51 protein-coding genes, 1 tRNA gene and 6 pseudogenes (2 of these 58 cut by a window edge) are annotated in these 55595 nt (G+C 69.8%); 34 read left to right on the top strand and 24 right to left on the bottom strand.

Going from position 1 to position 55595, the window contains the following annotated elements; translation table 11 throughout:
* From tmk to ACWDZ6_RS23495, 4 genes are all read left to right on the top strand, one after another.
* Positions 1–2089: the 3' portion of a dTMP kinase gene (tmk, locus tag ACWDZ6_RS23510; RefSeq protein ID WP_451504389.1), read on the top strand. The gene continues 1004 nt to the left of window position 1, outside the view; only the last 2089 of its 3093 coding nucleotides appear in the window; the start codon falls outside the window, past its left edge; its stop codon occupies positions 2087–2089.
* Positions 2090–2231: 142 nt separating this feature from the next.
* Complete coding sequence (locus ACWDZ6_RS23505) at positions 2232–3437, top strand: DNA polymerase III subunit delta' (protein WP_451504388.1); 1206 nt, start codon at positions 2232–2234, stop codon at positions 3435–3437.
* A 254-nt stretch (positions 3438–3691) separates the two neighbouring features.
* The gene (locus ACWDZ6_RS23500; protein WP_451504387.1) at positions 3692–5242 is read left to right on the top strand and encodes an alpha/beta hydrolase; all 1551 of its coding nucleotides are present in this window, start codon (positions 3692–3694) and stop codon (positions 5240–5242) included.
* A gap of 114 nt (positions 5243–5356) precedes the next feature.
* Positions 5357–5430, top strand: a tRNA-Thr gene (locus ACWDZ6_RS23495).
* 47 nt (positions 5431–5477) lie between these two features.
* Here ACWDZ6_RS23495 and ACWDZ6_RS23490 read toward each other — a convergent pair.
* A pseudogene (locus ACWDZ6_RS23490) lies at positions 5478–6782 on the bottom strand (tyrosine-type recombinase/integrase); the annotation flags it as partial.
* Between the two features lie 5 nt (positions 6783–6787).
* Between ACWDZ6_RS23490 and ACWDZ6_RS23485 the strand changes: the two are divergent.
* Both ACWDZ6_RS23485 and ACWDZ6_RS23480 read left to right on the top strand, forming a co-directional pair.
* A pseudogene (locus tag ACWDZ6_RS23485) lies at positions 6788–7295 on the top strand (UTRA domain-containing protein); the annotation flags it as partial.
* Positions 7292–7934, top strand: a pseudogene (locus tag ACWDZ6_RS23480) (YdcF family protein). The pseudogenes ACWDZ6_RS23485 and ACWDZ6_RS23480, both read left to right, overlap by 4 nt.
* A gap of 59 nt (positions 7935–7993) precedes the next feature.
* On the opposite strand, the pseudogene ACWDZ6_RS23475 reads toward ACWDZ6_RS23480, so the two are convergent.
* Both ACWDZ6_RS23475 and ACWDZ6_RS23470 read right to left on the bottom strand, forming a co-directional pair.
* A pseudogene (locus tag ACWDZ6_RS23475) lies at positions 7994–8207 on the bottom strand (carotenoid oxygenase family protein); the annotation flags it as partial.
* Positions 8204–8758 carry a hypothetical protein gene (locus ACWDZ6_RS23470; protein WP_451504386.1) on the bottom strand — a complete coding sequence of 185 codons (555 nt, stop codon included), beginning with the start codon at positions 8756–8758 and terminating at the stop codon, positions 8204–8206. The gene ACWDZ6_RS23470 and the pseudogene ACWDZ6_RS23475, both read right to left, overlap by 4 nt.
* Before the next feature lie 91 nt (positions 8759–8849).
* On the opposite strand from ACWDZ6_RS23470, the gene ACWDZ6_RS23465 reads away from it, so the two are divergent.
* A complete protein-coding gene (locus ACWDZ6_RS23465) occupies positions 8850–9362 on the top strand; it encodes a PadR family transcriptional regulator (RefSeq protein WP_451504385.1) in 513 nt (170 codons plus the stop codon).
* A 65-nt stretch (positions 9363–9427) separates the two neighbouring features.
* Here the strand turns inward: ACWDZ6_RS23465 and ACWDZ6_RS23460 are convergent.
* Positions 9428–9559: pseudogene (locus ACWDZ6_RS23460) on the bottom strand (tyrosine-type recombinase/integrase); the annotation flags it as partial.
* 142 nt (positions 9560–9701) lie between these two features.
* On the opposite strand from ACWDZ6_RS23460, the gene ACWDZ6_RS23455 reads away from it, so the two are divergent.
* Positions 9702–10010: a DUF7660 family protein gene (locus ACWDZ6_RS23455; protein ID WP_451504384.1), complete on the top strand. Its 309-nt coding sequence runs from the start codon at positions 9702–9704 to the stop codon at positions 10008–10010.
* Between the two features lie 421 nt (positions 10011–10431).
* Entirely contained in the window at positions 10432–10752 is a 321-nt protein-coding gene (locus tag ACWDZ6_RS23450; protein WP_451504383.1) for a GYD domain-containing protein, read from the top strand.
* Positions 10753–11290: 538 nt separating this feature from the next.
* On the opposite strand, the gene ACWDZ6_RS23445 is transcribed toward ACWDZ6_RS23450, so the two are convergent.
* Positions 11291–12016 carry a hypothetical protein gene (locus tag ACWDZ6_RS23445; protein WP_451504382.1) on the bottom strand — a complete coding sequence of 242 codons (726 nt, stop codon included), beginning with the start codon at positions 12014–12016 and terminating at the stop codon, positions 11291–11293.
* Between the two features lie 499 nt (positions 12017–12515).
* Between ACWDZ6_RS23445 and ACWDZ6_RS23440 the strand changes: the two genes are divergently transcribed.
* The 3 genes and pseudogenes from ACWDZ6_RS23440 to ACWDZ6_RS23430 all read left to right on the top strand — a co-directional run.
* Complete coding sequence (locus ACWDZ6_RS23440) at positions 12516–13478, top strand: alpha/beta hydrolase (protein ID WP_451504381.1); 963 nt, start codon at positions 12516–12518, stop codon at positions 13476–13478.
* Positions 13479–14210: 732 nt separating this feature from the next.
* Complete coding sequence (locus tag ACWDZ6_RS23435; protein ID WP_451504380.1) at positions 14211–17057, top strand: BTAD domain-containing putative transcriptional regulator; 2847 nt, start codon at positions 14211–14213, stop codon at positions 17055–17057.
* A gap of 83 nt (positions 17058–17140) precedes the next feature.
* Positions 17141–17644 (top strand): annotated as a pseudogene (locus ACWDZ6_RS23430) (SigE family RNA polymerase sigma factor); the annotation flags it as partial.
* A 118-nt stretch (positions 17645–17762) separates the two neighbouring features.
* Here the strand turns inward: ACWDZ6_RS23430 and ACWDZ6_RS23425 are convergent.
* Both ACWDZ6_RS23425 and ACWDZ6_RS23420 read right to left on the bottom strand, forming a co-directional pair.
* Positions 17763–19448: a bifunctional 3'-5' exonuclease/DNA polymerase gene (locus tag ACWDZ6_RS23425; protein ID WP_451504379.1), complete on the bottom strand. Its 1686-nt coding sequence runs from the start codon at positions 19446–19448 to the stop codon at positions 17763–17765.
* Between the two features lie 79 nt (positions 19449–19527).
* The gene (locus tag ACWDZ6_RS23420; protein ID WP_451504378.1) at positions 19528–20796 is read right to left on the bottom strand and encodes a LuxR C-terminal-related transcriptional regulator; all 1269 of its coding nucleotides are present in this window, start codon (positions 20794–20796) and stop codon (positions 19528–19530) included.
* Between the two features lie 126 nt (positions 20797–20922).
* On the opposite strand from ACWDZ6_RS23420, the gene ACWDZ6_RS23415 reads away from it, so the two are divergent.
* Entirely contained in the window at positions 20923–21840 is a 918-nt protein-coding gene (locus tag ACWDZ6_RS23415) for an NADP-dependent oxidoreductase (RefSeq protein WP_451504377.1), read from the top strand.
* Here ACWDZ6_RS23415 and ACWDZ6_RS23410 read toward each other — a convergent pair.
* Entirely contained in the window at positions 21821–22402 is a 582-nt protein-coding gene (locus ACWDZ6_RS23410; RefSeq protein WP_451504376.1) for a sugar O-acetyltransferase, read from the bottom strand. The genes ACWDZ6_RS23415 and ACWDZ6_RS23410 overlap by 20 nt on opposite strands.
* An 88-nt stretch (positions 22403–22490) precedes the next feature.
* On the opposite strand from ACWDZ6_RS23410, the gene ACWDZ6_RS23405 reads away from it, so the two are divergent.
* The 3 genes from ACWDZ6_RS23405 to ACWDZ6_RS23395 all read left to right on the top strand — a co-directional run bounded on the left by ACWDZ6_RS23405 (position 22491) and on the right by ACWDZ6_RS23395 (position 25402).
* Positions 22491–23132: a lipoprotein gene (locus ACWDZ6_RS23405; protein ID WP_451504375.1), complete on the top strand. Its 642-nt coding sequence runs from the start codon at positions 22491–22493 to the stop codon at positions 23130–23132.
* Positions 23133–23198: 66 nt separating this feature from the next.
* Complete coding sequence (locus ACWDZ6_RS23400; RefSeq protein ID WP_351461248.1) at positions 23199–24038, top strand: nitrilase-related carbon-nitrogen hydrolase; 840 nt, start codon at positions 23199–23201, stop codon at positions 24036–24038.
* A 245-nt stretch (positions 24039–24283) separates the two neighbouring features.
* Complete coding sequence (locus tag ACWDZ6_RS23395; RefSeq protein ID WP_451504374.1) at positions 24284–25402, top strand: DUF2786 domain-containing protein; 1119 nt, start codon at positions 24284–24286, stop codon at positions 25400–25402.
* A gap of 120 nt (positions 25403–25522) precedes the next feature.
* Here the strand turns inward: ACWDZ6_RS23395 and ACWDZ6_RS23390 are convergent, their stop codons facing one another.
* The 4 genes from ACWDZ6_RS23390 to rpmB form a co-directional block, all read right to left on the bottom strand.
* Positions 25523–26197: a hypothetical protein gene (locus tag ACWDZ6_RS23390; protein ID WP_451504373.1), complete on the bottom strand. Its 675-nt coding sequence runs from the start codon at positions 26195–26197 to the stop codon at positions 25523–25525.
* 234 nt (positions 26198–26431) lie between these two features.
* Complete coding sequence (locus tag ACWDZ6_RS23385) at positions 26432–26896, bottom strand: hypothetical protein (protein ID WP_451504372.1); 465 nt, start codon at positions 26894–26896, stop codon at positions 26432–26434.
* A 38-nt stretch (positions 26897–26934) separates the two neighbouring features.
* Positions 26935–27240, bottom strand: a complete 306-nt coding sequence (rpsN, locus tag ACWDZ6_RS23380) for a 30S ribosomal protein S14 (protein WP_451504371.1) — start codon at positions 27238–27240, stop codon at positions 26935–26937.
* Positions 27240–27476: a 50S ribosomal protein L28 gene (gene rpmB / locus ACWDZ6_RS23375; protein ID WP_451504370.1), complete on the bottom strand. Its 237-nt coding sequence runs from the start codon at positions 27474–27476 to the stop codon at positions 27240–27242. Before rpmB ends, rpsN begins: the two co-directional genes overlap by 1 nt.
* A gap of 70 nt (positions 27477–27546) precedes the next feature.
* Between rpmB and rpmG the strand changes: the two genes are divergently transcribed.
* From rpmG to ACWDZ6_RS23350, 5 genes are all read left to right on the top strand, one after another.
* The gene (gene rpmG, locus ACWDZ6_RS23370; RefSeq protein WP_389179442.1) at positions 27547–27711 is read left to right on the top strand and encodes a 50S ribosomal protein L33; all 165 of its coding nucleotides are present in this window, start codon (positions 27547–27549) and stop codon (positions 27709–27711) included.
* Positions 27712–27716: 5 nt separating this feature from the next.
* The gene (locus tag ACWDZ6_RS23365; protein ID WP_451504369.1) at positions 27717–27965 is read left to right on the top strand and encodes a type B 50S ribosomal protein L31; all 249 of its coding nucleotides are present in this window, start codon (positions 27717–27719) and stop codon (positions 27963–27965) included.
* Positions 27962–29110, top strand: coding sequence for a CobW family GTP-binding protein (locus ACWDZ6_RS23360; RefSeq protein WP_451504368.1), 1149 nt, complete (start codon positions 27962–27964; stop codon positions 29108–29110). Before ACWDZ6_RS23365 ends, ACWDZ6_RS23360 begins: the two co-directional genes overlap by 4 nt.
* A complete protein-coding gene (gene rpsR / locus ACWDZ6_RS23355) occupies positions 29110–29352 on the top strand; it encodes a 30S ribosomal protein S18 (protein WP_451504367.1) in 243 nt (80 codons plus the stop codon). Before ACWDZ6_RS23360 ends, rpsR begins: the two co-directional genes overlap by 1 nt.
* 277 nt (positions 29353–29629) lie before the next feature.
* Entirely contained in the window at positions 29630–29872 is a 243-nt protein-coding gene (locus ACWDZ6_RS23350; RefSeq protein ID WP_326655329.1) for a DUF397 domain-containing protein, read from the top strand.
* Positions 29873–30026: 154 nt separating this feature from the next.
* On the opposite strand, the gene ACWDZ6_RS23345 is transcribed toward ACWDZ6_RS23350, so the two are convergent.
* The gene (locus ACWDZ6_RS23345; protein ID WP_326651647.1) at positions 30027–30533 is read right to left on the bottom strand and encodes an ATP-binding protein; all 507 of its coding nucleotides are present in this window, start codon (positions 30531–30533) and stop codon (positions 30027–30029) included.
* A 311-nt stretch (positions 30534–30844) separates the two neighbouring features.
* On the opposite strand from ACWDZ6_RS23345, the gene ACWDZ6_RS23340 reads away from it, so the two are divergent.
* From ACWDZ6_RS23340 to ACWDZ6_RS23325, 4 genes are all read left to right on the top strand, one after another.
* Complete coding sequence (locus tag ACWDZ6_RS23340) at positions 30845–31708, top strand: helix-turn-helix domain-containing protein (protein ID WP_451504366.1); 864 nt, start codon at positions 30845–30847, stop codon at positions 31706–31708.
* A 69-nt stretch (positions 31709–31777) separates the two neighbouring features.
* The gene (locus ACWDZ6_RS23335; protein WP_366731306.1) at positions 31778–33235 is read left to right on the top strand and encodes an aldehyde dehydrogenase family protein; all 1458 of its coding nucleotides are present in this window, start codon (positions 31778–31780) and stop codon (positions 33233–33235) included.
* A gap of 159 nt (positions 33236–33394) precedes the next feature.
* Positions 33395–33943: a DinB family protein gene (locus tag ACWDZ6_RS23330; RefSeq protein ID WP_451504365.1), complete on the top strand. Its 549-nt coding sequence runs from the start codon at positions 33395–33397 to the stop codon at positions 33941–33943.
* A gap of 326 nt (positions 33944–34269) precedes the next feature.
* Entirely contained in the window at positions 34270–34911 is a 642-nt protein-coding gene (locus ACWDZ6_RS23325) for a PadR family transcriptional regulator (protein ID WP_451504364.1), read from the top strand.
* A 59-nt stretch (positions 34912–34970) separates the two neighbouring features.
* On the opposite strand, the gene ACWDZ6_RS23320 is transcribed toward ACWDZ6_RS23325, so the two are convergent.
* Positions 34971–36389: a glutamate decarboxylase gene (locus ACWDZ6_RS23320; protein ID WP_451504363.1), complete on the bottom strand. Its 1419-nt coding sequence runs from the start codon at positions 36387–36389 to the stop codon at positions 34971–34973.
* A 173-nt stretch (positions 36390–36562) separates the two neighbouring features.
* On the opposite strand from ACWDZ6_RS23320, the gene ACWDZ6_RS23315 reads away from it, so the two are divergent.
* Positions 36563–37321, top strand: a complete 759-nt coding sequence (locus tag ACWDZ6_RS23315) for a MerR family transcriptional regulator (protein ID WP_451504362.1) — start codon at positions 36563–36565, stop codon at positions 37319–37321.
* A gap of 36 nt (positions 37322–37357) precedes the next feature.
* Here the strand turns inward: ACWDZ6_RS23315 and ACWDZ6_RS23310 are convergent, their stop codons facing one another.
* Positions 37358–37723: a YbjQ family protein gene (locus tag ACWDZ6_RS23310; RefSeq protein ID WP_451504361.1), complete on the bottom strand. Its 366-nt coding sequence runs from the start codon at positions 37721–37723 to the stop codon at positions 37358–37360.
* A gap of 201 nt (positions 37724–37924) precedes the next feature.
* On the opposite strand from ACWDZ6_RS23310, the gene ACWDZ6_RS23305 reads away from it, so the two are divergent.
* Entirely contained in the window at positions 37925–38620 is a 696-nt protein-coding gene (locus ACWDZ6_RS23305; RefSeq protein ID WP_451504360.1) for a DedA family protein, read from the top strand.
* A gap of 18 nt (positions 38621–38638) precedes the next feature.
* Here the strand turns inward: ACWDZ6_RS23305 and ACWDZ6_RS23300 are convergent, their stop codons facing one another.
* Positions 38639–40291 carry a threonine/serine exporter family protein gene (locus ACWDZ6_RS23300; RefSeq protein ID WP_389179461.1) on the bottom strand — a complete coding sequence of 551 codons (1653 nt, stop codon included), beginning with the start codon at positions 40289–40291 and terminating at the stop codon, positions 38639–38641.
* A 146-nt stretch (positions 40292–40437) separates the two neighbouring features.
* Positions 40438–40932: an inorganic diphosphatase gene (locus ACWDZ6_RS23295; protein WP_108151010.1), complete on the bottom strand. Its 495-nt coding sequence runs from the start codon at positions 40930–40932 to the stop codon at positions 40438–40440.
* A gap of 86 nt (positions 40933–41018) precedes the next feature.
* On the opposite strand from ACWDZ6_RS23295, the gene dacB reads away from it, so the two are divergent.
* The 6 genes from dacB (at position 41019) to folE (ending at position 48394) form a co-directional block, all read left to right on the top strand.
* The gene (gene dacB / locus ACWDZ6_RS23290; protein WP_451504359.1) at positions 41019–42422 is read left to right on the top strand and encodes a D-alanyl-D-alanine carboxypeptidase/D-alanyl-D-alanine endopeptidase; all 1404 of its coding nucleotides are present in this window, start codon (positions 41019–41021) and stop codon (positions 42420–42422) included.
* Positions 42423–42489: 67 nt separating this feature from the next.
* A complete protein-coding gene (locus tag ACWDZ6_RS23285) occupies positions 42490–43617 on the top strand; it encodes a zinc-dependent metalloprotease (RefSeq protein WP_451504358.1) in 1128 nt (375 codons plus the stop codon).
* A gap of 186 nt (positions 43618–43803) precedes the next feature.
* The gene (gene tilS / locus ACWDZ6_RS23280) at positions 43804–44877 is read left to right on the top strand and encodes a tRNA lysidine(34) synthetase TilS (protein WP_451504357.1); all 1074 of its coding nucleotides are present in this window, start codon (positions 43804–43806) and stop codon (positions 44875–44877) included.
* Positions 44878–44928: 51 nt separating this feature from the next.
* Complete coding sequence (gene hpt / locus ACWDZ6_RS23275) at positions 44929–45468, top strand: hypoxanthine phosphoribosyltransferase (protein WP_326655330.1); 540 nt, start codon at positions 44929–44931, stop codon at positions 45466–45468.
* A gap of 172 nt (positions 45469–45640) precedes the next feature.
* A complete protein-coding gene (ftsH, locus tag ACWDZ6_RS23270) occupies positions 45641–47671 on the top strand; it encodes an ATP-dependent zinc metalloprotease FtsH (RefSeq protein WP_366731296.1) in 2031 nt (676 codons plus the stop codon).
* Between the two features lie 117 nt (positions 47672–47788).
* A complete protein-coding gene (gene folE / locus ACWDZ6_RS23265) occupies positions 47789–48394 on the top strand; it encodes a GTP cyclohydrolase I FolE (protein ID WP_326651661.1) in 606 nt (201 codons plus the stop codon).
* Between the two features lie 150 nt (positions 48395–48544).
* Here folE and ACWDZ6_RS23260 read toward each other — a convergent pair whose 3' ends face one another.
* From ACWDZ6_RS23260 to ACWDZ6_RS23235, 6 genes are all read right to left on the bottom strand, one after another.
* Positions 48545–49024, bottom strand: coding sequence for a DUF3180 domain-containing protein (locus ACWDZ6_RS23260; RefSeq protein WP_366731295.1), 480 nt, complete (start codon positions 49022–49024; stop codon positions 48545–48547).
* Between the two features lie 62 nt (positions 49025–49086).
* Positions 49087–49710 carry a 2-amino-4-hydroxy-6-hydroxymethyldihydropteridine diphosphokinase gene (gene folK / locus ACWDZ6_RS23255; RefSeq protein WP_351458418.1) on the bottom strand — a complete coding sequence of 208 codons (624 nt, stop codon included), beginning with the start codon at positions 49708–49710 and terminating at the stop codon, positions 49087–49089.
* Positions 49707–50066 carry a dihydroneopterin aldolase gene (folB, locus tag ACWDZ6_RS23250; RefSeq protein WP_366731294.1) on the bottom strand — a complete coding sequence of 120 codons (360 nt, stop codon included), beginning with the start codon at positions 50064–50066 and terminating at the stop codon, positions 49707–49709. The genes folK and folB overlap by 4 nt, the downstream gene beginning before the upstream one ends.
* Positions 50067–50255: 189 nt before the next feature.
* Positions 50256–50702, bottom strand: a complete 447-nt coding sequence (locus ACWDZ6_RS23245) for a nuclear transport factor 2 family protein (protein WP_326651665.1) — start codon at positions 50700–50702, stop codon at positions 50256–50258.
* Positions 50699–51556 (bottom strand): dihydropteroate synthase, encoded by an 858-nt coding sequence (folP, locus tag ACWDZ6_RS23240; RefSeq protein ID WP_366731293.1) that lies wholly within the window; start codon positions 51554–51556, stop codon positions 50699–50701. The genes ACWDZ6_RS23245 and folP overlap by 4 nt, the downstream gene beginning before the upstream one ends.
* A 123-nt stretch (positions 51557–51679) precedes the next feature.
* Entirely contained in the window at positions 51680–53512 is a 1833-nt protein-coding gene (locus ACWDZ6_RS23235; RefSeq protein WP_451504356.1) for a phosphatidylglycerol lysyltransferase domain-containing protein, read from the bottom strand.
* A 146-nt stretch (positions 53513–53658) separates the two neighbouring features.
* On the opposite strand from ACWDZ6_RS23235, the gene ACWDZ6_RS23230 reads away from it, so the two are divergent.
* Entirely contained in the window at positions 53659–54771 is a 1113-nt protein-coding gene (locus ACWDZ6_RS23230) for an alpha/beta hydrolase (RefSeq protein ID WP_451504355.1), read from the top strand.
* Between the two features lie 138 nt (positions 54772–54909).
* On the opposite strand, the gene ACWDZ6_RS23225 is transcribed toward ACWDZ6_RS23230, so the two are convergent.
* Positions 54910–55595, bottom strand: partial view of an ABC transporter ATP-binding protein gene (locus ACWDZ6_RS23225; protein ID WP_451504354.1) — the 3' portion only. 469 nt of this gene lie beyond the right edge of the window; 686 of the gene's 1155 nt are visible here — the last part of the coding sequence; its start codon lies off the right edge, out of view — the gene reads right to left on this strand; its stop codon occupies positions 54910–54912.

Genomic DNA, 55595 nt, shown 5'->3' with positions numbered 1-55595 from the left:
CGCGGCCTTCGCGCTGCTGGTTCTGGCGCTGACGGGCGGTACCGGTATCGGTATCCGCAGTGCCGGCGCCGTACTGCCCACGCTCTCCCGCCGGCGGCTGCTCGCGATCGCGCTCGCGGTCACCGGTGTCGCACTGCTCGCCATGGGGCTGGTGCCGGACACGGCGACCGTGCTGTTCATCGCGCTGCTCGCCGGACTCGCCGCCGGTGTCGCCGCGAGCACCGGGCACGCGCTCATCGACCAGGAGGCCGAGGACTTCCGGCGGGCCCGGATCACCGAGCACCTCCAGGCGGTCGTGCGGGTCGCCATCGCCCTCGGCGCGGTCGCGGCCCCGCTGCTCGCCGCCGCGATCGGGCCGCACCGGCTCGCGAGTGGCGACTTCGTCTTCGCGCACGGCGGCGCGGCGTTCACGCTGATGCTGGTCGGCGCGCTGCTCCTGCCTGTCGCGGCCGTCGTCCTCGCCAAGACGGACGACAGGTCGGGCGTACCGCTGCGTCGCGATCTTGGCGACGCGCTGCGCGGCGGGGCCGATCCGGCACAGGCGTCGGCGACGAACGGTTTCTTCATCGCCATCGAGGGCGGCGACGGGGCCGGGAAGTCCACGCAGGTCGAGGCGCTCGCGGAGTGGATCCGGGCGAAGGGCCACGAGGTTGTGGTGACGCGTGAGCCGGGTGCGACGCCGATTGGCAAGCGGCTGCGCTCGATCCTGCTGGATGTGTCGTCGGACGGGCTCTCGAACCGTGCGGAGGCGCTGTTGTACGCCGCTGACCGGGCCGAGCACGTCGATTCGGTCGTACGGCCCGCACTGGAGCGCGGCGCGATCGTCATCTCCGACCGCTACATCGACTCTTCGGTCGCCTATCAGGGTGCCGGGCGCGATCTGTCGCCGACCGAGATCGCCCGTATCTCGCGCTGGGCGACGGACGGACTCGTACCGCATCTGACCGTGCTGCTCGATGTCTCGCCGGAGACCGCGCGCGAACGCTTCACGGAGGCGCCGGACCGGCTGGAGTCGGAGCCGGCGGAGTTCCACCAGCGGGTGCGTTCCGGTTTCCTGACGCTGGCCGCGGCGGACCCGGGCCGGTATCTGGTGGTCGACGCGGGCCAGGAGCCGGAGTCGGTCACCACCGTCGTACGGCACCGGCTCGACCGGCTGCTTCCGCTTTCCGAAGCCGAGGTGAAGGCGCAGGAGGAAGCGCGGAAGGCGGCCGAGGAGGAAGCCCGTCGGCGCGCGGAGGCGGAAGCCGCGCGCAAGGCGGAGGAGGAGCGGGTCGAGCGCGAGCGGCAGGAACAACTGGCCAAGCTCCGGGCCGAGGAGGAGGAGCGCAAGCTCCGCGAGCTGGAGGAAGCGCGGCAGCGCGAGGCCGAGCGGCAGGCGGAGGAGGCCCGGCTGCGGGCCGAGGACGCGCGGCGACGGGCGGACGAGGAGCGGGCGCGGCGGCTCGCCGAGGAGAGGGCGGCCGCGGCGGAGCAGGAACGGCGCCGCAAGCAGGCCGAGGAGGAGGCGCGGCTCCGTGCCGAGGCGGAGGAGCGTCGCCTGGAGAAGCAGCGCAAGGCGGAGGAGGCACTGCTGCGGGCGGAGGAAGCGCGGCGGGTGGCGGAGGCGGCGGCTGCCGCTTCTGCGGCTTCGGCTTCGGCTTCGGCCTCGGCTCATGATGTGACCGTGCCGACCCCGGTGGTCACGCCGGACGCGGTGACGCGGGAGGTGCCCGCGGTTCCGGATGTGGACGAGACGACACTGCTGCCGAAGGTGCCGGCGGATACGGACGAGACGACGGTGCTTCCGCCGGTGTCGAGGGACGTGGACGAGACGACCGTGCTTCCGCCGGTACGGGACTCCGCACGCGGGCCGGTACGGGACAGCGATCCGGCCGACCGGGTCCCGCCGGGCATCTTCCGCGAGGAGACCGGAAGCGAGGGTACGAACGAGCGCACCCGCGAGCTCCCGCAGGTCGACCCGGACTCGGGCCGTCCCCGCCGCCGTTCGGACTGGGCGGAGGAGACCCCGTTGGACGACCTTCCGACGTTGGCGGACGAACTGCTCGGCCCGCACGACGAGGACAAGAACGGCCGGCGGGGCGGGCGCTGACGGGTTCGGCGCTTCGGGGCCGTTTGCGGCGCAGGGGGTTCGTCCTGGTGCTGGTTCGGGTGGCGCGTCCCTGCCACCCCGTCCGGACTGTCAGACCCCTGCCCCACAATGGAACTCCCAGCACGAAAGGCGGTGACGGCCCATGACCGTATGGGACGACGTGGTCGGCCAGGAGCGCGTCCAGGCGCAGCTCTCCGCCGCCGCCCGGGACGCCGACACCCGCGTCACCGCCCAGGCCGTCGGCGACCCCGCCCCCGATGCGTCCAAGATGACGCACGCCTGGCTGTTCACCGGCCCACCCGGCTCCGGACGGTCCACCGCCGCCCGGGCCTTCGCCGCCGCGCTGCAGTGCACCAGCCCCGACCGCGCCCTCGGCGGTGAGCCCGGCTGCGGATTCTGCGACGGCTGTCACACCACCCTCGTCGGTACGCACGCGGACGTCGACGTGATCCGTACGGACCTGCTCTCCATCGGCGTCAAGGAGACCCGCGAGCTCGTCCGCCGCGCCCAGCTCTCCCCGGCCGGCGGCCGCTGGCAGGTGATCATCCTGGAAGACGCCGACCGGCTGACCGAAGGCGCGGGCAATGTCCTGCTGAAGGCCGTCGAGGAGCCCGCTTCCCGCACCGTTTGGCTGCTCTGCGCGCCCTCCCTCGAGGACGTACTCCCCACCATCCGCTCCCGGTGCCGCCACCTCACCCTCCGTACGCCACCGGTCGCCGCCGTCGCCGACGTCCTGATCCGGCGGGACGGCATCGAGCCGGAGGCCGCCGTCTTTGCCGCCCGTGCCACCCAGGGGCACATCGGCCGTGCCCGCCGGCTGGCCACAGACGAGCGGGCCCGCGCCCGCCGGGCCACCGTTCTCAAGCTGCCATTGCGCGTCGGGGACATCGGCGGCTGTCTCAAGGCCGCCCAGGAGCTGGTCGACGCCGCGGCCGAGGACGCCAAGCAGGTGGCCGAGGAGATCGACGTCAAGGAGACCGAAGACCTCAAGACGGCGCTCGGCGCGTCCGCCGGCGGCCGGATGCCGCGTGGCACGGCGGGGGCGATGAAGGAGTTGGAGGACAAGCAGAAGCGTCGCAAGACCCGTAGCCAGCGCGACAGCCTCGACCTCGCGCTCACCGATCTGACCGGCTTCTACCGCGATGTGCTGGCCCTCCAGATGGGCTCGGAGGTCGCGCTCGCCAATCTCGACGTACGAGATTCCCTCGACCGGATCGCCCGTGGTTCGACCCCGGAAGCCACCCTGCGCCGGATAGAGGCGGTGGTCGCGTGCCGTCAGGCGCTGGACCGTAATGTCGCGCCGCTGCTGGCGGTGGAGGCGATGGCGGTCACCCTCCGCGCCGGCTGACGTCCGGTCTGCGGCTCTCCTCGCCGGCTGATGTCCGGCCTGCGACCCTCCGCGTCGACCGATGTCCGGCCTGCGGTTCTCCTCTCCGGCCGGGGCGGAGCAATACCTGGTGACCACCAGCACTCCGCACCGCCCGACGGCCGAGCGATCCGCACCCTCCGCCAGGCCGACCTGCCTGCCGCCGATCGGTTGACCGGCTCACCCGTAAGAGCGCGGAAAGGCGGCACCGGACAACCTGCTATTAGGCTCCATAGATGGACACCAGGCGCCTGCTCCGTACCTCCGCACTCGTGCTGGCCACCGCCGGCCTGCTCATCTCCGGCTGCACCGGTGGGAGTTCGTCACCGAGCGCCTCCGAGTCCGCCTCCTCCGGCGGTGGCGGCGGAGCCGCCCCGGCCGCCGCTCTCAAGCCGTACTACGCACAGCAGCTGAAGTGGCGGCCCTGCGGCGTCCCCGGTTTCGACTGCGCCACGATGAAGGCCCCGCTCGACTACGCCAAGCCCGACGGCGACTCGGTCAAGCTCGCCGTCGCCCGGAAGAAGGCCACCGGCCCCGGCAAGCGCCTCGGCTCCCTGGTCGTCAATCCGGGCGGCCCCGGCGGCTCGGGCGTCAGCTATCTCCAGGGGTACGCGGGCATCGGCTACCCGCCGCCCGTCCGTGCCCGCTACGACATGGTGTCCTTCGACCCGCGCGGCGTCGCCCGCAGCGAGCCCGTCGAATGCCTCAGCGGCAAGGAGATGGACGTGTACACCCAGGTCGACCAGACGCCGGACGACGCAGCCGAGACGACCCGTCTTGCCACGTCGCTCGAGGGCTTCGCGGCAGGCTGCGAGAAGCGCTCCGGCGCGATCCTGCCTCATGTCTCCACCGTCGAGGCGGCGCGTGACATGGACATTCTGCGTGCTGCGCTGGGCGACGAGAAGCTGTCGTACGTCGGGGCTTCGTACGGAACCTTCCTCGGCGCGACATACGCCGAGCTCTTCCCCGACCGAGTCGGCCGCCTCGTCCTCGACGGCGCGATGGACCCGTCGCTGGCGTCCCGGCAGATGAACCGCGACCAGACAGCGGGCTTCGAGACCGCGTTCCAGTCCTTCGCGGCCGACTGCATCAAGGTGAAGGACTGCCCGCTCGGCACCGAGTCGGTCGCCGACGCCTCCCATCGCCTCAAGGCATTCTTCGCAGAGCTCGACGCCAAGCCCGTCCCGACGGGTGAGAGCCGCGAGCTCGGCGAGTCCCTGGCCACCACCGCGGTGATCGCCGCGATGTACGACGAGGCCGCCTGGCCGCAGCTCCGCCAGGCCCTGACCCGCGCCATGGGCGGCGACGGCGCGCCGCTGCTCTCGCTGGCCGACAGTTACTACGAGCGCGGGGGCGACGGCTCGTACGCGAACCTGATGTACGCCAATGCGGCCGTGAACTGCCTGGACCTGCCGCCGGCCTTCACCGCCCCCAAGGCGGTGCAGTCGGCTCTGCCCGATTTCGAGAAGGCCTCCCCGGTCTTCGGCAAGGGCTTTGCCTGGGCCTCCCTGAACTGCGCGTACTGGCCCACCCCCGCCACCGGCGCGCCGCACCGCATCGAGGCGAAGGGCGCCGCTCCGATCGTGGTCGTCGGCACCACCCGGGACCCCGCCACGCCCTACAGGTGGGCGCAGGGGCTGGCAGGGCAGCTCTCCTCCGGGCGCCTGCTCACGTACGACGGCGACGGCCACACGGCGTACGGGCGGGGCAGTGACTGCATCGACACGGCGATCAACACGTACCTGCTGGACGGCACGGCCCCGCCGGACAACAAGCGCTGCCGCTGACGGCGGTGCCGAGGGTGCCCCGGACCTGGTTCGGGGCACCCAAATCAACCCTGTAGACTTGGCGCCGCTGCTGATGCGAACGTGTCTTCGCAAGGACACGTATATCTGCAGCTTGCCGCCTTAGCTCAGTTGGCCAGAGCAACGCACTCGTAATGCGTAGGTCTCGGGTTCGAATCCCGAAGGCGGCTCTGTGGAAGCCTCAGGACTCACTCGCCGTGACCTGGGGCTTTTGCTTTTACCGGACCCTTCGGCGGCGACTGGCGCGAGCCGCCTTGCTGTCCGTGGTCTCAATTGTGGTCTCAATTGAGGGTCCAGGCTGCGGCATGAAGTGATCTCCCATGCGGCGCATCGCGTCCTTGGAGAGGTGGGATCGGCCCTTCACGTACCGCTTGGTCTGGCTGATCTGTGTGTGCCGGAGGATCTCCATGATCGTTGGCATGTCCACCCCGAGTTCGTTCAGGATCGTGCCGACGGTGTGGCGGCTCCCGTCGTACAGGCGACGGTCGGTGATACCTGCCTCCTCAAGTAGTTCCCTGAACTCCTCCCAGTCGGCGCGGGGGTCGAGGGGACGGCCGTCCGGCCGCGTGAAGAGCGCGTCGAACTCCTGCCACTCGTCGCCGGCGGCGATTCGCATTTCTTCCTGCTGCTCCTTGTGTTCGTACAGGTAGGGGATGAATGGCGGCGGGATCGGTACGGGGTTCGTGCTCTTTTTGGTCTTCGGGCGCGTGAAGACCAGGCCGCCGCCCTTGCGCTCGGGGCAGGCAGTGGCGTGCCTCCGACAGTCCTTCGGGCACGGCTTGGGGCAACCCCGCTTGTAGTTCTTGTGCGTCCGGCAGTCCGGCGGGCACGGCGCGAATCGGTGGAGGCATTCGCCGCAGCCAAGAGCGTCTTTGCAACCGTGGCGCCACGTGAGGCGTTGAAGCTGCCTCTGGGGGTGGAACAGCTCGGCTTCGAAGTCGACGTAGGTCCACCGGAGTCCCAGGGCTTCCCCTTGCCGGAAGCCCATCCCGACGCCGACACACCACCGCATGAAGGTGGGCCGCTTGGCGGCGGCTTGCAGGAACGCCTTTGCCTGCTCGGTCGTGAACGGGTTCGCCTCGGTCTCGTCTACGGTCGGCGGGTCTACGAGCGTGGCCACGTTCTCGCCGATGATCCGGCGGCGGTGCGCAGTCTTCAGGGCGCGCGACAGGATGCGGTGAACCTTGACGACGTGGGAGGACGCGTGGCCTTCGTCCAGCATGGCGCGGTACATCCGCTCCAGGTGCTCCGGGGCCAGCTTGTCGAGGCGGTGTTTGCCGACGCCGGGGGCGATGTCGTTGCGGGTCGTGGACCAGTAGTCGTCCAGGGAACGGGGCTTGAGCTTCAGGCTCGCGATGTCGGTGAGGTACGTCGTCATCCACTGCTCCACGGTCGGCCTGCGGCCGGCCTTGGGCGCACGCCCCTTGTCTCGAAGATCTTCCAACTCCCGTACTCTGCAGCGCACTTCGGGCTCCGTCTTGGCCCTGCGGTGCCGCCGGTCATCGCTGCCGTCGTCTTTGACGCTTCGCGGACCGCGTGGCGTCGGGTCGGGCCTATCGCCGCGGCGAGCAGACGCAGACGGTGTCCCGCGTCGAAGCCCCTCCGGTTGTCGCTGAGGCGCACGGCCTGCCGGCGGGTGCCGAGGTGTATGCACGCGCCCGCCTGGTGAAGGAGGGCGACCAGCCTACGCACACCCTGACCAGCTACTACCGTCCCGAACATGTCGAGGGACGCACATCGTCGACCCGACGCCCGGTCCGGCCGGCCGCGGTGGAGGCTTCCGCGTTCTGTACGACGCGGGATACGAGATCGACCACATGAAGGAACAGCTCTTCGCCCGAGCCCCCACGGCAGAGGAAGCGAGCTTCTTCAACTGACGCCCGGTGAATGGGTCGTAGAGCTGTATCGCACGACGTTCACCGTCGACGGCACGGTGGTTGAGTTCGCCATCGGACTCCAGGCGGCCTCGCGCTTCGCGTGGGAGTACGACTTCAGGGTGCCCGACTCGGCGCAGGATAAGGAGGCGGGGCGGTGATCTCGGAGCAGTCGTGGGCGGATGCACAGCTCCTCTGGGACTACCACCAGATGCACCACGAGCTGCAGCCGTGCTCGGTCGCGATCGGCCTCGGGGGCCACGACCTCGATGTCGCCGACACTACGGTGGACCTCTACAAGCGAGGTTTGGCGCCGCTCATCGTCTTCACGGGGACCACGAGCCGTACGACGCAGGAACGCATGCCGCGTGGCGAGGCAGTCCACTACCGCGAGCGCGCGCTGGAGTCGGGGGTTCCCCGGCGACGTGGTCCTGGGCGAGCCGCGCGCCCGCAACACGGGCGAGAGCATCCGCTTCTCTCGGGCGGTCAGCAAGCCATACGAGGAACGGCGTGCGTGCGCCATGGCGCGGCAAGCTGTGGTCTGAGGTCGAGATCGTGAGCGCGTCCACTCCGATGACCCTGGAGGAGTACGTGGATTCCATCCACGACGCGCGCCTGGTGATCGACATGCTTGTCGGGCCCCTACAGCGGCTGTTGATCTACCCAGAGCAGGGATTCATGATCACCCAGTCAGTGCCCCACGACGTGGCGGCGGCGTACGCCAGGCTGTGTCGCGCAGCTTCACGAGTCGACTCACGCAGGACGGCGCAGCAAGTAGCCGAATCAGCTCCGCAGGCTGAGTAGCAACCTTCTCCACGGGGTTGAAGGCGGCTCGCTCCTGCTCTCCGCCCCGCTCCACCCGGCCGCCCTCCATCCGGCCGCCGTGGATCATGCCGTCGCCGAAGAACCAGTGTCCGGCGGCGTCGGCCGGGTTCGGCCCGTTGCGGAGGTACCAGCCGGCCAGCTCGGCCGGGATCCCGCCCGGTCACCGGCAGGTCGTACGCGGTGAGTTCTTCGCCGACCGGGGCGTAGTTGCCCGCCAGGCGGGGCCGGGCCCGGTGCGCGGAGATCATCGGACACCGGCCTTGGCCTGGACGTGAGCGATGTAGCGGGCGGTGAACATCATCGGGATCACGAAACCGGCGACCTGGATGAGTGTGGCGAGGGTCGAGTGGGCGTTCCCTTCGTGCGCCACGAAGGCCAGCACGACAGCAGTCAGGGCGAAGGCCGCGGTCCAGACGGCGGTGATGATGACGTTGGTCTGGATGAACGGCTTGAGCCCCCAGACCTCGCGCGGGGTGGTGCGCTTGGCGATGCCCGACGTGAAGGGCTTGCCGATGGCCAGCGAGACCCCGGCGATGACCGCCAGTGTGCCCGACGACAGCGCCGCCGAGTAGTCGTGCACGCCTGAGTCAGGGTTGGCGAAAGCGATGACGGCCAGCACGGCGAAGAAGACCGCGGAGCCGAGCTCGATGATCAGCGCGTCGATTCCGGCACCCGCCCGTACCTGCTGGACGATCACCGCCACCGCGACCATCAGGGCCGCCAGCGCCGCCCACTGCCAGGTCCCCGTGGGCAGCACGGCGAAGACGATCCACGGGAGGAAGGTGCGCAGGTAGGACATGAAGTCTCCGCTTCAGTGTTTCCGTTTCTGACATGTCAAAACTAGAAGGTCCAATATGGACATGTCAATAGTGGAATGTAGACTGCGGAACATGAGCCTTCGACACGCGCTGCTCGGGCTCCTCTCCGAGCGCCCCGCCAGCGGCTATGACCTGCTGAAACTGTTCGAGACGTCGCTGGCCACCGCCTGGCCGGCAACCCAGAGCCAGATCTACACCGAGTTGACCAAGCTGGCGGAGACAGGGCTGATCATGGTGGCAGCCGAGGGGCCGCGAGGCCGCAAGGAGTATGCCCTCACCGACGAGGGACTGGCCGAGCTGCGGCACTGGCTGACCGAGACCAAGCCTCAGCGGAACACCCGCAGCGACATTCTCCTGCGGGTGTTCTTTCTCGGGGTGCTGACGCCCGAGCAGGCGCGCGGCTACCTCACCGAGCTCATCGAGCTGTCCGATCAGGGGTACCAGAGTCTGCGCCGACTGGAGAAGTCTGTCGACTGGGATGACGACAATCTTTCGGTCTACGGCCGGATCGCCCTGGAGTACGGCCTGCGGTTCAACGCCATGCGCCGCGAGTGGGCCGAGTGGGCGGCCGGCCAGATCACCTGACGGCTGGTGGACCGACGGGAGCGCTGCGGGAACCGCCGGGGGGACTGCACCCACGGCGGGGCATCACGGGAGCCGTCGGGCATACCGACCAGAGCGCGGGCCTTGCGCCACTTCCGCCCGAGGGAGGTGCGCCGAGAGGGGACGCCGTTCTCCCTCACGAATAGGAGTCCGTCCGGCCCCTTCTCCGCGTACCAGTCCTATACATGCGCCAACCCGCCGAGAGAAGAAGTCGCGGCGGACTGTGGGGAGTTGAGCGAGCGTCAGTCGGATACCGGGATGCGATAGCCGCAGCTCCCGCCCAAAGCCTCTCCCTCACCGCCCGCGCGCTAGGGTGCCGCCATGATGCAGCTCTCGGCCCACAACAGCACATCGGACGGAGCCGACAGCAGAGAAGCCCTGGCGGCGCACATCCGCAACCTGCGTGCCGATCTCATCGAACACGGTGACGATTGGGAGAATTCGACGCTGGAGAGCTACTTGGAGGCGTTGGCCGCGTGGATCAACGACTCTCCTGGCTGGTACAAGAACTCCGACCAGGAGATGCCACCCAACGGCAACTGGACGTTCTTTTGCCCGGGCCCTGAGCGCCGCAGTCGTGTACGAGTGATCAGAGTCATCGTGCCCGCTGCGTGCCCGATCCAGCGGTAAGTGTCGGGGACTCACAGGGAGTGGCAGTCACGGATGCCTCCGGCCCAGGTCGGACACCGCCCAGGTCGGCAGCCATCCGCGTACGCGATCTTCCAAAATGCCGGTCCCAAGATCCCCGACAAGACCCAGGGCAAACGAAGTAACTTGGCTTGATCGAGCTCCCTAGCTGCGGTTTCTCCGCGAGTGCGGGGTTCCTTCCCGCCTCACTCCCGCGTGGCCTTGGCGTTGCGACCCGCGCGACGCGTCACGGCGTGCTCCGCAAGTAGTCAGCGAAGCTCGGCCCTGCCGCAGCATCCGGACAGCGATCAGCGGAAAGGACTCGGGTTCCAACGAGTGAATCCACCCGTTCCGCGGGTAGCGGCCGACGTGATAGCGGGAAGGCCATTGCACACCGGATACGCGATGGTCAGGAAGCATCCCTATGCCAAAGTTCCTCATCCAGGCCACCTACACGCCCGAGGGCGCCAAGGGGCTGCTCAAGGAAGGCGCGAGCGGCCGCCGCGCCGCCGTCGACCAAGTCGTCACCGGCCTCGGCGGGCAGGTCGAGGCCATGTACTTCGCCTTCGGGGAGGACGACATCGTGCTCATCGCCGACTTCCCCGACCCGGTCTCCATGGCCGCAGTCAGCCTCACCGTCAAGGCCAGCGGAGCCCTCCACACCCGGGCCACCCCTCTGCTCACCCTCGACGAGATCGATGAGGCCGCCCGCCGGCAGGTCACCTTTCGCGCACCCGGCACGTGAGCCCCGGAGGCAGGGAGACATCTGCTCTTCGTAGCCCGAACACATCGGAAGCCGACCGCGCATCCAAGACCTGGCCATGAGCACTGACAGCTCACTCGACCTCCATGGCCCCCGGCAACTCGCGCGATGCTCACCCCCGGACCACAACCGCACCAGATCGAACGGGGAACGGCGGGGAATCACGGTGAAAGCAGCCGAGCGCGGGCCCAGCCGCAGCATGGGGCCGAGCGGCGACCAGGCGGGCCCTTGTAGGCGAACGCCTTGAACAACCCCCCGATACGTTCCCAGCGAGCGCGCTGACACTGTCGCTCAGTCTCAACCGCAGTCCATCCGTGGAAGTTCGCGCTCGTTCGCGGCCATGCCGACGGACGGCGACACGCAGGATCTGAACCGGTCTGAACTACCAGGAACGGGGACCACCAGAGTTGGAACGGTGGTCCGTGCGGTGCTGTCCCGCAGCGTTCGAACAGGCCGGTGAAGCCCGCATCCTGGGCGAGCCCGTCACGGCGCTGGAGGCCTGGGGCCTGACAGGCCGGCCTTAGGGTTGCCGGTCGCTTCTTCGCCGGTGGCCGAAGATGCGGGAGAAGATCGCGGCCAGGGGCTTTCGGAAGGCCGTCCCCAGGATTGTCAGCGCGGTGAGGAAGGCTGCCAGGCCGATGAGCCAATTCTTGGCCGACGTAATGCGGTATGTCCAGGTGGCTCGGGTGGTGAGGACGATGTCGATGGGTGGGGAGGTGCGGGCCAGGAGGACGTCCGAGTCGCCCCTGTAGGTCTCGATCATCAGCTTGAGGGTGTACGTGCCGGGCTTGTGCGGGGTGACGTACCACCGCCACTCAACCTCGTCGCCGGGCGTGGCGATCGTGCCGCTCGGAGAGCCGAGTACCTCGATGTCCACGTTCCTCCCGGCCTCGGAGAGGTACGCCTTCTGTACCCCGCCCACGCGCAAGGTCCGTTTGGCAACCACTCTGCCGGGCGGCCACTCGGGCGGGGTCTCGCCGCGGATCGCCATGAGCCACGCCGTGAACTCCAGGGTGTCGCCCACGTCCACCGTCTTCGGAGGCTGGTAGGAAAGGACCCCGTTGAAGAGCGACCTGCGATCCTCTTCCACTCCCTCCTCGAACAAGATCTGGTCGGAGCGATCGCGGGAGCCGGTGTAGACGGCGCCGGGGCCGTCCGCTGTGGAGAACGTAAGCAAGGCAAGCAGTCCGATCGTCCCGGCGGCCCCCAGCAGAATCCACCGCCAAGTCCGTTGTGTTCCGCGCACCGGCCGACCATATCGCGACGTTCCGTCCAAGATCGATCACGCTGCGCCATAGGGTGCGGGAAGGGAGTCCGCCAGCGGGCACGAGTTGCCCGTCAGGGCTTAGGCGACGGCTGACGCTTTCCGGGCTGAGCTCAATGACTGCGGGGTCGGTCCAGTCCGCGAGGCCCATCGTCAGGTCGATGACGTTGCGCCGGTAGCTGGCTTTGATGTCCTCCGGGATCGGGTCGGGGCTGGTCTTGCGTCGTCCGACGAGGGATTCGGGATGGAGCAGACCGACACCACGGCGGCGTCGCCGGCCGGTATTCCGAACCTTGCCGGCCGGCGTCCCCAGTCGAGGGGCGCAAGGCGCGCGACTAGGATGGGCGTATTGCCCCATCGAGGGCTTGACCAGGGGCTCGGCCCAGAGCCCGGGTTTTGCGGTGGCGCCGACGCCCCAGGGCGGACATCACGCGCCCACCTCCCTTCACCATGCATCTCAGCACTGCCAGGGAGCATTGTCATGGCTGCTCAATCTGCCTCGATCATCCTGGAGCGCCCGGCGCAGGAGTTGGCCGACGCGACCTCGAACCATCCGTTCCTGTACGAGCTGAAGCCGACCGAAGCGCGCAAGGTCCTCGACGACCTGCAAGTCGCGCCGATCGACAAGCTGCCGGTCGACGAGGAGTGGATCACCGTGCCGGCCTCCGTGGGCGACGTGCAGGTGCGCATCGTCAAACCGAAGGGCGCCACCGGAACGCTGCCCGTCGTGCTGTACATGCACGGCGGCGGCTGGGTGCTGGGCAACGCCGCCACCCATGATCGCCTGGTGCGGGAGTTGGCGGTCGGTGCCCGCGCGGCGGTGGCCTTCGTGGAGTACATCCGCTCACCGGAGGCCCACTACCCCGTGGCCATCGAGCAGGGCTACGCCACCGCACAGTGGATCACGCGCGAGGGAGCGTCCAAGAGCCTGGACGCCCGGCGCATGGCGGTGGCCGGCGACTCGGTCGGCGGGAACATGACCGCCGCGCTCGCCCTGTTGGCCAAGGAACGTGGTGACGTCACGTTCGTGCAGCAGTCGATGTATTACCCGGTCACGGACGCGGCCATGGACACCAAGTCCTACGACCAGTTCGACACCGGCTACTACCTCAGCCGCAAGGCGATGGAGTGGTTCTGGGACGCCTACATCATCGATCCGAAGCAGCGCGCGGAGATCACCGCCTCTCCCAATCACGCCATCACCGAGCAGCTCACCGACCTGCCGCCCGCCCTGCTGATCGTCGACGAGGCCGACGTGCTGCGCGACGAGGGCGAGGCGTACGCCGCCAAGCTGCGCGCCGCCGGTGTCCCGGTCACCACGGTGCGCTACGACGGCACGGTGCACGACTTCATGATGATCAACTCGCTCAGCCAGTCCAAAGCCACGCGAGCAGCCGTCGACCAGGCCGTCTCTCTCCTGCGCGACGCCCTCGGAACCGGCTAGCGTCAGGTCCAACCGAGAACGAGCAGAGCAATTACCCGAAGGCCTCGGCGCTCTGGCTGCTGCCGCGCGTGATCCGGGTGCCGCTCCGTCCGAGGGCCCGCCGTCGAAGCGCTGTGGATCGTGATCGAACCTCGGGAGCGCCGCCTTCCGGGCTCCGTTTCGACCGTCGGTGGCTCGCCGGGTGTCGGGGCGCATGAACACGGGTGTGCAGCAGGCTCGTTCGCGTTGTCCGGGAGGCCTGGGGCTATGTCCGCTGCCCGGGCGGCGGGCCGGCGACCGCCGGGTCGAAGGTAGGCAGGGCCGGGCAGGCCCTTGCGACGCATGGCGATCCCGGTCAGCGCCTCGAAGATGGCCCGGCGGGCGTTCATGGTGGTCGTGCAGCCGGGACCGAGATGGGGCCGCGCGCGGCGCTGCTCGGGCCGGAGCTGATCCCGGAACCGGTGTCTGAGGTCCGCGGCGGTCATGAGGGAAGCATCCGCCCGGACGGGGTGCGACCGCGTCGTCCGGGCGGAGAAACCACCGGTACGTCCGCAGGAGTCCCAGGTGGTACCAGGTCCGTGGAGTACCGGGGGATCAGCGGATCCGGCCACGGCGGCGACACTCCCCCGAGTGTGGCTGTCCACGCCGAGCGCCGGCGGGCCGGATCCGATACACCGATCCAAACAGTCGTCTCCAACAGATCGCTAACATATGGCCAACACTCATACCGGTGGCTGAAAGTGGAGGACGCTGATGCGGTTCGGCCTGCTCGGTCCGCCGGCAGTGCACGATGCCGCGGGTGAGCCGCACCCCCTCGGCAGCACCAAGATCCGCGCCCTGCTCGCCGCACTCCTGCTGCGGCCCAACCGGGTAGTCCCGGTGGACGAGTTGAAGGCGGCCCTGTGGGCCGACGAGCCGCCCGCCTCCGCCCATGCCTCCCTGCACAACCATGTGACGAGGCTGCGCCGGCTGCTCGCCGAGGCGGACCGGCTGCGGGCCGTACCGCCCGGCTATCTGCTGCGGGTCGAGCCGGGCGAGCTCGACACCGATGTGTTCGCGATGTGGATGCGCACCGCCCGCGCCGCGTACACCGAGGGCGACTGGACCGCAGTGACCGAGGCCGCCCGCGCGGGGCTCGCGCTGTGGCGCGGGAGCCCGCTGGCCGGTCTCTACGATCCGGATGAGGGCACCCCGGCGCTCGTCCAGCGGCTGCGGGAGTCCCGGCTGCTGATGCTGGAGTGGCGGTACGACGCGGAGCTGGAGCTGCGCCGCTACGACGGGCTCGTGCCCGAACTGGCCGCACTGGTGGCGGAGTTCCCGTTGCGGGAGGCCTTCCACCGGCTGCTGATGCTGGTCCTGCACCGTACGGGACGCCAGGCGGAGGCGCTGGCCGCGTACCGCTCGCTGCGCAGCACGCTTGTGGAGGAGCTGGGCGTCGAACCGGGGCCGACTGTGCAGGAGGCCCACCAGGAGGTGCTGCGCACACCAGTGGCCGCGCCCGGGCCACGGCCGCCGAGGCCCGCTCAACTGCCGCCCACGCCAGGCCACTTCACCGGTCGCGACGCGCTCGTCGATGAGCTGTGCGCCGTCCTCGCGCAGCGCGCCGGCAGCCCCGTCGTCGTCTCCGGGATGGCCGGAGTCGGCAAGTCCGCCCTCGCCGTGCATGTCGCCCACGTGCTGCGCGACGAATTCCCCGACGGGCAGCTGTACCTCAATCTGCACGGCGCCACCCCGGGCATGACCCCGCTCGACCCCGGTCACGCCCTGGCCGCGCTGCTGCGCGATCTCGGCGTCGACCCGCGGCAGATTCCCGACGACATGGACGCGGCGTCGGCCCTGCTGCGCTCCTCCCTCGCGCCGACCCGGACCCTGCTCGTGCTCGACGACGCGGCGTCCGCAGCGCAGGTGCGGCCGCTGCTGCCCGCGGGGCCGGGCTGCGCGGTCGTCGTCACCAGCCGTTCCCCGCTGACCGCGCTCGACGGTGCTGCCCGCTTCCCGCTCGCGCCGCTGTCGGCCGAGGACAGCGGGACGCTGCTGCGATCCGTCTCGGGACGTGGCCTCGACGAGGGACTGGAGCGGCTCGTCGAACGGTGCGGCCGGCTGCCGCTCGCACTGCGCGTCGTCGCCGCCCGCCTCGCCGCCCGCCGCGCGCTCAGCGCCGACGTACTCGCCGGGCTGCTGGACGCCGAGGCCGGCCGGCTCGACCATCTCGAGTACGACGACCTGAGCGTGCGCGGCTCGCTCGCCGTCGCGCACGACGGCCTCGACCCGGACGCGGCGCTCGCGCTGCGCCGCCTCGGCGCGGTGGACCTGCCGGAGTACGGCGCGCCCGCCGTCGCCCGGCTGATGGACACCGATGAACGGCGCGCGGCTGCCGCCCTCGAAAGGCTCGTCGATGTGGCGTTCCTCGAGGAGGTCTCGTACGGCAGGTTCGTCCCGCACGATCTGGTACGGGACTTCGCCCGCGAACTCGCCGAGCGGGACTGCGGCCGGCCGCAGGCCGCCGAGCGCGTGCTGCGCTGGTATGCGGAGTCCGCCCGTCAGACCGGCGTCGCACTGCTCCCGTCCGGCCAGGAGGCCGAGCTCCGGCTGCCGCCGCCGATCGGCGACGCCGCGCCGTTCGGCACCGCCGAACAGGCCCTGGCCTGGGGCGACCTCGAACTGGCCAATCTGGTGGCGCTGACCGAGCGGTACGCGGCCGTGTCCCCGACAGCGCTGCTGCTCGTACGGGCCTGCTTCACCTATCTCCAGCGCCGCGGCAGGCTCCAGGAACTGGGCGTACTCGGCGAACTGGCCCTGACCGCCGCCCGCGCGGCAGGCGACGACGAGGCCGAGGCGCACGCCCTCACCGACCTCGCCGGCCGGAACTTCCTCAGCGGCAGGCCCGAGCGCGCCCTCTCCCTGAACGAGCAGGCCGTCACGATCTGGCGCACCCTCGGCGACGACCGCCGCATCCAGCGCGGCCTCGGCAACCGCGGCATGCTGCTGGAGGGCCTCGGCAGGTACGAGGAGGCGGCCGGTGCGCTGGAGTCCGCCATCGAGTACGCCCGCAGACTCGGCGACGCGCACGGTGAGGCGGTCGTCCTCAGCCATCTGGGCAATCTGCACGAGCACACCGACGCCCGCGCGGCGATCGGCTACCACGAGCGGAGCCTCGCCGCCGGCGTGCGGCTGGACAGCGAGATCCTCCGGCAGACCGCCCACTGCAATATCGGCTTCGCCCATCTCACCCTCGGCGAACCGGCCGAAGCCGCACGGCACTTCGATGAGTCGCTGGCCATCCTCGGCGACGACGGCGACTGGCACGCCCAGTCCCAGTCCCGCATCGGCCGGGTCCGTGCCCTGCGCGAACTGGGCCGCGCCGAGGACGCCCACCGGGAGTGCGGGCTGCTGCTGGAGCGGGCCGAGTCGCGGGCGGACACGCATATGCAGGCGCTCGTCCACCATCAGCGTGGACTGCTGCTGCGCGCGGAGGGCCGCGAGAGCGAGGCACAGGAGCGGTGGCGCCGGGCCTTCAGCGCGCTTCAGGCGCTGGACGGGGAGCATGCGCAGCTCCTGGAGGAGCTGCGAGCGCTGCTGGGCGGATCTGTGAGCGGATGAAACACTCTCCCCTTGCCATCGCGTCAATGAGGTGAAGGGGCGTGAAGTCCCGCCGCTGGACAACGGGGATGAACGGGGAGGGCATGAGACAGTCCCGCGCGCGGGTTCATGGAATTCGCAGCCGGCCGCACAGGTCATCCCTTTCGCTCCGCCTGTCTGCTGACCAGCGGTGACACCTACCTTGCCGAAGATCTGGTGCAGGAGACGCTGGGCCGGATGTACGCGACGTGGGGCCGGATCTCCGGAGTGGACAACCCCGCCGGGTACGCACAGACCGTCCTCGTACGCACCTTTCTCACCTACAAGCGACGGCGGTCCGCGGCCGAACGGCCGGTGGCGAGCTGCCCGATATCCCGGTCATCACGGGCAACGACCCACTGCTCCGGCTCGCGCTGCTCCAGGCGCTGGGGCAACTGCCGTCGAAGGACCGATCGGTGGTGGTGCTCCGCTACTGGGAGGACCGCAGCGTCGAGGAGACCGCGGAGGCGATGAACGTCAGCTCCGCCGCCGTACGAACGCGATCGTCGCGTGCGCCGGCGCGGCTGCGAGCACAGCTCGGCGGCAGCCTCGTCACCGTGACTGCCCTCAACTCGCAGTATCCGAACCAGGCGGCCGTCCGCCCCGAGCATCCGCATACCCTCGCGCAGCTGTCCGCCATGGCGACCAGCGGCAAGTGGCACAACTTCGAGTAGCCGCGGAGTGCCGTCACTTCGCTTCGGCGTAACACTCCACCACCGCCGTCGTGAACGGAAACCGCACCGGCGTCTCCCCGAAGGTGATCCGCCCGGCCAGCTCACCGGCCGCCCGGATCGCCTTCGCCACCTCCTCCGCCTCCTGTGCCGGGCAGTGCACGATCACCTCGTCGTGCTGGAAGAACACCAGCTCGGCCCGCATACCCGCGGTCGCCTGCCGCAGCGCCGCCAGCATCAGCAGCGCCCAGTCCGCCGCGCTGCCCTGCACCACGAAGTTCCGGGTGAAGCGGCCCCGCGCCCGCGCGTTCGAAGAGGCGTACCCGGGGGTGAACTCACTCTCAGTGGAGGGGAGTTCCTCGCTCGCCTGCGGGATCCCCGCCTCGTCGTCGTCCCCCGAGCCCGCCGCCCGCGGGCTGGTCCGGCCCAGCCAGGTCCGTACGAGCCGGCCCTCCTCGCCGGCCCGCGCCGCCTCGTCGACGTATGCGACGGCCTTGGGGAATCTGCGCCGCAGCATGGCCAGGTTCTTCAGGCCGTCGCCCGATGTCTGGCCGTAGATCGCGCCCAGCAGCGCGACCTTGGCGTGGTCGCGGTCGCCGGAGAACGCCCGGTCGGACAGGGCCGAGTACAGATCGCCCTCGTGTCCCGCCACATCCATCAGGCCCGGGTCGCGGGAGATCGCGGCCAGCACGCGCGGCTCCATCTGGTCGGCGTCCGCGACCACCAGCCGCCAGCCCTCGTCGGCGACCACCGCCCGCCGGATGACCTTCGGGATCTGAAGTGCCCCGCCGCCATTGGTCGTCCAGCGGCCCGAGACCGTGCCACCGGGCAGATACTCGGGCCGGAAGCGTCCGTCGCGGACCCAGTCCTGGAGCCAGCCCCAGCCGTGCGCCGTCCAGATCCGGTACAGCTTCTTGTACTCGATCAGCGGCTTCACGGCGGGATGGTCGAGCTCCTCCAGCTCCCAGCGCCGGGTGGACTTCAGCCTGATCCCGGCCCCGGCGAACGCCTTCACCACATCCGCCGGCAGATCGGGCCGCACCCTGCGGCCGAACGCGGCCGACACTTCGTCGGCGAGCTCCGCCAGCCGGCGCGGCTCGCCGCCGCCCGCGTACCGCTCGCCCAGCAGCTCGTGCAGCAGCGCCCGGTGCACGTCCGCCCGCCACGGCAGGCCCGAGCGGTTCATCTCCACGGCCACCAGCATCCCGGCCGACTCGGCCGCGGTCAGCAGCCGCATCCGCCCCGGATGCTCGGCCGTGTCGTGTCTTCGCTGCTGATCGGCGTAGACCTCGAGGAGAGCTTCCAGCGGTACGGAGACGGGCAGCGGCTCGAAGAGCGAGGACTGCGAGCCCGGTTCGGCCGCGCGCTGCGGCGGATCGGGGGGTACGGGGGCATTGCGCAGCCGCGCCCAGGCCGCCGCCGCTGAGCGGGGCTCCCCGAGCCGGCCTTCGTGGCCGAGCAGCAGCAGCTCCGCGTCCTCGATGTCGTAACACCGCTCGACGCGGACCCCGGCCGCCAGCAGCCGCGGATAGATCTCGGCGGTGGAGCGCCAGACCCACCTGCCGACCTCCGGCCGGGAGCGGACCGCCTCGGCCAGGTCGGGCTCCTCCTGGACGGGCCCGGTGGGCAGGCCGCCGGGGCCGAGGGGGACGAGCCGCGCCCCGCTGCCCTCCGCCGCCGCCAGAGCCCATCGTTCGCTCATGGACGCGAGTGTGGCAGCCGGGTCTGACAACGCAGCCGCCGGAGCTGACGCAGCCGCCGGAGATTCGGAGCGAGGAGTGTCAGGCCACCGCGTGGAAGAGCGCCGACGCCTCGCCGCGCGACGCCACCCCCAGCTTGGTCAGGATGTTCGCGACGTGGAACTTCACCGTCGACTCGCTGATGTGCAGCTCCTGCGCGATCAGGCGATTGCGGTGCCCGCGGGCCAGATGTGTCAGCACCTCCAGCTCCCGGGCCCCCAGCGAGCCGAGCGGTTCGACGCGGGCCGTCTCCGGCGCTCCGAGCGGGATCGTCGCCGTGACCGTGGTGCCCCAGCCCGGCACCGCGTCCACGTCCAGCCGCCCGCCCAGCACCTCGAGCCGCTCGCCGACCCGGTGCGGGCCGAGCGCGCAGACGGAGAGCTCGCCGGGGCCGTCGTCCCGTACCGTCGCGCGCAGCTCGTTCCCGGCGAGATGCCAACCGACATGGATCCGGCTCACGTCGTCCTGCTCGAGGACGGTCAGCAGCACTGCCCGTACGACCGCGCGCGCCGCGTGCGCCACATCGGCGGCCAGCGGCCGGCCTGAGTCGGGCGGGCCCAGTTCCAGCCGCACCGGGCAGTAGCGCAGCATCGGCCGCAGTGAATCCGCGAGCCGGGCGAAGGCCTGACCCGCGGGTTCCTCGGCGACCGCGCGATCCCGTTCTGTCTCGGCGCGCAGTTCGACCAGCGCGGTGACGGCCAGCTCGACGGCCGTGGTGCGGGCGGCCGCGTCGTCCAGACTCCGGCTGCGCAACACCCCGAGCAGCCCGGACAACGCCGTCGCATGTGTCTCGGTCAGCTCGGCGATCACCCTGGCCCGCTCCCCGGCGGCGGCCCGCGACTGGGCGAGTGTGCCCGGTGCGGCCTCGGTGGCGAGCCGGTCGCGGTGGCTGGTCACCAGGTCCCACAGGGCCTGTACGACGGCGGTGTCGGGCGCGGCGATGACGCTGCCCGCGCTCCGTACGAGTACCAGCAGCGCCCCTCGCGGCGTCGCGTCACTGACCACCGCGAGCACCGGGTGCTCGGCCCCGGCGACGCGGGCCGTGCCCTGCCAGGGCTGCCCGGCGGACACCGAGGCGACCAGCGGGTGCAGTTCGGCGGCGGTGATCCGTCCGGCCGGCGAACCGCTGTCGCCGTACGTCTTGAACGGCGAGTGCGCGCAGTTCGTCGACAGCTCGGCGGCGGCCAGATGGGGGACGAGCGGGCCCAGGGTCGCGGACAGTCGCGGGAGGATCTCGCCCAGCGGCTGCCGGATCACCTCGTAGGCGGCGGCCAGGGCGGGCGCGGCGGGCACGGATCCGGTGAGTTCCATGGCGGCCAGCGTACGGCCGCGGGCGGCGCGGGCGGCTGTCCCTTCGGACAGGTCGAACTGTCCGAAAGACTGGCCGGTCCTGGCCGGTCGTCGGCCGAAGGTGGTTCCTGGCGGAAGGAGCCAGACATGGAAGCGATCGTCTTCGAAGAGTTCGGCGGACCCGGGGTACTGGGGCTGGCGCAGGCAGAGGAGCCGCACGCCGGTCCCGGCCAGGTGCGGGTGAAGGTCATGGCGGCGGGGGTCAACCCGCTCGACTACAAGATCCGTTACGGCTGGATGGAGCAGGCGTCCCCGACGACGCTTCCCTCGGTCCCGGGCCTGGAGTTCGCCGGGATCGTCGACGAGGTCGGCGAAGGTGTGACTACCGCATCGGTCGGCGACGAGGTGCTGGGCTGGACCACTACCGGTGCGTACGCGCAGTACGCCCTGGCCGAGTCCTTTGTGCTCAAGCCGGCCGGACTGGACTGGGCCGAGGCGGCGGCCCTGCCGGTCGCGACCGAGACCGCCCGGCGGGTGCTCGATCTGCTCGGCGTGCGCAGCGGCGAGACGCTGCTGCTGCACGGGGCCGCCGGAGTGGTCGGCGCTGTGGCCGTCCAGCTCGCCGTGGCGGCAGGGGTCACGGTCATCGGCACGGCCTCCACGGCCAACCACGACTATCTGCGGGAGCTGGGCGCGACTCCGGTCGCGTACGGCGACGGCTTGGTCGGGCGCGTCCGCGCGGCCGCTCCCCGGGGTGTGGACGCCGTCTTCGACGCGGCGGGCAAGGACGCGCTGCCGGCCTCGGTCGAACTGCGCGGCGGCACCACGGACCGGATCATCACCATCGCGGACCCGGCCGCGGCCGCGCACGGGGTCCGCTTCTCGGCGGGCGGCACCGAGAGGCCGGAGATCGGCCTGGCGGAGCACGTCCGGCTGGCGGCCGACGGCAGGATCCGGATTCCGGTGGTGGAGGTCTTCCCGTTGGCGGACGCGGCCAGGGCGCACGCGCTGAGCGAGACGGGCCATGTGCGCGGAAAGCTGGTCATCACTCCGTTCCAGGGATGAGCGTGGTGGTGAGCGCGCGGACGACGCGGGCCGGGTTGCCCACCGCGAGCACCCCGGCCGGCAGGTCCTTGGTGACCACGGAGCCGGCGCCGACCACGGTGTTCTCGCCGATGGTCACGCCGGGGCAGACGATCACCCCTCCGCCCAGCCAGACGTTCTCCCCGATGATGATCGGGGAGGCCCTCTCCCAGCCTGCCCGGCGGCGTTCGGTGTCCAGCTCGTGGGCAGGAGTGAGGAGTTGGACGTTCGGGCCGATCTGTACGTCCGCGCCGACCGTGATCGGAGCGGCATCCAGAAAGACCGCGTTGAAGTTGATGAACGTACGGTCGCCGATGGAGATGTAGCGGCCGTAGTCGCACTGGAACGGCGGCCGGATACGTACGTCCTCGCCCACCGAGCCGAGCAGTCCGGCGAGGATCTCGGCGCGCCGGGCGGGGGCCGCGCCGCCGTTCGCGTTGTAGGCGGCGCAGAGGGCGGAGCGCCGTTCGGTGTCCGCGTCCAGCTCGGGATCGTCCGGGAGGTACCACTCGCCTGCCAGCATGCTGTCCTTGTTCTCGCCCATCCCACGTCCCTCCACGGCGTTCGACGTCTCTAGGATCGACCACGGGATCGATCAAGTGTGTTCGAACTGACCCAGGGGTGGGGGAATCGTGGTACGAGGTCTGCTGCGCGGCGCAGGTGCGGGACTGGTCCCGGCGGTGCTGGCGATGGCGGTGCTGACCGGCTGTTCGGCCGAGCCGGTGCCGGAGCCGGACAGGCCGGCGGGCGGGGCGAAGGCCGCGAAGGGTGCAGCGGAGAGTGTCACGAAGGGCGGCACGGTCGGAGCCGCGGGTTCGGCATGCGCACTGCCCGTCTCGTTCGACCTCGCGGCAAACTGGAAGCCGGAGGCCGTCAAGAACGACCCGGCGTTCGGGCTGCCGAAGCAGGGCCTCGTCACTCTCGTCTGCGAGATCGACGCCAAGCCGGCCGGGAACATCGGCTTTCTCCGCGTCTGGACCGGCGGCGGCAGCGGCGACGACGCGCGAAAGGCGCTCGAAGCGTTTGTCGCGGCGGAGGCGAAGAGCCGCGACAAGGTCGCGTACAGCGCGACGAAGGCGGGCGAGTACGCCGCCGCCGAGGTGACCTACCTCAACACCGGCGAGTTCCTGGACGCGCCCAAGAAGGAGCGGGCGCTCGCCTTCACGACCCCGCGCGGTGTGGTTGTCCTGCACCTCGGCGGATTCGACTCGCAGGAGCACGAGGAGATGCTCCCGGCGTACGAGCTGGCGAAGAGGAGCGTGCGCGGCGCCTGACGGGCCCCGCATCCGTACGGGCCCGCCCGAGGTGCCCGATCGTCGCGGCGCTGCGAGGCTTGGTCCATGCGAGTGGCGCTGGCACAGACCGACTGCGCGCTGGGCGAGGTGGACCAGAATCTCCGGACGGCCCGCGAGCAGATCGAGCAGGCCGTGGCCCAGGGTGCGGACCTCGTCGTCTTCCCCGAGCTGAGCCTGCACGGCTACCACCTGGGCGCGCTGAAGCGGGACACCTCGGTGGAGGCGCGCGACCCGCGGCTGCTGGAGCTGGGGACGCTCGGAACGGATGTGCTGGTCGGGTTCCACGAGCACACCCGGTTGCGGGCGCACAACACCAGCGCCTACTACAGCGACGGTGAACTGCTGCACGCGCACCGGAAGTTGTACCTCCCCAACTATCTGGCGTGGGAGGAGCGCAAGCACGTCAGCCCCGGCCAGTCGGTGCGCGCGTACGACCTGCCGCGGAATCAGGGCCGGGGCGCGACCCTCGTCTGCAACGACGCCTGGCAGCCTGTGCTGCCCTGGCTCGCCGTGCAGGACGGTGCGGAGGTCGTGATCGTACCGGCGAACAGCGCCGCCAGCCTGGACCCCGAGGCGATGGACACCGGCCTGTACTGGGACAGCCTGCTGTCCTACACGGCACGGATGCTGCAGTGCTGGGTCGTCTTCGTGAACCGGGTGGGGAGCGAGAACGGCGCCTCGTTCTGGGGCGGGTCCCGTGTCGTGGACCCGCGCGGAGCCGTGGTGGCCCAGGCCCCCAAGTGGGAGCCCGGCCTGGTCACCGTCGACATCGACGTCCACGAGGCGCGCCGCCAGCGGCGGGCCGTGCCGCTGGTGGCGGAGGCGCGCCTCGGGCTGATCGACCGGGAGGTCCGGCGGCTGATCGACGAGGGCGGGGACAGCTAGGGCTGCGTCCCGCCCCGCCGCACGGCGGAGCGGGACGCTCCCGTACGCGGATGTGCGATGCGTCCCCGGCCACAGCATGAACGCATGCCGGAGGTGAGCGCTCTGCCGAATGTGCCGTGCCGGGCGGTGCTCGCGGGCCCACGCCGTGCCGCTGGTCACCACGACCGGACGACTGCCGGGGGGCCGGGGCCGGCTGACTCGGGCCTCGGGGCAGGGCCGGCCGTACCGCCTGGGATCATCGATACGTGAGTACGGTCGAGAAGGCGCTGGCAGGTGCGCTGTACGTGGAGGACGACTCGGCGCTGGACACCGCGGCCTCGAGGCTCGCGGCGGACCGGGCCGCCGACGCGGAACTGCGGACGCGCGGCGAGGAGTTCGTGCGCCGGGCGTGGGAGCGGGGCTGGCAGCCGGCCGATGTCGTACGGATCGTCCGGCGCGACCTGGACGAACACCATGTGCGGCTCGTCTGCGGCCTGATCGCCGCGGAGACGAAGCGCTACGGGGAGCGGCTGCCTCCCCGCTGGTCCGGGCAGCTCGCCGATCTCGAGGCAGGGGAGTGGCGCGCCGACCGCTTCTCGTACGCGACGGCGGTGCTCGAGCTGTACCGGCTGCTGGTCCGCCTCCCGTCGATCGAGCCGGTCGGCCCGGTGCCGGGCGCTTCCGCCCTGCACATGGCTCCGTCGGCCGGGGAGCCGCGGATGCTCACTCGGGTCCGCGCGTTGCTGGCCAAGGCGGAGGCGACCGGCTTTCCGCAGGAGGCGGAGGCGCTCACCGCCAAGGCGCAGGAGCTGATGGCGCGGCACAGCATCGACGAGGCGGTGCTCGCGGCGCAGACCCATCGGCCCGATGTGCCCGGGGCCTGCCGGATCGGTGTGGACGCGCCTTACGAGACGGCCAAGGCGATCCTGCTCGACGCGGTCGCCTCCGCGAACCGCTGCCGCGCGGTGTGGAACAGCGGATTCGGCTTCTCGACGGTCGTCGGCTTCGAGGCAGATCTGGAGGGGGTCGAGCTGCTGTACACCTCGCTGCTGGTGCAGGGGACCTCGGCGATGACACGCGCCGAGGCGGGCCAGCGCGCCGGTGGCCGCAAGCGGACGAAGACTTTCCGGCAGTCCTTCCTGATGGCGTACGCGAGCAGGCTGGGGGAGCGGCTGGCGGCGGCGACCGAGAGCGTGACCGCCGACGAGGGCCTGCTGCCGGTGCTGGCGTCCCGGGACGTGGCGGTCACGGATCACGCGGACCGGATGTTCCCGCGGACGACGAGCACCCGGGTGCGTGGGGTGACGGACCTGGCGGGCTGGGAGCACGGCACGACCGCGGCGGACGGCGCGCGTATGCCGAAGGCGCACCCTCCGCTCCCCTGAGGACCCCGCTCCCCTGAGGACCGCGATGCGGACCGCCCGGATGCGGGCGGGGTCGAGCGACGCGTACGTCGACGGCGGATCCCCCTGCCCCGCCCTGAGGCGGGGCAGGGGTCCGTGGGGTCATCGCTGCTGGATGAGCGCCCTGCCCGCACGGGCGTCGGCGGAGCAGGACTTCTTCTCCGCAGCGGTCATCTTGCGGCTCTTGACGACCACCGCGTTGCTCGTGCCGTCCGTGCCGTTCGGGGCGGGACCGGTGATGGTGTCCTGCCAGAACCAGTAGTAGTGACCCCACTTGGGGCTGTCGTAGTGGGTCTGCCAGGTGCCGGAGACCTTCTGCATCACCTGGGCGCGGGAGATCCAGCCCACTTCACCGGGCTTGACCGTCATGCCGAGGGAACTGCTCTCCGAGTGCGTGCTCGACCAGGTGTGGCTGTACGTCGCCGTCACACTCAGGTCGATGATGCCCGCGATCTTGCCGCCCGCGGTCACCGAGACGCCGGCCGAGTCGGTCGAGCCCACGGTGTCGTTCCAGGTCATGGACTGAGTGGCGTCCGACGTACTGCAGTTGAAGAGCGAGTCGGAGACCTGGCGGAACTCACCCAGGTACGCCTCGCCCAGCTGGGGGGAGTTGAAGGTGCACTTGCCCTCGCCGGAGGCGCAGTCCGCCGTGAGCTGCGGCAGTGTCGGCTGCTCATCGGCGACCGCGTTCGGGGCGGCCGCCGCCGCTATCCCGCACGCGGCCACGGTCGTGACCAGTAAACGGCTGCCGTACCGCATGGCGCGGTTGTTCGTCATCCTGATGCCTTTCGCATGTGCTGGGGGGTCGGTGAATCCGACTGCGGGTTGCGGGGAGTTGATGCACCCCATGCCCGTCGGCGATCACCGCCTGGTGCGTCTGCGATTGTCCTGACAACGAGCCCGACACGCCAGGGCGGCGCAACGACGACGGGCCACCAACCACGACGGGCCACGAATGACAACGGGCCACGAACCCGGGGAGGGTCCGCGGCCCGTAACCGGCCCCGTACGTCAGGGAGTCGGAATGCCGGTCGGCAGCCCCGTCGGCAGCTTGCCCGCCGCCGACTTGATGAGCATGTCCTTCGCGCCGGCGTCCCACGAGATGACCAGCGTCTTGCCGTCGTTGGACTCGATCGAACCCATCGTGCGGTCGGTGTTCCCGTCCGCGCACTTCAGCGACAGCATCTGCTTGCCCATGTCGGACACCTCGCCGGTGCACGCGTGCCCGTCGGCCAGCAGTACCGCCTTGGTGCCGGTGACGGCCAGGGACACGGCCTTGCCCTCGGTCACGCCTGCCCAGGCGCCCTCGATGTTCCCGCTGCCCGCGCCGGCGTCGCCGCCCGCTTCCGTCGGTGCCGTGGACGCCTTCTCCTTGCCCGCGTCGTCACCGCCGTCGCTGCCGCAGCCGGACAGCACGAGAGCTGCGGCCGCGACAAGACCCGCCGCGGCGACTGACCTACGTACACGCTTGTGCACTTCTCTGTCCCCCTTGTCGGTTCCAAGACCGCGCCAAGCTACCAGGAGGACTTCCGCACCCCCGGCAGGAACCCGGCGTGCGCCTGTTCACGAAGCCGCACCCGGGAAAGCCCGAACTTCCGCAGATGCCCGCGGGGCCGGCCGTCCACGCTGTCCCGGTTCCGTACCCGCGTGGCGCTCGCGTCGCGCGGCTGGCGTCGCAACTCCGCCTGCGCGGCGATCCTTTCGGTCCTGCTCGTGCCCGGGCGGCGGATGATCTCCTTCAACTCCGCCCGCCGAGCGGCATATCGCTCCACGATCACCTTGCGCCGCTCATTGCGGACGATCTTGCTCTTCTTCGCCATCAGACCTTCACCCCGCGGGCACGGATCCGGGCCACGGCCGCTTCGATGCCGATGGTGTCGACGGTCTTGATCGCGCGGGCGCTCAGCGTCAGCCGGACGTGGCGGCCCTCGCTCGGCAGCCAGTAGCGCCTGCGCTGGATGTTGGGGTCGAAGCGACGGGGTGTGCGCCGGTGCGAGTGGGAGATGTTGTTGCCGAAACCCGGCTGGGCGCCGGTCAGCCGGCAGTGCGCGGACACAGGTGTTCCACCTCTCGTTGGGGCGGGGCTCCATTTGGTAATGGAAACCATTTTCATCTATCCTAACCCCATGGCCCGCAATGAAATCCGCCCGATCATCAAGCTCCGCTCCACGGCAGGCAGCGGCTACACGTATGTGACCCGCAAGAACCGCCGTAACGACCCCGACCGCATGACCCTGCGCAAGTACGACCCGCTCGCCCGCCGCCACGTCGACTTCCGAGAGGAGCGCTGAGCCGCATGAAGCCCGGAATCCACCCCCCGTACGGCCCAGCCGTCTTCCGCGACCGGGCGGCCGGCTTCGCCTTCCTCACCCGGTCCACCGCCACCAGCGAGAAGACGGTCGAGTGGGAGGACGGCAACACCTACCCCGTGATCGATGTCGAGGTCTCCTCCGCGAGCCACCCCTTCTATACGGGGACCGCGCGTGTGCTCGACACGGCCGGCCGCGTGGAGCGCTTCGAGCGCCGTTACGGAGGCCGGGGATGACGCAGTTGGCCGTCACGCTCGTCGGCGGGCTGCACTCCGACGCCCGCAAGGCCGCCGTGGAGCGGCTGCTGGCCACCGTTCCCGGCAGCGTCGCGCTCCACCACGACCTCTCGACCGCGGTACAGGGCACGGTCGTCCGGACCGTCCGCGACGCGCGCGGCGTCCGTGACACCGGCGAGGCGCCGCTGGTCAACGACTGTGCCTGCTGTGCACTGCGCGAGGACCTGGTGCCCGAGCTGGAGCGGCTCGCGGACGACGGCACGACCCGGCTCGCGGTCGTCGAGCTCTGGGACTCGGTCGAGCCCAAGGCGATGGCAGAGGTCGTCGCGGCGCACGGCGGCGAACGCCTCGTCATCACCGCGGTGATGACGGCCGTCGACCCGGCGCTGCTGCTGCCCTACCTGGGCAACGGCGACGACCTGATGGACGCCGGACTCGCGGCCGCCACCACTGATCAGCGCACCGTCGCCGACACCTGGGCGCGCCAGCTCGAGTACGCGCCGGTGCTCGCCGTCGTCGACGGCGAAGGACCTCAGGGTGCTTCCGACGAGGATCGCGCGCTCCTGGCGCAGCTGCATCCGACCGCCCGCCAAGTGGCCGTCGAGGGACCAGGACTGGCCGTCGCCGCGCTGGCCGGCTTCGACGTCGAGTCCGCCGCGGCCGCGCAGCATCCGGCCTGTGCGCTGCTGCCGCACGACGCGGACGACTGCGGGGTCGGTACGTACGTCTGGCACCGCAGCCGTCCCTTCCACCCGGAGCGGCTCTACCGGGCGCTGGAGGACCTGACCTGCGCGGCGGCCCGCAGTCGCGGCCGGTTCTGGCTGGCCGACCGCCCGGACACCCTGCTGGCATGGGATGCCGCGGGCGGCGCGCTCTGCGTGGAGAGCGCGGGCCCCTGGCTCGCCTCGTTGCCGGATGCCGCCTGGGAGCTGGTGCCGCCGGTCCGCCGGGCAGCGGCCGCGCTGGACTGGCACCCCGAGCACGGCGACTGCTGCCAGCACCTGGTCTTCACCTCGCCGGGCCTGGACCGCGACGGCCTGGAACAACTCCTCGAATCCTGTCTGTTGACCGATGCCGAGTACGCCGCGGGCCGCGAGGCCTGGAAGCGGCTGCCGCCCGCCTTCGACTCCCTCCTGGAGGCCTGATGTCCCCGCGCCGCACCGACCCGCGCAAGCCCGTCAAGTCCCGCCCCAATCCGCTGGACCGGGCGGGGATCACCTGCATCGACTACAAGGACACCGATCTGCTCAGGAGGTTCATCTCGGACCGCGGCAAGATCCGCGGCCGCCGGGTGACGCGGGTGAGCGCCCAGCAGCAGCGGCAGCTGGCGTCGGCGATCAAGAACGCCCGGGAGATGGCGCTGCTGCCGTACGCCTCCGCCCGCTGACGCGCCGGCAGGCGGGCCCGCACTTCCGGGTCCGCCGGGCCGGTGTCTCGGGCCGGGACCGCCGCCGACCGGACAGTCGCCCGGACATGGGATCCGGAAGGGCGCGGCGCGCGTCTCTTCCTTGTGTGGGAGGCGCTTCCTTGTGGGGGAGACGCCGGAGAAGCTGTAACCGAGGGACCACCCCGCGTGCACGTGCATCTGCTCATGCATTGGCATATGAACAGAGCTATGATCCGGGACAGTTGACCTAATGCACCTTGTCCCCCGGGAGCGACTCGTGCACCACGCGTACAACGGCATCGCGGCCACGGAGCTCCACGGGGTCGTCTGGCAGAAGAGCAGACACAGCAACTCCCAGGGCTCGTGCGTGGAGTTCGCCAAGCTGCCGGGCGGGGACGTGGCGATGCGCAACTCACGGCACCCCGACGGCCCCGCACTCGTATATACGCCTGCGGAGATCGAAGCGTTGCTTCTGGGCGTCAAGGACGGGGAATTCGATCACCTGATCGTGGGGAGGTAGCCCGCACGGAGGCGGGCCCTGCTCAGCCCCGAGGCGCTGCTCAACCCCGAGGTCCCGCTCAACCCCGAGGTCCCGCTCAACCCCGAGGCACCGCCCGGCTCAGCAGGCCTGGCCTGCCCGGCCCAGGGGCCCGGCCAGGCCCCTAGCGGTACGGCTAGCCCAGCAGGAACAGCGCCCAGACGACCTTTCCGTGCAGCGACCCGGCGAGCGGGTGCCAGCCCCAGCTGTCGCTGAAGGAGTCCACCAGGAACAGACCGCGGCCCGACTCGGCCGCACCACTGGGGTCGGGAAAAGGGATGTCGCCGCTCTCGCCGGCCCCGGGACTGACCTGGCTGGGGTCGCGCACCGCGCACACCAGACGGCTCGTCCAGCGCATCAAGTGGAGCCGTACGGGCGGTTCCTGAACCTCCCGCGGCGGGTCCTTGGGCAGCGCGTGCCGCAGGGCGTTGGTGACGAGTTCGGAGACGACCAGCGCGACATCGTCGAATCTGTCGCTCAGATCCCACTGGCCGAGCGTCGCCTTGGTGAACTGCCGCGCTCCGCGCACCGCTTCATAGCGGGCGGGCAGTGCGCACGAGGCCGAGCTGGAAACCGCTGCGGGATCGATGGGGGGAAGCCCCTGCCGTAACGGCTCGAGCATGGTCGATCCATTCATCCCCATGCGAGGCACTCCCGGGAATCGCGGCTGTGACGCTATAACACGAACGAGCACGCAGGTGCGCGAGGACCATGGTTCCGAATGCGTACGGCAGATGCAAGGGCAGATGCACGTGCACGCGCCGGACCTGTCCGACCCCGTGCCGGTTCTTGCTCATTTCTTCCGCCAATCTCTTTCGCCCCCTTCCCGAAGCCTTCTCATTTCCGTAATCGAATGAGTACGGGCTGAAGCGTTTTGGTGGCAGAATCCCGGGTCTCGGGGTTCGGGGGTGCTCCGCCAGGCATACCTATGAGGCGATGGGGAGGGTTGGAGTCGTGACCGCAGGCGAGTCGAGCGGTTCCGTGGTACGGCGCATCCTGTTGGGCTCACAGTTGAGGCGGCTGCGCGAATCGCGTGGCATCACCCGTGAGGCGGCCGGGTACTCCATCCGCGCATCCGAATCCAAGATCAGCCGCATGGAGTTGGGACGGGTGAGCTTCAAGGCGAGGGACGTCGAGGATCTGCTGACGCTCTATGGAGTCGCCGACGAAGCGGAACGCGGATCCCTGCTCGGCCTCGCGAAGGAGGCCAATGTCGCCGGGTGGTGGCACAGCTACGGCGATGTGCTGCCCGGCTGGTTTCAGACATATGTGGGGCTGGAAGGCGCCGCCTCACTCATCCGCATCTATGAAGTGCAGTTCGTGCACGGCCTGTTGCAGACCGAGGCGTACGCGCATGCCGTGGTCACCCGCGGCATCCCGGACGCTCCCCGGGCCGAGATCGACCGCCGGGTCGCGCTCCGCCTCGAGCGCCAGAAGGCCCTCGTCTCCGAGCGCGCGCCACGCTTCCACGCCGTGCTCGACGAGGCCGCGCTGCGCCGTCCGTACGGCGACCGTGCCGTGATGCAGGGCCAGTTGAGGCATCTCATCGAGATCTCCGAGCAGCCGAACATCACCCTGCAGGTGATGCCCTTCAGCTTCGGCGGGCACGCGGGCGAGAGCGGCGCCTTCACCATGCTGCGCTTCCCCGAGTCGGACCTCTCCGACCTCGTCTATCTGGAGCAGCTCACCAGCGCCCTGTACCTCGACAAGCGCGAGGAGGTCGCTCAGTACGAACGGGTCATGCGGCGGCTCCAGGAGGACAGTCCGGATCCGGCCGAGAGCCGGGATCTTCTCCGCGGTCTTCTTCAACTCAGCTGAAACGCAAGTACGATGACGCGACATCAGGCGTCTGCCTCTGCAGCCTTCCGAGGTTAGGAATCGGATCACATGTCCTTGTTCACCGAGCTGGCCCACCAGTACATCGATGGCGAGTGGAGGCCGGGAAGCGGCTCCTGGGACATCATCGATTTCAACCCGTACGACGGCGAGAAGCTGGCCTCGATCCCGGTCGCCACCGCTGTGGAGGTGGACCAGGCCTACCGCGCCGCCGAGCGCGCGCAGGAGGGCTGGGCCGCGACCAATCCGTACACCCGCCGGCTGGTCTTCGAACGTGCTCTGCGGGTCATAGAGGACCGCGAGCAGGAGATCACCGAGACGATCATCGCGGAGCTCGGCGGCACCCATCTGAAGGCGGCCTTCGAGCTGCACCTCGCCAAGGAGTTCCTGCGCGAGGCGATGCAGCTGGCGCTGCGGCCCGAGGGCCGGATCCTTCCTTCGCCGACCGACGGCAAGGAGAACCGCGTCTACCGCCTGCCGGTCGGCGTCGTGGGCGTCATCAGCCCCTTCAACTTCCCCTTCCTGCTGTCGATCAAGTCGGTCGCGCCGGCGCTGGCGCTCGGCAACGCCGTGGTGCTCAAGCCGCACCAGAACACTCCGATCTGCGGCGGATCCCTGGTGGCCAAGGTGTTCGAGGAGGCGGGTCTGCCGGCCGGTCTGCTGAATGTCGTCATCACCGACATAGCGGAGATAGGCGACGCGCTGATCGCGCACCCGGTGCCGAAGGCGATCTCCTTCACCGGCTCGGACAAGGTGGGGCAGCACGTCGCCACTGTCTGCGCGGCGAACTTCAAGCGGGCCATCCTCGAACTGGGCGGCAACAGCGCGCTGATCGTGCTCGACGACGCCGATGTCGACTACGCGGTGGACGCGGCGGTCTTCAGCCGCTTCGTGCACCAGGGCCAGGTCTGCATGGCGGCCAACCGCATCCTGGTGGACCGGAAGGTGGAGAAGGAGTTCACCGAGAAGTTCGTCGCCAAGGTCAGGACCCTGAAGGTCGGCGACCCGTCGGACCCGCAGACCCATATCGGCCCGCTCATCAACTCCACGCAGGCCGACGCGGTGACATCGCTGGTCGAGCAGACGGTGGAGGCCGGCGCGACCGCGCTGCTGCGCGGGAGCGCCGAGGGCAATCTGGTGGGTCCTTCGGTGCTGACGGACCTGGCGGACGACTCGCCGATCCTGTCGCAGGAGATCTTCGGCCCGGTGGCGCTCGTCGTGCCGTTCGACGGGGAGGACGAGGCGGTCAGGATCGCCAACGACACTCCGTACGGCTTGAGCGGGGCCGTGCACACCGGTGACATCGAGCGCGGGGTACGGATCGCGCACCGGATCAACACGGGCATGATCCACATCAATGACAGCACGGTCCACGACGAGCCGATCGTCCCCTTCGGCGGCGAGAAGCACTCCGGCAGCGGGCGCCTGAACGGTGAGTCGATGATCGAGGCCTTCACGACCCAGAAGTGGATCTCGGTGCAGCACGGCCGTTCGCGGTTCCCGTTCTGACCTCGTTCGCGGTTCCCGTTCCGACCGTCGGGACCTTCTGGAAACTCTGCGCCCACGGGACCCTTGCGGACAGAAACTGACCGCAAGGGTCCGTAGCGTGAGAGGTGTCAGAAGGAGGGCGGACAGCCTCTCCGTGAAGCACCCGGAAGGGCGGACATCATGGTCACTCACGTTCCCGCGGAGGCCCAGGGCGACGAGCGTGGCGCGCTCCTCTCCTTCGTCGAGGCGCAGCGCGGCGCGCTCCGCCGCTCCGTACTCGGACTGACCGAAGGACAGGCCGCGAGCCGCCCCAGCGCCAGCGAGCTCTCCCTCTCCGGACTGCTCAAGCATGTCGCGGAGACGGAGCTCGGCTGGCTGCGGCTGGCGCAGCAGAAGCCGAACGAGAAGCAGCGCACCGAGGAGACCTGGACCGACAGCTTCCGTCTCGTCGGGGACGAGACGATCCCCGGCGTGCTGGCCTTCTGGGACGAAGTGGCCAAGGAGACCGCCGAGTTCATCCAGTCCGTGCCCAGCCTGAACGACACCTTCCCGCTGCCCCCGCAGCCCTGGTACCCCAAGGACGGTGCGGTGTCGATGCGCTGGCTGCTGCTGCACCTGGTGGAGGAGATCGGCCGGCACGCGGGCCACGCGGACATCGTCCGCGAGTCGCTGGACGGCAAGACCGCCTTCGAGCTGGTGGCCCTGGAGAGCGGCCAGAGCTGGGGCTAGGGGTTCCCGGCTCCACCGCGGCGGCCCGTGCACGCAGGCGGGCCGCCGCGTCGTCGTCGTGGGGCTGCCGGTGGTGCTGGTCCTCGCCGATCCGTTTCCCGACGCGGATGCGGTTGCCGCCGGGGTCGGTCGTCAGGAACTGGCGAACCCCGTGGCTGGTGTCGGTGAGCGTCCCGATCCGCGGCAGACCGCGCGTCGGGATCTTTCCGTACGCTGCCTTCAGGCCGGTCAGGAAGGACTCGTACAGCGCGTCCACCACGTCCGTGAGAATCGCCTTCCCGGCCGCGCCAGCTACTCTAGTCAAAGTTGAATAGAAAGGTATGCGGATGTCTGCGATCCGGCTGCTCGTCCTCGGGGCCGTACGCCAGCACGGGCGGGCGCACGGTTACCAGGTCCGCAACGACCTGGAGTACTGGGGCGCGCACGAGTGGTCCAACGCCAAGCCCGGCTCGATCTATCACGCGCTGAAACAGATGGCGAAACAAGGACTCCTGCACGCTCATGAGATCGCTCCGTCCACGGCCGGCGGTCCGCCCCGTACCGAGTACGAGATCACCGGGAAGGGTACCGAGGAGTACTTCGGGCTGCTGCGCGAGTCGCTGACGTCCTACGACCAGAAGATGGATGTGCTCTCGGCGGGGATCGGCTTCATCGTCGACCTGAGGCGCGAGGAAGCCGTGGCGCTGCTCAAGGAGCGGGTGCGCGGACTCCAGGAGTGGCGGTCCTCGGTGACGGACTACTACACGCCCGAGGGCGGGCCCGAGTCGATCGGGCACATCGGCGAGATCATGAACATGTGGGTCTCCTCGGCGGATTCGGGTGCGGAGTGGACGCAGGGCCTGATCCGGCGGATCGAGGGCGGGGCGTACACCTTCGCGGGGGAGGGTGAGCCGTTTGTGGGGGTGCTCCCCGAGGCCGGGGAGTATCCGTACGAGAAGGGCGAGCCGCATGAGGAGGATCGGAGCTGATGTGCCCGGTCGTGGATCTGGGCGCGTGGCCCGACCGGATCGGCTGCCGGAGGCGGCCGTCAGTGGTGGAAGGCTGTCGCCGCGGCCGTGTCCTTGCTCAAGGGGTGGGGCTGGCGGCGCAGTTCCGGCAGCAGCGCCCGCAGGTCTTCGAGCAGTAGATCGCCGAGGTCCTCCGAGAAGCCGTTGCGGCAGACCATGCGCACAACCGAGAGATCCTCGCGATTCGCCGGGAAGGTGTACGCGGGCACCGTCCAGCCCTGCTCGCGCAGGCGTCGCGAGACGTCGAAGACGTCGAAGTTCTGCACGCCCGGTGCGGTGGTGAAGGCGAACACGGGCAACTGGTCGCCATGGGTGAGGAGTCGGAAATCACCCAGGGCCGCGATCTTGTCCGCGAGCCCGACGGCGACATCGCGGGTCGTCTGCTGGACGGCCCGGTACCCATCCCGCCCCAGCCGCAGGAACGTGTAGTACTGCGCCACGACCTGCGCGCCGGGCCGGGAGAAGTTGAGGGCGAAGGTGGGCATGTCGCCGCCCAGATAGTTGACCCGGAAGACCAGCTCCTCGGGCAGCTCGGCGGCCGAGCGCCACAGCGCCCAGCCGACGCCGGGATAGACCAGGCCGTATTTGTGCCCGGAGGTGTTGATGGAGGAGACGCGCGGCAGCCGGAAGTCCCAGACCAGCTCCTCGTCGATGAAGGGCGCGACCATCGCGCCGGACGCGCCGTCGACATGGACGGGGATGTCCAGGCCGGTGCGCTCCTGGAGGGCGTCCAGGGCCGCGCAGACCTCGGCGACCGGTTCGTACGACCCGTCGAAGGTCGAGCCGAGCACGCTCACGACGCCGATGGTGTTCTCGTCGCAGAGATCGGCGGCGGCCTGCGGGTCGAGGTGGAAGCGGTCGCCCTCCATGGGCACGAGCCGCGGTTCGACCTCCCAGAAGGTGCAGAATTTGTCCCAGCAGACCTGGACGTTGATGCCCATGACGAGATTCGGCCGGGCGGTGGCGGGGTAACGGTCGCTGTTGCGCAGCATCCAGCGCCGCTTGAGGGCCATCCCGGCGAGCATGCAGGCCTCGCTGGAGCCGGTGGTCGAGCAGCCCACCACGGCGCTGGGCTCCGGGGCGCGCCAGAGGTCGGCGAGCATGGCCACGCAGCGCCGCTCCAGTTCCGCCGTGCGGGGGTACTCGTCCTTGTCGATCATGTTCTTGTCCCTGCACTCCGCCATCAGCACCCCGGCCTGCCCCTCCATCCAGGTGGTGACGAAGGTGGCGAGGTTGAGCCGGGAGTTGCCGTCGAGCATCAGCTCGTCATGGACCAGCCGGTACGCGGTCGACGGCGGCATCGGACCGTCGGGAAGCCGGTGCTTGGGCGGGGCGGCGGTCATTCCGCTGACCGGGTCGGCCTCCCCGATGAAGGGGTTGAGGGAGAGCCGGCGCTCCTGCTCGCCGGGGGAGTCGCTTGCGCCCTTGTGGAGTGGCATCCGTCGCTCTGCCTTCCTCGGTCCGGATAAGTCCAAGCGCGACGATACGGACAAAACAGACCGTCGGCTCGTCGGGCGGAGACGGGGCCGCGCCTCACCCTTGGGCTTGCACCTCACGTGAGGTGAGGACTCAGGCTGAGGTGCGTACCGGGAAACGAAGGGAGCGGAAAGCGATGAGCTACTCCGTGGGAGAGGTCGCCGGTTTCGCCGGAGTGACGGTGCGCACACTGCATCACTACGACGAGATCGGACTGCTCGCCCCGGGCGGTCGCAGCCGTGCGGGCCACCGGCGTTACGACGACGCCGACCTCGACCGGCTGCAGCAGATCCTGTTCTACCGGGAGCTCGGCTTCCCGCTCGACGAGGTCGCGGCACTGCTCGACGACCCGGATGCGGACCCGCGGGAACACCTGCGCCGGCAGCACGCGCTGCTGTCCGCCCGGATCACCAAGCTGCAGGAGATGGCCGCCGCCGTCGAACAAGCCATGGAGGCGAAGAAGATGGGCATCAACCTCACGCCCGAGGAGAAATTCGAGGTCTTCGGGGACCAGGACCCCGAGCAGTACGCACAGGAGGCGGAGCGGCGCTGGGGCGGCACCGAGACCTACGCCGAGTCGCAGCGAAGGGCCGCGGCCTACACCAAGGAGGACTGGAAGCGCATGCAGGCCGAGGTCGCCGACTGGAGCGCGCGCTACGACGCCCTGATGGCGGCCGGTGAGCCGCCGACCGGTGAGCGGGCCATGGACCTGGCCGAGGAGCACCGGCAGCACATCACCCAGTGGTTCTACGAGTGCTCCTACGAGATCCACACGGGGCTCGGCGAGATGTATGTGTCGGACGAACGGTTCCGCGCGTTCTACGACTCCACCCGGCCGGGGCTCGCCGTCCATCTGCGTGACGCGATCCTCGCCAACGCGGTGCGCAACAGCTGAGTGATTCCTGGTCCGGATACGGGGCTCGTCCAGGGCTCAGGTCCGGGCCAGGATCACCGCGGTGCCGTAGGCACAGACCTCCGTGCCCACATCCGCCGCTTCCGTCACATCGAAGCGGAACATCAGCACCGCGTTCGCGCCGCGCGACCGCGCCTGCTCGACGAGCCGGTCCATCGCCTGGTTGCGGGTCTCGACCAGGGTCTTGGTCAGACCCTTCAGCTCGCCGCCGATCATCGACTTGAGGCCCGCCCCGATCTGGCTGCCCAGATGCCGCGAGCGCACCGTCAGACCGAAGACCTCGCCGATGACCTCCTGCACCTGGAATCCGGGTACGTCGTTCGTGGTGACGACCAGCACATCGGACTGCTTGCCCTGTCCGCCGCCGTAATCATCGATGCCCATGTGCGTCCACCTTCCGTACCGCTGCGTCCGACGCTCGTGACGCTGGTGACGCTTCTGACGCACAGCTTTGTCCCAGTCCGCGCACAGTGCATCCCGAACGGGCGGATGGAACGTGGGGGTGCTCGAGGGCGTTGGTACCTTTGTGCGGCCGACCAGGTCGATCGCCGATCGACCGACTATCGACTCAGGAGCCCGGACCTCGTGACCACCCTTGCGCTCGGACCGAGCTGGCTGGACCCGGACTATCTGATCGGGACTTTCGGCCTCATCGGTGTCCTGGTCATCGTCTTCGCCGAGTCCGGCCTGCTCATCGGCTTCTTTCTGCCGGGTGACTCGCTGCTGTTCACCACCGGCCTGCTGGTGACGACCGGGAGCCTGGACGACCTGCCGCTGTGGGCGGTGTGCGCCCTGGTGGTGCTTGCCGCGATCGCCGGCGACCAAGTCGGCTATCTCTTCGGCCGGAAGGTCGGACCCTCGCTCTTCAAACGCCCCGACTCCAGGCTCTTCAAGCAGGAGAACGTGGAGAAGGCGCACGAGTTCTTCGAGAAGTACGGCCCCAAGTCGCTTGTCCTGGCCCGCTTCGTGCCCATCGTGCGTACCTTCACGCCGATCATCGCCGGTGTGAGCCGGATGAACTACCGCTCGTTCATCACCTTCAACGTCATCGGCGGCACGCTCTGGGGCGCGGGAGTCACGCTGCTCGGCGCAGCGCTCGGCAAGGTCGAGTTCGTCAACAAGAACATCGAAGCGATCCTGATCCTGATCGTGCTGATCTCGGTCGTCCCCATCGGAATCGAGTTCCTGCGGGCCCGCTCCAAGAACAAGAAGGAAGCCGCCGCTGCCGGACCGGCGGCCGATGCGCCGCAGGCCCAGCGCGGCCGCCACGCCAAGCGCTGACCGCTTCCCGCCGGGGGTCTAGAAGCCGCGCGTCCGCTTGGCCGCGCGGCGCCCGGCCGGGCCCTCGGTGACCGGCAACCGCAGGAACAGCCGGGAGATCTCCCCGCCCAGGTTCACCCCGATCGCGATGGCCAGCGCCAGCGCCGCCGCCTTGGACAGTGAGGCGAGGCCCGCGTTGAGATCGTTCCTGGCGATCTCCAGCAGCCCGAAGTACGTCGCGCTACCCGGCAGCAGCGGCCCGATCGCGGCGGTGACGTACGGCAGCGCGGACGCGAACCGGTAGCGCGAGAACATGTGCCCGAAGAGGCCCACCAGACCGGCCGCGACGGCCGTCGCGGCGACCGGCGGCACATTCGCGATGTCCGCGAGCGCCGCGTACACCACCCAGGCCACTCCGCCGTTGAGCGCAGCCAGCGGCACCGTGTTGCGCTCCTGCTGCAGCAGTACGGCGAAGCAGAGCGACAGCGCCATCGCCGCCAGCGTCTGGATCACCGGCCGCTCGACGCTGTGGATGGCGGTCTCCGGGTTGAGGCCCGCGTCCAGCGCGACGCCCAGATAGAGCACCATGAGTACGCCGACGACGATGCCCACGACGAGATAGCCCACCTCGAGCAGGCGGGCGGCCGCCGTGATGTAGAAGCCCGTCAGGCCGTCCTGCACACCGGCGACCAGCGCCCGTCCCGGGATCAGCGCGAAGAGTCCACCGGTGATCACTGCGGAGGCGCGCACCTCCAGCGGCGACAGCGTCAGGGCGACACCCATCGCGGCCGGCGGCATGGCCGCCGCCACGAACTGGTAGAACTCCGGCAGCCCGCGGCCCGCGCACAGCCAGGCCAGCCGGTCACCGAGCATCGCGCCGACCGCCGCCGCGAGGAACACCAGCAGATTGCCGCCGACCAGCACGGATGCCGAGCCGGCCAGCAGACCGCCGGCCGAGGTGAGCGCCCAGCCCGGATACGGGTGCCGGTTACGGCGTATCTCCGCGAGTCGCCGGTAGGCCTCCTCCAGCGAGATCTCCGCCTCCTCGGAGCTGATGTCGTGGACGAGGCGGTAGACGGCCGCAAGCCGGGTGTAGTCGGTGCCACGTCGCCGAACCGTCCGGTTCGCCGTGACCGGATCGTCGACCAGCGAGGGCTGGTACGTGATCGACAGCAGGGTGAAGGTGACGGTCGGCTCGCAGCGGTCGAGTCCGTACGAACGCGAGATGGCGAACATGGCCGCCTCGACGTCCTCCGCGCCCTCGCCCCCCGCGAGCAGCAGTTCGCCGATACGGAGCGTCAGGTCCAGCACGCGGGGAACGGCGGGACCGGCCTCGTCCTGCTTCTGCACCGCCTCGGGAACCGGCCGTTCGCCCACCGGCATCCGCAGCATCGCCCGCATCCGGTCCTGCCAGGGCGCGTCCTTGGTGAGCCGGACCACGGGGATGCCGTGCGCCGGGGTGAAGGCGGGCGGTGAGTTCTTGGCGCTGTAGGTGCGGGGCGCTGCGAAAGCGGAACCCTCCGGCTCGGCCGGAGCCTCGGTGCCGATCCCTGCCGGTACGGCGAACTCCGAGGATGGATGGTCCTCCTCGGGCGCTTCCGGCTGTCCCACACCGGATGGCGGGGTGAAGGCGCTGTGCGCCTCGTCGGACTGAGGCTTCCGGTCTTCCGGACCCTCCGGTTCCGCCACCACGTGCTGTCCTCGCTCCCTCTCGTGTCGCCGTGTCAGCTCAGTATGGGCATGGACACCCGGGCACACGAACGACGGGCGGTGCACCCCGAGGGTGCACCGCCCGTACGAGCAGCTCAGCGGCGTATCAGTACGCGCTCAGCGCGAGCTCAGTGAGCCCCGCCCTGCGCCTCGAGGCGCTTGTAGGAGGCCTCGATCTCCGCCTCGGCCTCGGTGCGGCCGACCCAGTTCGCGCCCTCTACGGACTTGCCCGGCTCCAGGTCCTTGTAGACCTCGAAGAAGTGCTGGATCTCCAGCCGGTCGAACTCGGACACGTGGTGGATGTCGCGCAGGTGCTCCACCCGCGGGTCGGAGGCCGGCACGCACAGCAGCTTGTCGTCGCCGCCCGCCTCGTCCGTCATCCGGAACATTCCGATGGCGCGGCACTTGATCAGGCAGCCGGGGAAGGTCGGCTCGTCAAGGATGACCAGCGCGTCCAGCGGGTCGCCGTCCTCGCCGAGGGTGTTCTCGACGAAGCCGTAGTCGGCCGGGTAGCTGGTCGAGGTGAAGAGTCGACGGTCCAGGCGGATCCGACCGGTCTCGTGGTCCACCTCGTACTTGTTCCGCGAACCCTTCGGGATCTCGATGGTGACGTCGAACTCCACGGGTGGCTCCTCCATGATCAACACATACGTCTGGTGGTTAAGTGTCCCTCACGCAGGTGTGTGATCGCGAAAGGGGCTGGTGCGAGGTGCCAGAGGTCAGGACGTGGCAGCTCGCTGCGGGCGCCGCCGTGGTCGGCCTCGCCCTCGCTGCCGGGGCGGTGGCCGCGGCCGGTCCTTGGGACTCTGGCCAGCGTAAGGCCGAGAGAGAGCGGGTGGATGCCCAGAGCGACGTGGGTGGCGCACATCACGAGGTCCGCGGGGCGAAGCGCCCGGCGCCTGCGCCCAGCGCCCCCGGCGTGCTCGCCGGGCTCGGTGCCCCCGCGACCGCCCCCGCCACCGCGCCGGCGACCACGCCCGCCGAGCTCGCGAAGCTGCTCGCGCCGCTCCTGGGTGACCCGGGGCTCGGAGCTGTCCGTACGGCCTCGGTCGTCGATGTCGCGACCGGCAGGCAGTTGTACGGGAAGGGGGCCGCGGACCCGATGACACCGGCCTCCACCATCAAGATCGCCACCTCGGTCGCGGCGCTGTCGGCGCTCGGCCCCGACCACCGCATCCCCACCACGGTCGTCGCGTCCAAGGACGGCAGGACGCTCACGCTGGTCGGCGGCGGCGACGCGACCCTCGACAAGGCCGGTCTGGGCAGGCTCGCCGACCGGACGGCACGTGCCTTGCGCGACCGGGGGACCACCACGGTCCGTCTCACGTACGACACTTCGCTCTACGCGGGCCCGGGGCGGCACCCCATCGGCCCCAACGGCAACATCGCCCCGGTCAGCGCGCTGATGGTCGGCCAGGGGCGGATCGACGACAGGACCACCGGCAACGCCGCGCGCACCGGGGACCCGGCCGGCGACGCGGCCCGCGTCTTCGGGCGCCTGCTGTCCGAGCGCGGCATCGACAGCTCCGCGGCACCCGCATCCGGCCGGCCCGCAGCCGGTTCGGCCCCTCTTGCCAAGGTCCTCTCCCCACCGCTCTCGGCACTGGTCGAGCGGGCGCTCACCACCAGCGACAACGACATCGCCGAAGCGCTTGCCCGGCAGACCGCGATCGCGGCGGGCGATGAGGCGAGTTTCGACGGCGCGGCGCGCGCCGTCACCAGACAACTCGGCAAACTGAAACTGCCGTTGACCGGCGCGCACTTCGCCGACGGCAGCGGTCTGAGCCGCGCCGACAAAATCTCCGCGAGCCTGCTGACCGCGCTGCTGACCCGCGCCGCCGACCCGGCCCACCCCGAACTGCGCCCGGTCCTGACCGGCCTCCCCGTCGCCGGCTTCAGCGGCACGCTGCAGACCCGCTACGGCGCCACCTCGCCGGGTACCGGCCTGGTGCGCGCCAAGACCGGCACCCTGAGCGGCGTCAACGCCCTGGCAGGCACGGTCGTCGCCCCGGACGGACGCCTCCTCGCCTTCGCTTTCCTGGCAGGGAGCACCCCCTCCGCGGAGGCCGCCCAGCCCGCCCTGGACCGGCTGGCCGCCGCACTGGCCTCGTGACGTACCCGGCGAATCGGTCGGTCCCAACACCTCACCGCCGCCGGAGCCGACAACGTACGGTTGACGCATGACGAGCATCGGTGGTGTCGAGATGGTCGACTGGAACCTCGCCGCGGCGACCGCAACCCGCTTCGTGCGGCCGGGCCCCGACGTGAGCCGGGACGAGGCGCGTGCCGTCGTCGCCGAACTGCGCAGGCATGCCAAATCCTCCGAAGAGCATGTGCGGTCCTTCACCCGGATGATCCCCGAAGGCCATGAGCCACAGGACACCCCTGTTCTCGTCGTGGACCGGGCGGGCTGGGTCAAGGCGAATGTCGCGGGCTTCCGCGAGCTGCTCAAGCCGCTGCTGGACAAGATGCAGGAGCGCCGCTCCGGCAGCCCGGGCGGCGCGCTGGTCGGCGCGGTCGGCGGCAAGGTGACCGGCGTCGAGCTGGGCATGCTGCTGTCGTTCCTGGCCTCGAGGGTCCTCGGCCAGTACGAGACCTTCGCCCCCGCCACCCGCGAGATGCCCGCCGGTCAGAACGGCGGCGGACGGCTGCTCCTCGTCGCCCCGAACATCGTCCATGTCGAGCGTGAACTCGAGGTCGACCCGCACGACTTCAGGCTCTGGGTCTGCCTGCACGAGGAGACCCACCGCACCCAGTTCACCGGTGTGCCGTGGCTGCGGGACCATCTCGAGGGCGAGATCCAGTCATTTCTCGGCGAGACCGAGATCGACCCGATGACCGTTCTGGAGCGGCTCCGGGAGGCCGCCCAGTCGCTCTCCGGCGCCCGTCCCGAGGGTGAGGAGGGCGAGGGCCGCTCCATCGTCGAGCTGGTGCAGACCCCCGCCCAGCGCGAGATCCTCAGTCGGCTGACCGCCGTGATGTCGCTGCTGGAGGGCCATGCGGATTTCGTGATGGACGGTGTCGGACCCGATGTCGTGCCGTCCGTCGCCGAGATCCGGGAGAAGTTCCAGCAGCGCAGGGCGCGTGGCGCGAGCCGTCTCGACCAGGCGCTGCGCAAGCTCCTGGGGCTCGACGCCAAGCTGCGTCAGTACCGCGACGGCGAGCGCTTCGTGCGCTCCGTGGTCGAGGAGGTCGGTATGGAGGGATTCAACCGGGTCTGGACGTCTCCGAACACCCTCCCCACCAAGGCGGAGATCGCCAAACCGGCGGACTGGGTCGCGAGGGTGCACCGTAAAGCAGAGTCGTGATCGGGCGGCGTCCGACGGCAGAAGGACGCCCCCCTAATCACCCATCCGAGGGACCGTAGGCAATGGGTAGGCGTGCAATGCTCGGGTATCGGCCCGGTTCTGTCACCATCGACGCACTCTGAGTGACTGAACTTCCGTCCCGACTCCGACCGAGGCACCCCCCAACTTTCACGAAGGGCACCGGACATGGGTCCCCATCCTGCGGTCGCGGCGATACGCCTGGCGGTCCGCCGCGTACTCCACGACGTACTCACCGAACACTGCGAACGTGTCGCACGCTCCGTGGGCCACGCGGCTCCCGCGCGCTCCTCCGCGACCTCCCCCCTCCATCAGGCGCCCTCAGGCGAGCAGCCGCTCGTCCTTGTGGCGTGCTCCGGCGGCGCCGACTCCATGGCCCTCGCCTCCGCCCTCGCCTTCGAGGCCCGCAAACTCTCCGTCCGGGCCGGGGGCGTCACCGTCGACCACGGTCTCCAGGACGGCTCCGACCTCCGCGCCGCCGAAGTCGCCGCGCGGCTCACCGCGCTGCAGCTCGACCCCGTCGAGGCCATCGCCGTACGGGTCGGCCGCGAGGGCGGCCCCGAGGCCGCGGCCCGCGATGCCCGCTACGCCGCCCTCGACGACGCCGCGGAGCGCCATGGCGCCGCGGCCGTGCTGCTCGGCCACACCCGCGATGATCAAGCTGAAACCGTCCTGCTGGGTCTCGCCCGCGGCTCCGGCATCCGCTCGCTCTCCGGAATGGCGGCCGTCTCGGGGGCGGCCGGCCGTTACCGCCGTCCCTTCCTCCAGCTCGACCGGCAGACCGCCCGCAAGGCCTGCATGGTCCAGTCGCTGCCCGTCTGGGACGACCCGCACAACGCCGACCCCGCATACACCCGCTCCCGGCTGCGCCATGAGGGCCTGCCCGCCCTGGAGAAGGCGCTCGGCAAGGGTGTCGTCGAGGCGCTCGCCCGTACCGCGCAGCTCTCCCGCGACGATGCGGACGCCCTGGACACCTGGGCCGCCGACGTGGACTCCTCCGTACGTGACGACGCCGGGCGGCTCGAGTGCGCGAAGCTCTACGCGCTGCCGCCCGCCGTCCGCCGCCGGGTGCTGCGCCGGGCCGCCATCGAGGCCGGTGCGCCCGCCGGATCGCTCTTCGCCCGGCACGTCGAGGAAGTCGACCGGCTGATCACGAGCTGGCGCGGTCAGGGAGCCATCAATTTGCCCGGGCGCGTCGAGGCACGGCGGCAGGGTGGCAGACTGGTCATCCGGCAAGGCTGACGCAGCTGCAGCGAATGCACAACGAAAGTGACCCGGGTGAACGAGAAGGACATGGGCACCGACCTCCAGTCGGTGCTTATCACCAAGGAAGAGATCGACGCGAAGCTGGCTGAACTGGCTGCGAAGATCGACGCGGAGTACGCGGACAAGGACCTGCTCATCGTCGGTGTCCTCAAGGGCGCCGTGATGGTGATGGCGGACCTGGCGCGTGCGCTGTCCACCCCCGTCACGATGGACTGGATGGCGGTGTCGTCCTACGGCGCGGGCACCCAGTCCTCGGGCGTGGTCCGGATCCTCAAGGACCTGGACACCGACATCAAGGGCAAGCACGTCCTGATCGTCGAGGACATCATCGACTCCGGCCTCACGCTCTCGTGGCTGCTGTCGAACCTCGGTTCGCGCGAGCCGGCCTCCCTCGAGGTCTGCACTCTGCTGCGTAAGCCGGATGCCGCAAAGGTGGCGATCGACGTGAAGTGGATCGGCTTCGACATCCCGAATGAGTTCGTTATCGGGTACGGGCTGGACTATGCGGAGAAGTACCGCAATCTTCCATTTGTCGGCACACTCGCGCCGCACGTCTACGGCGGCTGACGCCGCCGGGAACCTCAGCCCCCTTCTCGCCGTTGGAGGATGGGAGGGCGGGTTTGTCAGCCGTACCGTGCGGTCGCGGTGACGATGCTGGGGTACCGTCCGAAGAACAGTCTTTTCTCACAGCAGCATTTACCTACGGGCAGGAGGGACGGGGCGATTTCGCTCCGTATGGATGGACGTGAAGCGATACTTCCGTGGGCCGGTCATGTGGATCGTGCTGGCCGTCCTCGCCGTGGTCGTGTTGATGCAGGTCGTCGGCTCGTCCGGCGGCTACAAGACGGTGGACACTGGCGAGGTCGTCCAGGCGATCGACAAGAACCAGGTCGACCAGGTCAAGCTGACCACCGGCGACGAACAGATCATCAAGGTCGATCTGAAGGACGGCCAGAAGGTCAAGGGCGGCGACAAGATCCAGGCCAGCTATATCGGCACCCAGGGTGCTGATCTTGCGGCCACTCTGCAGAAGAAGTACGAAGCGGGCGACATCGAGAAGGGTTACACCGTCTCGCCGTCGAAGCAGAGCCCGTTCGTCTCGGTGCTGCTCTCACTGCTGCCCTTCGTCCTGATCGTCGTGGTCTTCCTGTTCCTGATGAATCAGATGCAGGGCGGCGGCTCCCGAGTCATGAACTTCGGGAAGTCCAAGGCCAAGCTGATCACCAAGGACACTCCGAAGACGACCTTCGCCGATGTGGCGGGGGCCGACGAGGCCGTCGAGGAACTCCACGAGATCAAGGAGTTCCTGCAGGAGCCGGCCAAGTTCCAGGCGGTCGGCGCCAAGATCCCGAAGGGTGTGCTGCTGTACGGCCCGCCCGGTACGGGCAAGACGCTGCTCGCTCGCGCCGTCGCGGGCGAGGCGGGCGTCCCCTTCTACTCGATCTCGGGTTCCGACTTCGTCGAGATGTTCGTCGGCGTCGGTGCCTCCCGAGTGCGTGACCTCTTCGAGCAGGCCAAGGCGAACGCCCCGGCGATCGTCTTCGTCGACGAGATCGACGCCGTCGGCCGGCACCGCGGTGCGGGTCTCGGCGGTGGCCACGACGAGCGCGAGCAGACGCTGAACCAGCTGCTCGTCGAGATGGACGGCTTCGACGTGAAGGGCGGCGTCATCCTGATCGCCGCCACCAACCGGCCGGACATCCTCGACCCGGCGCTGCTGCGTCCGGGCCGGTTCGACCGGCAGATCGCCGTCGACCGTCCTGATATGCAGGGCCGTCTGGAGATCCTCAAGGTCCACCAGAAGGGCAAGCCGGTCGCCCCGGACGTCGACCTGGGTGCTGTTGCCCGTCGTACGCCCGGCTTCACCGGCGCGGACCTGTCGAACGTGCTGAACGAAGCCGCGCTGCTCACCGCACGTGGCGACAAGAAGCTGGTCGACAACCACGCCCTGGACGAGGCGATCGACCGCGTCGTGGCGGGCCCGCAGAAGCGGACCCGGATCATGTCGGACAAGGAAAAGAAGATCACCGCGTACCACGAGGGCGGTCACGCCCTGGTCGCCGCGGCTTCGCCGAACTCCGACCCGGTCCACAAGATCACGATCCTGTCCCGTGGCCGTGCGCTCGGCTACACCATGGTCCTGCCGGACGAGGACAGGTACTCGACCACGCGCAACGAGATGCTCGACCAGCTGGCGTACATGCTGGGCGGGCGCGCGGCCGAGGAGCTCGTCTTCCACGACCCGACCACCGGTGCGGCCAACGACATCGAGAAGGCCACGACCACGGCCCGCGCGATGGTCACGCAGTACGGCATGACCGAGCGGCTCGGCGCGATCAAGTTCGGTGGCGACAACACCGAGCCGTTCCTGGGCCGTGAGATGGGTCACCAGCGCGACTACTCGGAAGAGGTTGCCGCGCTCGTCGACGAAGAGGTCAAGAAGCTCATCGAGACGGCGCACAACGAGGCCTGGGAGATCCTCGTCGAGAACCGCGACGTTCTCGACAACCTGGTCCTCCAGCTGCTGGAGAAGGAGACCCTCGGCAAGGAGCAGATCGCCGAGATCTTCGCGCCTCTCGTGCGGCGCCCGGCCCGCCCCGCGTGGACCGGCTCCTCGAGGCGTACGCCGTCCACGCGGCCGCCGGTGCTCTCGCCGAAGGAGCTGGCGCTGACCAACGGCGCCGCCGGCTCCAATGGCGCCAACGGCGCGGTGCCGACGGATGCCGCTCCCGCTGTGGAAGCGGTCCCGGAGGAGCGTCCGGAAGCCTGACCCGGCCGGCGCTCCGGTCACACGGGGCCCGGAATGAATGCCGCGCCCCCCAGGTTTTAGCCTGGGGGGCGCGGCATTCTCGTATGCACGCACTGAAAGCACAGGAACGAGGCACAGATGACCGACCCGGTGACGCTGGACGGCGAAGGCACAATCGGCGAGTTCGACGAGAAGCGGGCCGAGAACGCCGTACGCGAGCTCCTCATCGCGGTCGGGGAGGACCCGGACCGCGAGGGTCTGCGCGAGACGCCGGGCCGTGTGGCGCGCGCGTACAGGGAGCTCCTGGCCGGGCTGCGGCAGGAGCCCGAAGACGTCCTGACGACGACATTCGATCTGGGGCACGACGAGATGGTCCTGGTGAAGGACATCGAAATCGTGTCTCTGTGCGAGCACCATCTGCTGCCGTTCCATGGAGTTGCCCACGTCGGCTACATCCCGGCCGACACGGGCAAGATCACGGGCCTGTCGAAGCTGGCCCGCCTCGTCGATGTGTTTGCCCGTCGGCCGCAGGTGCAGGAACGACTCACCACGCAGATCGCGGACTCGCTGATGCGCATCCTCGAGGCGCGCGGCGCGATCGTGGTCATCGAGGCGGAGCACATGTGCATGTCGGTCCGGGGCATCCGCAAGCCCGGCGCCAAGACGACCACGTCGGCGGTGCGCGGCCAGCTGCGTGACGCCACCACGCGCGCCGAGGCGATGAGCCTGATACTGGCGCGATAGCTGGAGCGTCAGTGGTGCCCGATACCGTCCTGGATCAGTGAGTTGAGCGCTGATCCAGGCGGATCGCGACGGGGAGCGGGCTTCCGGGCAGGCAGAGGGTGAACGTGGCCGGCGGGCGCGAACCGGCCCCCAGGGCCGGTCGCGCGCCGCTCACGACGCCGCTGCCGTGTCTTTGTCGTCGTCCTCGGGGAGTTTGCAGACCCGCTCCAGGAAGAACGCGGCCGCGATCACTGCGATGCCCGCGACCACCGAGAAGCCCGCGTAGATCGCCTGGTCCCGGCGCGCCGGGATGTCCAGGGAGCTCAGCAGGAACACGCCCGTCCCGCCGTACAGCCCGCAGACCAGCGCCGCCACGAGAGCGCTCGCCTGGCCGAAGACCACAGCGCGCGCCGCCATCAGCGGCTCCACGCCCTTCGCACCGGGGCGCCGCTCGCGCTGTGCCTTCAGGCGGGCGCGGAGCGAGAGCGCGGTCGCGGTGAGGATCACCGCGATCACCGCCAGCACGATCGGCGCGGCCAGCGGCACGCTCGGCAGTGTGCCGAACGATTCCCAGAGCCGTGCGCCGCCCCAGCTCAGTACTCCCGCCACGATGAAGAGACCGGCCAGTACTCCGAGCCGCAGTTGCTTCACCCAGCGCCCCGCATTCTGTGTGTCGTGTGTCGTGTGCCATAAGGGCCCGAAGAGCCTAACGACTAGTCGGGCAGACGGAGTTCCAGATCGGCCCGGGGAAGCACACCGTCCTGGCCGACGCCGGCCAGCAGTTCGACGACCGGGCCGCGGCCCGGCAGCTGTGCCTCCGGCTCCACGTCGTGCCACGGGGCGAGTACAAAGGCGCGCTGATGTGCCCGCGGATGGGGAAGGGTGAGCAGCGGGTCGTCCGAGACGACATCCGCGTACGCCACGATGTCGACGTCGATCGTGCGCGGACCCCAGCGCTCCTCCCGGACCCGCTCGAAGGCTTCTTCGATGGCCTGTCCGCGCTCCAGCAGGGAGGACGGGGGCAGTGTGGTCTTGATCACGACCACCGCGTTGAAGTACGAGGGCTGGCTGCCGGGCGCGACGCCCCACGGCTCCGTCTCGTACACCGGAGAGACCGCCTTGACCCGGAGGCCCGGTGTGTCCTCGAGTGCGTCGATCGCACCCTGGAGCGTCTCGAGGCGGTTGCCCAGGTTGGAGCCGAGAGAGATCACGGCCCGTTTCGGATTGGACAGCGTGACATCGGCCGCGTCGACCTGTTCCACCACGGAGGCGGGCACCGGCTGCACGGTCGGGTCGCTCTGCGTCCAGTCCGAGGGGAACGACGAAGAAACGGTCATACTCGGCTCCGGGTGATCGTGATGGTCACGTCGTCAAAGGGCACGGTGATCGGGGCGTCCGGCTTGTGCACGACCACCTCGACCTCTTCCACGCCGTCGTGCTTGAGGCACTGCTGGGCGATCCGCTCGGCCAGGGTCTCGATGAGGTCGACGGGCTCGCCCTCGACGACGGCGACGACCTCCTCCGCCACAATGCCGTAGTGCACGGTCTTCGCCAGGTCGTCGCTGGCCGCGGCGGGGCGGGTGTCCAGGCCCAGCACCAGGTCCACGATGAACGTCTGCCCCTCCTCGCGCTCCCGGGGGAAGACGCCATGGTGCCCGCGGGCCTTGAGGCCGCGCAGCGCGACACGATCCACGCGAATCACTCCTGCTGTCGTTGGTTGCGGGCACACGACCACGTGCGGGTGGCTCGGTGTCCCCATTCGAATCTACCTGCGGGCACCGACAGTGCTAGCCCACGGGGGTTGTGGAAAGGCATGCCGCGAGGCTGGTAGCCGCCCTACCCGGGACCCGGATTTCCAATCCCCAAGAGCCCGCTCACCTACTCAAGACGGGGTCTCGTCGTCCTCTTCGTCGTCGCTTTCCGTCAGGACGGGTGAACCGTGATGTGACCAGATCTTCCATCCGTCCGATGTGCGGCGAAACACATTGGTGGCCACGACGAGTTGCCCGACGAGCGGTCCGAGCGCGCCGCTCTCCTCGGCCGGGCCTCCGCTGAGGATGTTCTCGGTGCAGGTCACCAGCGCGGTGTCGCCGGCCAGGCTCACCGTCACATCGGTGAGGAAGAACTGGATGTACTCGGTGTTCGCCATGATCAGCGCGTACGAACGGAGCACCTCGCCGCGGCCCGAGAGCACCGGCCAGCCGGGGTGGATGCAGGAGATGTCGTCCTCGAGCCAGAGACCGGAGAGCTCCTCGAAGTCTCCGCGCTCCATCGTCTCGTAGAACGTGGTGTTGGCCTCTTCGACCAGCTCTACGTCGGTACGGCTCACCGGGCGGCCTCGACAGCCCGCGCGACGCGGACGGCGTCGGCCGTCGCACGCACTTCATGGACCCGTACCGCCCACGCGCCCTCGTGCGCCGCGATCGCGGAGACCGCGGCCGTGGCGGCGTCGCGCTCCCGGGCCGGCGGCGGTGCGCCCTCCCTCGCCAGTACGTGGCCGAGGAACCGTTTGCGGGAGGCGGCGACCAGTACGGGGCGGCCCAGGGCGCGCAGTTCGCGGAGGTGGGCGACGAGGGCGAGGTCGTGCTCGGCCTGCTTGGCGAAGCCGAGGCCGGGGTCGATGACGAGGCGTTCGGGCGGGATGCCGCCGGCGATGACGGCGTCCATACGCTCGCGCAGTTCGGCGACGACCTCGGTGACCACGTCCGCGTACACGGCGCGGTTGTTCATGTCCTGGCTGAAGCCGCGCCAGTGCATGACCACGAAGGGGACTCCGGCCGCGGCGACCGCCGGGACCATACGGGGGTCGGCGAGGCCGCCGCTCACGTCGTTGACGAGCACCGCGCCGGCCGCGACGGCCTGCTCGGCGACGGTGGCGCGCATGGTGTCCACGGAGACGGTGACGCCTTCGGCCGACAGGCCGCGTACGACGGGCAGGACCCGCCGCAGCTCCTCGTCCTCGTCCACCCGGCTGGCACCCGGCCTGGTGGATTCGCCGCCGACGTCGACGAGGTCGGCGCCCTCGGTGACGAGATCGAGGCCGCGCTTGACCGCGGCGGTGGTGTTGAACCAGCGGCCGCCGTCGGAGAAGGAATCGGGCGTCACATTGACGACTCCCATGACCGCACAGCGATCCCACTCCGGCAGGCCGTCTGCCCTGCCCCGTTCACGCAACGTACTCATACGCCCAGCCTAGGCCCGCCGGGCGGGGCGGAAGTCACGCCGGTGGGCCGGGGCGAGGTCGGCCGCATCCGCCGGCCCCTGGCTGTGGGGTACGGGATACGCCCACAGCCAACGGCTCGGGTCTCACGCCGCGCGGACCTCGTGTTCTGCCTTGTGGATGGTGGTGTGCGCGCAGGGGCGCGGCTGGCGGGCCGGGCGGTGGCGCGGGAAGAGGCGGGGGAGCGCGACGTTCACGAAGCCCTCCGCCTGCATCGCGGCGAAACCTATCCGGGGCAGGTCACGCGTGTTGCGGAAGACCACGAAGCGCGGCTCCCAGCGTGGCTGGAACTTCGCGTTGAACTTGTACAGCGACTCGATCTGGAACCAGCGGGACAGGAAGACCAGCAGGCCGCGCCACATCCGCAGCACCGGGCCCGCGCCGATCTTCTCGCCACGGGCGAGCGCCGAGCGGAACATCGCGAAGTTGAGTGAGACCCGCTCGATCTTCAGCTCGGGAGACGCCTGCAGCGCTGCGACGATCAGCAGTTCGTTCATGCCGGGGTCGGCGGAGCGGTCGCGGCGCATCAGCTCGAGGGACATACCGTCCGCGCCCCACGGAACGAAGTGGATGATCGCCTTCAGGTCGCCGTACGGAGAGTCGGCGTCTTCCTTGTGCGCGGTGGCGATCACGGCGTCGCCGTCGGCCGGGTCGCCTATCCGGCCCAGCGCCATCGAGAAGCCGCGCTCGGTGTCGGTGCCGCGCCAGGCCGCCGCGGCCTGCCGGATCTGCTCGAGCTCCTGGTCGGAGAGGTCACGAGCGCGCCGTACCCGGGTTTCGTAGCCATTGCGCTCGATGCGCTTCACCATCTGACGCACGTTTCGCATCGCGCGTCCGGTGAGGGAGAAATCCGCGACATCCACCACCGCCTCGTCACCCAGCTCCAGCGCGTCCAGACCGGTCTCCCGGGTCCAGACCTCGCCGCCCGTCTCCGAGCAGCCCATCACCGCCGGGGTCCAGGAGTGCGCCTTGGCCTCGTCCATGAAGCGCTCGATGGCGCCGGGCCAGGCCTCGACGTCGCCGATCGGGTCGCCGCTGGCGAGCATCACTCCGGAGACCACGCGGTAGGTGACGGCGGCCTTGCCGCTCGGGGAGAAGACGACGGCCTTGTCGCGGCGGAGCGCGAAGTGGCCCAGTGAGTCCCGGCCACCGTGCCTGGTGAGCAGGTCACGCAGTCGGTTCTCGTCGTCCTCGGTGAGGCGTGCGGCCGGGTGCTCCGGGCGGAAGGCGAGATAGATGGTGGTGACGGCGGTCAGCAGACCGAGCGCGCCGAGGGAGTAGCCGACCGTCCAGGACACCCCGTCGCCGTAGTCGACGGGACCCTCGAAGCCGAAGAGTCCGTACAGGACGTGCTCGAGGCGGTCGGTGAGGCTGGGGCTGCCGACCTCGTTGTGGGGGTGCACGCTGACGATGACCAGCCCGAGGCCCAGCGAACCGGCGCCCATGAGGATGAAGTTGGCGAGCGCCTTCCAGCGGCTGCGCGGGTCGGGCAGCGCGGCGAATTCGCCCCGGTGGCGCAGCAGCAGCGTCAGCAGCACCAGCGAGACCAGCGCGCCGATCACCGAGTGGCGGTAGACGAACTGCCCCACGGCCCCGGCGGGCAGCAGAATCACGGCGGCCCGCCAGGCGCGGCGCTTGTGGCGCTTGAGCCCGTGGGCGAGCAGCAGCAGCAGTACGCCGGCGCAGAGTGAGAGCGCCGCGGCGAACGGGCCGGTGGACCCCGGCAGCACCTCCGCGAGTGTGTGCATCCGACTGTGCCGGAAACGGGGAAAGACCCCGGCGGCAACGTCGATCAGGCCGACGAGCGTGCAGGCCGTGCCGACCAGCGCAGGGACCGCCTCCGGTCGGGGGCCGCGCAACACGCGACGTACCCGATCCGGAACCAATCCTGATTTGTCCCCATCTACCGTTGCAGACATCGCTTCCCGTGATTCCGCGAGAGATCCTGTGTCCGTGAGCCTCATGTGAGTGGCTGCGGACGATTTGCTCTCTCTAGGACGGGACATCCGGGGGGCGGGTTCACTCATTCACAGGAAATTCTCAAGGAAGAAAGCTCACGCGACTCATGGGTCTGACCAGTAACAAAGTCCTGGCCTTGGCGATCATCGTGGCCGTGCTGCTGTTTGCGACCACCGTCTGGCTCTGGCCGCGGCTCTCGCGCCGCAGCTGGCGTGCCGTGACGGGCAGGGTCGGGCTGCTGCTGGCGACCCAGCTCGCGCTCTTCAGCGCCGTCGGCCTCGCGGCCAACAACTCCTTCCTCTTCTACGGCTCTTGGTCCGACCTCTTCGGTCAGGAACAGGACATGGGCGTGGTGGTGGACCACTCGGCCGACGGCAAGCGCATCAAGGTTGTCGGCACGCAGAAGCTGGATGTTCCGGGCGGCTCGCGGCCCGCGACGGGCGGTCAGATACAAAAGGTCGTCGTGGTGGGCGAAAAGTCGAAGATCGACAGCCCCGCGTACGTCTATCTGCCGCCGGAGTATTTCCAGGCGAAATACGAGAAGAGCACATTTCCGGCATCTGTCGTGCTGACCGGATACCCGGGAACCGCGGAGAACCTGCTCAAGGGCCTGAAGTACCCGAGGACGGCCTTCATGCAGGCCAGAGAAGGCAAGATGCAGCCGATGATCCTGGTGATGCTGCGGCCGACCGTCGCGCCGCCGCGGGACACCGAGTGCGTGGACGTACCGGACGGGCCGCAGACGGAGACCTTCTTCGCCAAGGATCTGCCGAAGGCGATCTCGGAGACGTACCGGGTCGGGACCAAGCCGCGGAACTGGGGCTTCATCGGGAATTCCACCGGTGGTTACTGCGCGCTGAAGATCGCGATGCACCACCCGGAGCAGTTCGGGGCGAGCGCGGGCCTCTCCGCGTACTACAAGGCCGCCGACGACCCGACGACCGGTGATCTCTTCCACGGCAGGAAGAAGGAGAAGAGCCGGGCCAATCTGCTGTGGAGCCTGGACCACCTGCCGCAGGGGAAGTCGTCCTTCCTGGTCACGACCTCGAAGGCGGGCGAGGCGAACCTCAAGGCGACGCTGGCCTTCATCAAGAAGGTGAAGTCGCCCGCGCGCGTCTCGTCGATCACGCTCGACAGCGGCGGGCACAACTTCAACACCTGGCGGCGCGAGATTCCGCCGGCGCTGACCTGGATCAGCGGCAGGCTCAGTGCTTCGTAGGCCTGAGCGCTTCGCAGAGCTGAGAGCTGCCAGGTCTCAGCGCCGCGCAAGGCCCGGAGCGTCGTCGGTCTCAGCGCCGCACAAGGCTCAGAGCGTCGTTGGCCTTAGGGCTTCGCAAGGCCCGGAGCGTCGTCGGTCTCAGGTCGTCTTCACCGTTTCGATCGTCTCCAGCGCGACTTCGGTGCGCGGGATGTCCTGCGCGTCCGCGTCGATGGAGCGGCGCAGGGCCTCGTGCAGCCGTGCCGGCGTGAGGACGCCGAGGAAGCGCCCGGTCTCCTCCTCGTCGATGACCGCGATCCAGCCCGCGTCGTGCTGGAGCATGGTGGAGAACGCCTGCTTGAGCGAGGCGCCGACCGGCAGCCACGCCTCCATCCGGCGGGCGTGTTCGCGTACGGATCCCGTCGCGCCGGTCCGCTCGGCCGAGATCCAGCCGTGCAGATTGTCCTCGGCGTCCAGGACGACGGCCCAGCGGGAGCCGAGCTTGTGGGGCAGCGGGTCGTCGAGATGGACGACCGGCGGCTGCTCCAGATCACCCTTCTCGATAGGGGTCACCGAGAGGCGCTTGAGGCCGCGGTCGGCGCCGACGAAGTCCGCGACGTACGGGGTGGCGGGGGTGCCGAGCACGGCCGCCGGTGCGTCGAACTGCTCGATCCGCCCCTGGCCGTAGACGGCGATACGGTCGCCGAGGCGGACGGCCTCCTCGATGTCGTGGGTGACGAAGAGCACGGTCTTGCGGACCTGGGACTGAAGTCTCAGGAACTCGTTCTGCAGATGCTCGCGCACCACCGGGTCCACCGCGCCGAACGGCTCGTCCATCAGCAGCA

The sequence above is a fragment of the Streptomyces sp. NPDC002926 genome (genome assembly GCF_053591755.1).
Note: the sequence above shows the minus strand (reverse complement) of the source record. Positions and strands in the feature narration are given on the sequence as shown.

Excerpts from the sequence above, each read along its gene's own strand:
- rpsR (WP_451504367.1), top strand. The coding sequence starts at position 29,110 with ATGTCCCCGCGCCGCACCGACCCGCGCAAGCCCGTCAAGTCCCGCCCC.
- ACWDZ6_RS23465 (WP_451504385.1), top strand. The coding sequence starts at position 8,850 with ATGAGCCTTCGACACGCGCTGCTCGGGCTCCTCTCCGAGCGCCCCGCC.
- ACWDZ6_RS23325 (WP_451504364.1), top strand. The coding sequence starts at position 34,270 with ATGTCTGCGATCCGGCTGCTCGTCCTCGGGGCCGTACGCCAGCACGGG.
- ACWDZ6_RS23335 (WP_366731306.1), top strand. The coding sequence starts at position 31,778 with ATGTCCTTGTTCACCGAGCTGGCCCACCAGTACATCGATGGCGAGTGG.
- rpsN (WP_451504371.1), bottom strand. The coding sequence starts at position 27,240 with ATGGCGAAGAAGAGCAAGATCGTCCGCAATGAGCGGCGCAAGGTGATC.
- ACWDZ6_RS23425 (WP_451504379.1), bottom strand. The coding sequence starts at position 19,448 with ATGAGCGAACGATGGGCTCTGGCGGCGGCGGAGGGCAGCGGGGCGCGG.
- ACWDZ6_RS23440 (WP_451504381.1), top strand. The coding sequence starts at position 12,516 with ATGGCTGCTCAATCTGCCTCGATCATCCTGGAGCGCCCGGCGCAGGAG.
- rpmG (WP_389179442.1), top strand. The coding sequence starts at position 27,547 with ATGGCCCGCAATGAAATCCGCCCGATCATCAAGCTCCGCTCCACGGCA.
- ACWDZ6_RS23455 (WP_451504384.1), top strand. The coding sequence starts at position 9,702 with ATGATGCAGCTCTCGGCCCACAACAGCACATCGGACGGAGCCGACAGC.
- ACWDZ6_RS23410 (WP_451504376.1), bottom strand. The coding sequence starts at position 22,402 with ATGGGCGAGAACAAGGACAGCATGCTGGCAGGCGAGTGGTACCTCCCG.
- ACWDZ6_RS23435 (WP_451504380.1), top strand. The coding sequence starts at position 14,211 with ATGCGGTTCGGCCTGCTCGGTCCGCCGGCAGTGCACGATGCCGCGGGT.
- ACWDZ6_RS23390 (WP_451504373.1), bottom strand. The coding sequence starts at position 26,197 with ATGACGAACAACCGCGCCATGCGGTACGGCAGCCGTTTACTGGTCACG.
- ACWDZ6_RS23420 (WP_451504378.1), bottom strand. The coding sequence starts at position 20,796 with ATGGAACTCACCGGATCCGTGCCCGCCGCGCCCGCCCTGGCCGCCGCC.
- ACWDZ6_RS23320 (WP_451504363.1), bottom strand. The coding sequence starts at position 36,389 with ATGCCACTCCACAAGGGCGCAAGCGACTCCCCCGGCGAGCAGGAGCGC.
- tilS (WP_451504357.1), top strand. The coding sequence starts at position 43,804 with ATGGGTCCCCATCCTGCGGTCGCGGCGATACGCCTGGCGGTCCGCCGC.
- ACWDZ6_RS23470 (WP_451504386.1), bottom strand. The coding sequence starts at position 8,758 with ATGTCCTACCTGCGCACCTTCCTCCCGTGGATCGTCTTCGCCGTGCTG.
- ACWDZ6_RS23315 (WP_451504362.1), top strand. The coding sequence starts at position 36,563 with ATGAGCTACTCCGTGGGAGAGGTCGCCGGTTTCGCCGGAGTGACGGTG.
- ACWDZ6_RS23360 (WP_451504368.1), top strand. The coding sequence starts at position 27,962 with ATGACGCAGTTGGCCGTCACGCTCGTCGGCGGGCTGCACTCCGACGCC.
- ACWDZ6_RS23415 (WP_451504377.1), top strand. The coding sequence starts at position 20,923 with ATGGAAGCGATCGTCTTCGAAGAGTTCGGCGGACCCGGGGTACTGGGG.
- ACWDZ6_RS23505 (WP_451504388.1), top strand. The coding sequence starts at position 2,232 with ATGACCGTATGGGACGACGTGGTCGGCCAGGAGCGCGTCCAGGCGCAG.
- folK (WP_351458418.1), bottom strand. The coding sequence starts at position 49,710 with ATGACCGTTTCTTCGTCGTTCCCCTCGGACTGGACGCAGAGCGACCCG.
- ACWDZ6_RS23500 (WP_451504387.1), top strand. The coding sequence starts at position 3,692 with ATGGACACCAGGCGCCTGCTCCGTACCTCCGCACTCGTGCTGGCCACC.
- ACWDZ6_RS23230 (WP_451504355.1), top strand. The coding sequence starts at position 53,659 with ATGGGTCTGACCAGTAACAAAGTCCTGGCCTTGGCGATCATCGTGGCC.
- ACWDZ6_RS23330 (WP_451504365.1), top strand. The coding sequence starts at position 33,395 with ATGGTCACTCACGTTCCCGCGGAGGCCCAGGGCGACGAGCGTGGCGCG.
- ftsH (WP_366731296.1), top strand. The coding sequence starts at position 45,641 with ATGGACGTGAAGCGATACTTCCGTGGGCCGGTCATGTGGATCGTGCTG.
- ACWDZ6_RS23285 (WP_451504358.1), top strand. The coding sequence starts at position 42,490 with ATGACGAGCATCGGTGGTGTCGAGATGGTCGACTGGAACCTCGCCGCG.
- ACWDZ6_RS23345 (WP_326651647.1), bottom strand. The coding sequence starts at position 30,533 with ATGGGGATGAATGGATCGACCATGCTCGAGCCGTTACGGCAGGGGCTT.
- ACWDZ6_RS23310 (WP_451504361.1), bottom strand. The coding sequence starts at position 37,723 with ATGGGCATCGATGATTACGGCGGCGGACAGGGCAAGCAGTCCGATGTG.
- folE (WP_326651661.1), top strand. The coding sequence starts at position 47,789 with ATGACCGACCCGGTGACGCTGGACGGCGAAGGCACAATCGGCGAGTTC.
- ACWDZ6_RS23400 (WP_351461248.1), top strand. The coding sequence starts at position 23,199 with ATGCGAGTGGCGCTGGCACAGACCGACTGCGCGCTGGGCGAGGTGGAC.
- hpt (WP_326655330.1), top strand. The coding sequence starts at position 44,929 with ATGGGCACCGACCTCCAGTCGGTGCTTATCACCAAGGAAGAGATCGAC.
- ACWDZ6_RS23450 (WP_451504383.1), top strand. The coding sequence starts at position 10,432 with ATGCCAAAGTTCCTCATCCAGGCCACCTACACGCCCGAGGGCGCCAAG.
- ACWDZ6_RS23365 (WP_451504369.1), top strand. The coding sequence starts at position 27,717 with ATGAAGCCCGGAATCCACCCCCCGTACGGCCCAGCCGTCTTCCGCGAC.
- folP (WP_366731293.1), bottom strand. The coding sequence starts at position 51,556 with ATGAGTACGTTGCGTGAACGGGGCAGGGCAGACGGCCTGCCGGAGTGG.
- ACWDZ6_RS23235 (WP_451504356.1), bottom strand. The coding sequence starts at position 53,512 with ATGTCTGCAACGGTAGATGGGGACAAATCAGGATTGGTTCCGGATCGG.